Origin of the sequence: Paenibacillus sp. FSL R5-0407, assembly GCF_038009185.1 — a bacterium.
In the GTDB taxonomy this organism is placed as follows: Bacteria; Bacillota; Bacilli; order Paenibacillales; family Paenibacillaceae; genus Fontibacillus; species Fontibacillus vini.
Window position 1 is genome coordinate 2,290,001 of the sequence record NZ_JBBPAX010000001.1, and the last position, 57,671, is coordinate 2,347,671.

Annotated in this window: 52 protein-coding genes, 1 tRNA gene and 2 other annotated features (2 of these 55 running past the window's edge); of the genes, 4 read left to right on the plus strand and 49 right to left on the minus strand. The window is 50.5% G+C overall.

What is annotated here, in order from left to right; genetic code table 11:
• The 44 genes from NYE70_RS10890 to NYE70_RS11105 all read right to left on the minus strand — a co-directional run.
• Positions 1-1,485, minus strand: the 5' portion of a protein-coding gene (locus tag NYE70_RS10890) for a LysM peptidoglycan-binding domain-containing protein (RefSeq protein ID WP_341045965.1). It extends 351 nt beyond the left edge of the window; only the first 1,485 of its 1,836 coding nucleotides appear in the window; the start codon lies at positions 1,483-1,485; its stop codon lies beyond the left edge, outside the window.
• A gap of 183 nt (positions 1,486-1,668) precedes the next feature.
• Positions 1,669-2,547, minus strand: a complete 879-nt coding sequence (gene ilvE / locus NYE70_RS10895; RefSeq protein ID WP_213656085.1) for a branched-chain-amino-acid transaminase — start codon at positions 2,545-2,547, stop codon at positions 1,669-1,671.
• A complete protein-coding gene (pheA, locus tag NYE70_RS10900; protein WP_211023208.1) occupies positions 2,547-3,440 on the minus strand; it encodes a prephenate dehydratase in 894 nt (297 codons plus the stop codon). Before pheA ends, ilvE begins: the two co-directional genes overlap by 1 nt.
• Positions 3,437-4,405, minus strand: a complete 969-nt coding sequence (gene thrB / locus NYE70_RS10905; protein WP_341045966.1) for a homoserine kinase — start codon at positions 4,403-4,405, stop codon at positions 3,437-3,439. Before thrB ends, pheA begins: the two co-directional genes overlap by 4 nt.
• A gap of 111 nt (positions 4,406-4,516) precedes the next feature.
• On the minus strand, positions 4,517-5,803 hold the full coding sequence (locus tag NYE70_RS10910; protein WP_341045967.1) for a homoserine dehydrogenase: 1,287 nt from the start codon (positions 5,801-5,803) through the stop codon (positions 4,517-4,519).
• A 43-nt stretch (positions 5,804-5,846) separates the two neighbouring features.
• On the minus strand, positions 5,847-6,284 hold the full coding sequence (locus NYE70_RS10915; protein ID WP_211023215.1) for an ACT domain-containing protein: 438 nt from the start codon (positions 6,282-6,284) through the stop codon (positions 5,847-5,849).
• A gap of 172 nt (positions 6,285-6,456) precedes the next feature.
• Positions 6,457-7,770 (minus strand): GTPase ObgE, encoded by a 1,314-nt coding sequence (gene obgE, locus NYE70_RS10920; RefSeq protein ID WP_341045968.1) that lies wholly within the window; start codon positions 7,768-7,770, stop codon positions 6,457-6,459.
• Positions 7,771-7,784: 14 nt separating this feature from the next.
• Positions 7,785-8,528: a Spo0B domain-containing protein gene (locus NYE70_RS10925; RefSeq protein WP_211023219.1), complete on the minus strand. Its 744-nt coding sequence runs from the start codon at positions 8,526-8,528 to the stop codon at positions 7,785-7,787.
• A 215-nt stretch (positions 8,529-8,743) separates the two neighbouring features.
• On the minus strand, positions 8,744-9,055 hold the full coding sequence (gene rpmA / locus NYE70_RS10930; RefSeq protein WP_044481732.1) for a 50S ribosomal protein L27: 312 nt from the start codon (positions 9,053-9,055) through the stop codon (positions 8,744-8,746).
• 19 nt (positions 9,056-9,074) lie between these two features.
• Positions 9,075-9,407: a ribosomal-processing cysteine protease Prp gene (locus NYE70_RS10935; protein WP_211023221.1), complete on the minus strand. Its 333-nt coding sequence runs from the start codon at positions 9,405-9,407 to the stop codon at positions 9,075-9,077.
• Between the two features lie 13 nt (positions 9,408-9,420).
• Entirely contained in the window at positions 9,421-9,732 is a 312-nt protein-coding gene (gene rplU, locus NYE70_RS10940; protein WP_044481735.1) for a 50S ribosomal protein L21, read from the minus strand.
• A 13-nt stretch (positions 9,733-9,745) separates the two neighbouring features.
• Positions 9,746-9,833: a sequence feature (ribosomal protein L21 leader region), on the minus strand.
• Between the two features lie 56 nt (positions 9,834-9,889).
• The gene (locus tag NYE70_RS10945) at positions 9,890-11,083 is read right to left on the minus strand and encodes an Rne/Rng family ribonuclease (protein WP_213656089.1); all 1,194 of its coding nucleotides are present in this window, start codon (positions 11,081-11,083) and stop codon (positions 9,890-9,892) included.
• A 66-nt stretch (positions 11,084-11,149) separates the two neighbouring features.
• Positions 11,150-12,007, minus strand: coding sequence for a M50 family metallopeptidase (locus NYE70_RS10950; protein WP_341045970.1), 858 nt, complete (start codon positions 12,005-12,007; stop codon positions 11,150-11,152).
• Positions 12,000-12,899 (minus strand): M23 family metallopeptidase, encoded by a 900-nt coding sequence (locus NYE70_RS10955; protein WP_341045971.1) that lies wholly within the window; start codon positions 12,897-12,899, stop codon positions 12,000-12,002. The genes NYE70_RS10950 and NYE70_RS10955 overlap by 8 nt, the downstream gene beginning before the upstream one ends.
• Before the next feature lie 99 nt (positions 12,900-12,998).
• Positions 12,999-14,147, minus strand: coding sequence for an FtsW/RodA/SpoVE family cell cycle protein (locus NYE70_RS10960; RefSeq protein WP_211023229.1), 1,149 nt, complete (start codon positions 14,145-14,147; stop codon positions 12,999-13,001).
• Positions 14,148-14,153: 6 nt separating this feature from the next.
• The gene (gene minD, locus NYE70_RS10965; RefSeq protein WP_211023231.1) at positions 14,154-14,948 is read right to left on the minus strand and encodes a septum site-determining protein MinD; all 795 of its coding nucleotides are present in this window, start codon (positions 14,946-14,948) and stop codon (positions 14,154-14,156) included.
• A gap of 3 nt (positions 14,949-14,951) precedes the next feature.
• Positions 14,952-15,614 (minus strand): septum site-determining protein MinC, encoded by a 663-nt coding sequence (gene minC, locus NYE70_RS10970; protein WP_213656091.1) that lies wholly within the window; start codon positions 15,612-15,614, stop codon positions 14,952-14,954.
• Positions 15,615-15,689: 75 nt separating this feature from the next.
• On the minus strand, positions 15,690-16,220 hold the full coding sequence (mreD, locus tag NYE70_RS10975) for a rod shape-determining protein MreD (protein WP_211023236.1): 531 nt from the start codon (positions 16,218-16,220) through the stop codon (positions 15,690-15,692).
• Positions 16,217-17,095 carry a rod shape-determining protein MreC gene (mreC, locus tag NYE70_RS10980; protein ID WP_211023238.1) on the minus strand — a complete coding sequence of 293 codons (879 nt, stop codon included), beginning with the start codon at positions 17,093-17,095 and terminating at the stop codon, positions 16,217-16,219. Before mreC ends, mreD begins: the two co-directional genes overlap by 4 nt.
• 138 nt (positions 17,096-17,233) lie before the next feature.
• Positions 17,234-18,268, minus strand: a complete 1,035-nt coding sequence (locus NYE70_RS10985) for a rod shape-determining protein (RefSeq protein ID WP_211023240.1) — start codon at positions 18,266-18,268, stop codon at positions 17,234-17,236.
• A 38-nt stretch (positions 18,269-18,306) separates the two neighbouring features.
• Complete coding sequence (gene radC, locus NYE70_RS10990) at positions 18,307-18,999, minus strand: RadC family protein (RefSeq protein WP_211023242.1); 693 nt, start codon at positions 18,997-18,999, stop codon at positions 18,307-18,309.
• An 87-nt stretch (positions 19,000-19,086) separates the two neighbouring features.
• Positions 19,087-19,689 carry a Maf family protein gene (locus NYE70_RS10995; protein WP_211023244.1) on the minus strand — a complete coding sequence of 201 codons (603 nt, stop codon included), beginning with the start codon at positions 19,687-19,689 and terminating at the stop codon, positions 19,087-19,089.
• 230 nt (positions 19,690-19,919) lie between these two features.
• Entirely contained in the window at positions 19,920-21,164 is a 1,245-nt protein-coding gene (locus NYE70_RS11000; protein ID WP_244861638.1) for an SPOR domain-containing protein, read from the minus strand.
• A gap of 147 nt (positions 21,165-21,311) precedes the next feature.
• Positions 21,312-22,688: a UDP-N-acetylmuramate--L-alanine ligase gene (gene murC, locus NYE70_RS11005; protein WP_341047578.1), complete on the minus strand. Its 1,377-nt coding sequence runs from the start codon at positions 22,686-22,688 to the stop codon at positions 21,312-21,314.
• Between the two features lie 8 nt (positions 22,689-22,696).
• Positions 22,697-24,085: a bifunctional folylpolyglutamate synthase/dihydrofolate synthase gene (locus NYE70_RS11010; RefSeq protein WP_341045972.1), complete on the minus strand. Its 1,389-nt coding sequence runs from the start codon at positions 24,083-24,085 to the stop codon at positions 22,697-22,699.
• Between the two features lie 102 nt (positions 24,086-24,187).
• Positions 24,188-26,860 (minus strand): valine--tRNA ligase, encoded by a 2,673-nt coding sequence (locus NYE70_RS11015; protein ID WP_211023248.1) that lies wholly within the window; start codon positions 26,858-26,860, stop codon positions 24,188-24,190.
• A 318-nt stretch (positions 26,861-27,178) separates the two neighbouring features.
• Positions 27,179-27,444: a binding site (T-box leader), on the minus strand.
• A 173-nt stretch (positions 27,445-27,617) separates the two neighbouring features.
• Positions 27,618-28,970, minus strand: a complete 1,353-nt coding sequence (locus tag NYE70_RS11020; RefSeq protein ID WP_341045973.1) for a LysM peptidoglycan-binding domain-containing protein — start codon at positions 28,968-28,970, stop codon at positions 27,618-27,620.
• Between the two features lie 161 nt (positions 28,971-29,131).
• Entirely contained in the window at positions 29,132-29,986 is an 855-nt protein-coding gene (locus NYE70_RS11025; RefSeq protein ID WP_341047579.1) for an RluA family pseudouridine synthase, read from the minus strand.
• A gap of 44 nt (positions 29,987-30,030) precedes the next feature.
• Positions 30,031-31,332, minus strand: a complete 1,302-nt coding sequence (gene hemL, locus NYE70_RS11030) for a glutamate-1-semialdehyde 2,1-aminomutase (protein WP_341045974.1) — start codon at positions 31,330-31,332, stop codon at positions 30,031-30,033.
• 29 nt (positions 31,333-31,361) lie between these two features.
• The gene (hemB, locus tag NYE70_RS11035) at positions 31,362-32,366 is read right to left on the minus strand and encodes a porphobilinogen synthase (RefSeq protein WP_341045975.1); all 1,005 of its coding nucleotides are present in this window, start codon (positions 32,364-32,366) and stop codon (positions 31,362-31,364) included.
• Between the two features lie 83 nt (positions 32,367-32,449).
• Positions 32,450-34,003, minus strand: a complete 1,554-nt coding sequence (gene cobA, locus NYE70_RS11040) for a uroporphyrinogen-III C-methyltransferase (RefSeq protein WP_290408472.1) — start codon at positions 34,001-34,003, stop codon at positions 32,450-32,452.
• Positions 34,004-34,008: 5 nt separating this feature from the next.
• Positions 34,009-34,971: a hydroxymethylbilane synthase gene (gene hemC, locus NYE70_RS11045; protein ID WP_290408473.1), complete on the minus strand. Its 963-nt coding sequence runs from the start codon at positions 34,969-34,971 to the stop codon at positions 34,009-34,011.
• A gap of 3 nt (positions 34,972-34,974) precedes the next feature.
• Positions 34,975-35,622 carry a precorrin-2 dehydrogenase/sirohydrochlorin ferrochelatase family protein gene (locus tag NYE70_RS11050; RefSeq protein WP_341045976.1) on the minus strand — a complete coding sequence of 216 codons (648 nt, stop codon included), beginning with the start codon at positions 35,620-35,622 and terminating at the stop codon, positions 34,975-34,977.
• Positions 35,623-35,863: 241 nt separating this feature from the next.
• Entirely contained in the window at positions 35,864-37,255 is a 1,392-nt protein-coding gene (gene hemA, locus NYE70_RS11055) for a glutamyl-tRNA reductase (protein ID WP_290408475.1), read from the minus strand.
• 244 nt (positions 37,256-37,499) lie between these two features.
• A complete protein-coding gene (speD, locus tag NYE70_RS11060) occupies positions 37,500-37,898 on the minus strand; it encodes an adenosylmethionine decarboxylase (protein WP_211023266.1) in 399 nt (132 codons plus the stop codon).
• 326 nt (positions 37,899-38,224) lie between these two features.
• A complete protein-coding gene (locus NYE70_RS11065; RefSeq protein WP_213656103.1) occupies positions 38,225-38,812 on the minus strand; it encodes a non-ribosomal peptide synthetase module in 588 nt (195 codons plus the stop codon).
• 213 nt (positions 38,813-39,025) lie between these two features.
• A complete protein-coding gene (gene yihA / locus NYE70_RS11070) occupies positions 39,026-39,637 on the minus strand; it encodes a ribosome biogenesis GTP-binding protein YihA/YsxC (protein ID WP_211023270.1) in 612 nt (203 codons plus the stop codon).
• 14 nt (positions 39,638-39,651) lie between these two features.
• On the minus strand, positions 39,652-41,988 hold the full coding sequence (gene lon / locus NYE70_RS11075) for an endopeptidase La (protein WP_341045980.1): 2,337 nt from the start codon (positions 41,986-41,988) through the stop codon (positions 39,652-39,654).
• A 117-nt stretch (positions 41,989-42,105) separates the two neighbouring features.
• Entirely contained in the window at positions 42,106-43,824 is a 1,719-nt protein-coding gene (gene lonB / locus NYE70_RS11080; protein ID WP_213656105.1) for an ATP-dependent protease LonB, read from the minus strand.
• A 235-nt stretch (positions 43,825-44,059) separates the two neighbouring features.
• Positions 44,060-45,178, minus strand: a complete 1,119-nt coding sequence (gene ispG / locus NYE70_RS11085; protein WP_341045981.1) for a flavodoxin-dependent (E)-4-hydroxy-3-methylbut-2-enyl-diphosphate synthase — start codon at positions 45,176-45,178, stop codon at positions 44,060-44,062.
• A gap of 117 nt (positions 45,179-45,295) precedes the next feature.
• A complete protein-coding gene (gene clpX / locus NYE70_RS11090; protein WP_211023279.1) occupies positions 45,296-46,552 on the minus strand; it encodes an ATP-dependent protease ATP-binding subunit ClpX in 1,257 nt (418 codons plus the stop codon).
• A gap of 12 nt (positions 46,553-46,564) precedes the next feature.
• A complete protein-coding gene (gene clpP, locus NYE70_RS11095) occupies positions 46,565-47,155 on the minus strand; it encodes an ATP-dependent Clp endopeptidase proteolytic subunit ClpP (RefSeq protein WP_211023281.1) in 591 nt (196 codons plus the stop codon).
• A 268-nt stretch (positions 47,156-47,423) separates the two neighbouring features.
• Positions 47,424-48,830 carry a trigger factor gene (tig, locus tag NYE70_RS11100; RefSeq protein ID WP_211023283.1) on the minus strand — a complete coding sequence of 469 codons (1,407 nt, stop codon included), beginning with the start codon at positions 48,828-48,830 and terminating at the stop codon, positions 47,424-47,426.
• A 201-nt stretch (positions 48,831-49,031) separates the two neighbouring features.
• A complete protein-coding gene (locus tag NYE70_RS11105) occupies positions 49,032-49,862 on the minus strand; it encodes a hypothetical protein (RefSeq protein ID WP_290408479.1) in 831 nt (276 codons plus the stop codon).
• Between the two features lie 263 nt (positions 49,863-50,125).
• Between NYE70_RS11105 and NYE70_RS11110 the strand changes: the two genes are divergently transcribed.
• The 3 genes from NYE70_RS11110 to NYE70_RS11120 all read left to right on the plus strand — a co-directional run bounded on the left by NYE70_RS11110 (position 50,126) and on the right by NYE70_RS11120 (position 51,933).
• Positions 50,126-50,199: transfer RNA gene (locus NYE70_RS11110), tRNA-Arg, on the plus strand.
• Positions 50,200-50,683: 484 nt separating this feature from the next.
• Positions 50,684-51,004: a transposase gene (locus tag NYE70_RS11115; RefSeq protein WP_211020868.1), complete on the plus strand. Its 321-nt coding sequence runs from the start codon at positions 50,684-50,686 to the stop codon at positions 51,002-51,004.
• An 11-nt stretch (positions 51,005-51,015) separates the two neighbouring features.
• Positions 51,016-51,933 carry an IS3 family transposase gene (locus tag NYE70_RS11120; RefSeq protein ID WP_280520412.1) on the plus strand — a complete coding sequence of 306 codons (918 nt, stop codon included), beginning with the start codon at positions 51,016-51,018 and terminating at the stop codon, positions 51,931-51,933.
• Between the two features lie 195 nt (positions 51,934-52,128).
• Here the strand turns inward: NYE70_RS11120 and NYE70_RS11125 are convergent, their stop codons facing one another.
• The gene (locus tag NYE70_RS11125) at positions 52,129-53,088 is read right to left on the minus strand and encodes an L-lactate dehydrogenase (RefSeq protein WP_341045982.1); all 960 of its coding nucleotides are present in this window, start codon (positions 53,086-53,088) and stop codon (positions 52,129-52,131) included.
• A 200-nt stretch (positions 53,089-53,288) separates the two neighbouring features.
• Here NYE70_RS11125 and NYE70_RS11130 point away from each other — a divergent pair, with 200 nt between their 5' ends.
• On the plus strand, positions 53,289-53,783 hold the full coding sequence (locus tag NYE70_RS11130) for a glutathione peroxidase (RefSeq protein WP_290408382.1): 495 nt from the start codon (positions 53,289-53,291) through the stop codon (positions 53,781-53,783).
• Positions 53,784-53,908: 125 nt separating this feature from the next.
• Here NYE70_RS11130 and pstA read toward each other — a convergent pair whose 3' ends face one another.
• The 4 genes from pstA to NYE70_RS11150 all read right to left on the minus strand — a co-directional run.
• Positions 53,909-54,790 (minus strand): phosphate ABC transporter permease PstA, encoded by an 882-nt coding sequence (pstA, locus tag NYE70_RS11135; protein ID WP_290408383.1) that lies wholly within the window; start codon positions 54,788-54,790, stop codon positions 53,909-53,911.
• Entirely contained in the window at positions 54,787-55,686 is a 900-nt protein-coding gene (pstC, locus tag NYE70_RS11140; protein WP_290408424.1) for a phosphate ABC transporter permease subunit PstC, read from the minus strand. Before pstC ends, pstA begins: the two co-directional genes overlap by 4 nt.
• Positions 55,687-55,806: 120 nt before the next feature.
• Positions 55,807-56,667, minus strand: coding sequence for a phosphate ABC transporter substrate-binding protein (locus tag NYE70_RS11145; RefSeq protein ID WP_290408384.1), 861 nt, complete (start codon positions 56,665-56,667; stop codon positions 55,807-55,809).
• Between the two features lie 25 nt (positions 56,668-56,692).
• Positions 56,693-57,671: the 3' portion of a stalk domain-containing protein gene (locus tag NYE70_RS11150; RefSeq protein ID WP_341045983.1), read on the minus strand. 446 nt of this gene lie beyond the right edge of the window; the window shows 979 of its 1,425 coding nt (coding positions 447-1,425); its start codon lies beyond the right edge, outside the window; it ends in the stop codon at positions 56,693-56,695.

Sequence of the window (57,671 nt, forward strand, 5' to 3'; positions counted from 1 at the left end):
AGACATTCCGGACATTCCTGGCATTTCAGACATTCCCGGCATTTCAAACATCCCTGGCATCCCAGACATCCCCTGCATTCCGATCATTCCTGGCATTCCGGGAGCAACTTGCTCTCCCATAACTCCATACGGTTCCTGATAAGCAGGCGCATATCCATAGGGGTTCATGGCATTTGGATGCATAGCATTTGGATGCATTGCGTTAGGGTACATAGCATTTGGGTGCATAGCATTTGGATGCATAGCGTTAGGGTGCATAGCGTTAGGGTGCATAGCGTTAGGGTGCATAGCGTTAGGGTGCATAGCATTTGGATACATCATTTCATGATGATATTCCTGAATAGGCATTGCTTGAGGTCCGCAACAGGTGGATGGTCCGTATGGAATCGGCCAGCCGTAGCCCTGCTGCTGATGCATTCCGCCATACATCTCATTCGGATGTACGGAATGATGCGGATAATTCTCGCCCATTAACGGATGCTGCCACGGAGATTCGTAATGCTTGTTATCCATTAGATGCTCCGGGCATGGCTCCATGGAATATCCCATTACAGGCGCTTGATGGAACGGAGCGTTTGAAATTCCCGGATACTCGCCTCCAAAGGAGTGTTGCATTTCCATTCCCATTACCTGCTCCTGAGGCATTTGTGGAAAATCATAATATGAGGACACCATCTCGGCATGCATTGGATACTGATAAAACAAATTTTCGTTCTCCATTTTTGGCCCCTTATCCGAACACCCGCATGGAGAGGAAGTATGAGCAGGAGCAATATAAACGGGTTGTTCTACCTGATAATGATAAGGAGAAGGGAGGACCGGATATTCTTGTTTAGGCGGGCAAGGCTCTTCTGCTTTAATATGCTCGATCTTAATGTTCTCATATTGAATCGGTTCATAAGTAATATGCTCTACATCGATTTCTACTTGGATCGGAACAGGAACGGGTGCTGGCTTCGGCGGCTCCACATTCTCAGGTGCCGGGGCCGGTAATGGCACCGGGGCCGGAGCAGGAGCAGGAATCGGCTTAGTTTGTTCAGGTTTCTGCCCTCCCGCTATAGGCGCCGTATTTTTCTTTCCGGTTGGCCCGGACACAATCGGCGCCTGATTGGCATTGTTTTCATTTGCGGGAGGATCCGACGGCGCGTTCTGTCCTTGGGTCGGAATATTGACGACTTCTCCAACCTTAAGCACATTGGGATCGCTCAATTGAGGGTTGGCTTGAATCAGGGACTGCAGCGGAAGCCCCCAGGCTTTAGCCAGCTTCCATAAAGAATCTCCCTGTTTGACTGTATGCTTGTAAACATTGGCTCCTTCGCCATCAACCGGAACAGCGGACGACGGAATCTTTACCTTGTCGCCTAGATTGAGTTGATCCGGATTAACGATTTTCGGATTGGCCTCAATCAGCTTTTGCAAAGGCACCTGATACTTTTTTGAGAGATCAAATAAAGTGTCGCCCTTTTTAACAATGTGGATTTTCACGCGTTAAAGACCTCCTAGAATTCTTCTCCGGTACGCGACTCTCCCGCCCGGGGCCCAATTAATACATCCTATGCAGGAGCCCATGTTTTTGACATCCCCGCACAATAAAAAAATCCTATCCGTCTCTTCCGAAACGAACAGGATTTTGATTCAAAATTCTAAGAATACGCGCTTGCTATGCAATTACCACACTTTTAAGCCGTCTTTGTCAACGATGCTACGGAACTCTTCAAGCAGCTTCAACGTGATCGGGCCTGCATGGCCTTCGCCGATAATCCGGCCGTCTACCTCGCGTACCGCAATTACTTCGGCCGCCGTGCCCGTCAGGAAAACTTCATCCGCTACATAGACATCATGAAGCGTGAATGGCTCCTCTTTGATTTTGAGGCCTTTATTGTTGCAAATTTCGATGATCGCCTGGCGAGTAATCCCGTCAAGAGCTCCCAAGTAGCAAGGAGGCGTAGTGATCACACCGTTTTTTATGACAAAAATATTATCCCCGGAACCCTCAGTAACGTAGCCTTGAGCATTCAGCATGATCGCCTCGCCCGCTCCCGACAGATTCGACTGGATTTTCACAAGAATATTGTTCAAATAGTTCAGGGATTTGATCTTCGGATTCAAGGCATCCGGGAGATTCCGTTTGGTGGAGACGGATACGGTCTTAAGCCCGGTTTTGTAAGCTTCCTCCGAGTAAATCGCGAGTTGCTCCACAATAATAACGACCGAAGCCTTCGGACAACGGTTCGGGTCGAGTCCCAAATTGCCCATCCCGCGCGATACGACCAGGCGGATATATCCATCGCGCAGTTCGTTGCGGCGCAGCGTTTCAACAAGAGCCTCCTCCATTTCCTGAAAGGTCAGCGGAATGTTGAGCATGATCGATTTTGCCGAGTCATACAGACGGTCCAAGTGTTCTTTGCATTTGAAAATATTGCCGTTGTAGATACGGATTCCTTCAAATATCCCGTCACCGTATAAAAAACCGTGGTCGAATACCGAAACTTTTGCATTTTCCTTGGTTACGAATTGTCCGTCTAAATAGATCCATTGTTCTGCCATTATTTCTGCACCTCCGATTTTAATCCTTCATAAGTGTAACTGGGATAACTGCCCAGAATCCGTACCTGGCAGCCCAAAGCCTCAATTTCCCCGATCGCGGACGGAAGAAGCACCGAATCCATCGGAGCAAGCACATCCATATAAAAGTAATAATTACCCAGCCGTTTTTTGGTGGGCCGGGATTCGATTCGCGACAAGTTCAGTTTCCGCCAGGCAAACGCCGAGAGAACCTGATGAAGCGCGCCCGGAAAATCCTCGGGCAAGGTAACGAGAATGCTGGTCTTGGCCTCGGAAGGCCTAGAACCGATTTGCAAAGGCGACGGCCCGATCAACGCAAACCGGGTATAGTTATTGTCGTGGTCCGTAACCTTTTCCGCAAGAATATCAAGTCCGTGATGTTTGGCTCCTAAGGTGGTCCCTACCGCCGTCCAGCCGGAGCCGGGATGCTGCTTTACCAGCTCCACGGCCTCGGAGGTACTTCCTACATGCTCCAGCTCCGCATGAGGCATGCGGGACCGGATAAACTGCAGGCACTGCGCCATGGCCACCGGATGAGAGAGAACCTTCTTTACTTTCGAAAAGTCGATGCCTTCACCCGAAGAAGCTTCAAATTCGTTGCGATTGCCGACCAGATTTTGAATCGACGGGTATACCCATTCGACCTGCATCGGAATGTCGACCTCATGGACAAGCCAGTCCATATGCAAACTGACCGAGCCTTCAATCGTATTTTCCATCGGAATCACGCTGTAATCGCTGATGCCGTTTGCGGCAGCCAAGAAAACATCCGAAATTTGCTTATAATGTAGCAGTTCCACCGGTTCGTCTCCGAACAAGTGAAGCACCGCCTCGTGGGATACCGATCCTGCCGGTAGCAATGCTATTCGTTTCATGCTTTTACTTCCCCTTTAATCATATCCAGTAATGAAGAACCTTTAATCATAGTAAGCTCAGTAACGCCATGTGTGCAAGGTTTTAACCAAAGCGTCCTTGCCGTAATCCCTTCGTTCCCTAGCACACCCAATAAAAAGCTTCTAAGCTCTTCACCCTGATTATCCGTCCGGTCAACCAGTGCCAGCAACGTAGGGCCGGCGCCGCTGAGGGCTGTTCCAAGCGCTCCATGCTGGGTCGCTTCCTCCAGAATGCGTCCCATACCCGGGACGAGCGAGGCCCGATAAGGCTGATGCAGCCGATCCCGCATCGCATCCTTGATCAAATCCAGCCGGCCCATGGTTAAAGCGGCGGTCAGCAAGGAAGCGCGGCTTATGTTATAGACGGCATCGCTCATGCCAATTTGCTTGGGTAATACCTCTCTGGCTTTCGAAGTGGACAGCTGAAAATCCGGAATGGCTACCAGCACATCAAGCTGATCGGGAGGTTCGATGCGCAGCGCTTCCGCGTGCGCCCCGTCCCAAACAGCCGTGATGATTCCTCCGTATAGCGATGCCCCCACATTGTCCGGATGATGTTCAAGTGCCGTAGCCATATTGAATAGTCGGCCAAGGCTCAGTGGCGAACCGATCAGCAAATTGGCGGCATACAGGGCGCCCACGATAGCCGAAGCGCTGCTTCCAAGCCCGCGGGTCAAAGGAATATCGGAATACATCGTAATTTCAAGCTCAGGAAGCGATACTCCCGCTTCATCAAACACGGATTGGGCTACTTTATAAAGCAAATTGCTCTTGTCCGTCGGCAGTCCATCCAGATTCTCGCCATGCAGGTGAAAAACGGTGGCTTCCGCCGGTTTCATTTCGATCCATGCATAGAGGGTGAGCGCCATGCCGAGAGTATCGAAACCCGGCCCCAAATTGGCCGTGCTTGCCGGGACTTTTACCCGGACCCCTTCATTCCGGATCATGGCGCACCTCCCCTCCATATTCTATACAAGTTTGTGTCATGCACATGCCGTTCATAAGATGAAACTCCTTTTATGAATATGGGATACTTATTTATATAAAATTCAGGTTTACTAGCCTTCTACGCGATATACACTCTTAACCCGACGAATCACATCCAGGGTTTCGAAATGGTTCAGTACTTGATCCATACTAGCCTTGCTGGCGTTATGGGTAACAATCATAATTTCAGCGTCAGGAGTATCCACGTTAGGCGACTGGACTACCGATTCCAGACTTACTTCGTATTCAGCGAACACCTGTGTAATCTGAGCCAACACCCCGGCTTTATCAGATACCTGAAGCAGAAGGAAGTTTTTAAATGAGATCTGATCGTCATTTTTCAATTTTTTTGGTTTGTAAGGCACAATAGCTTTCAGACCGTTAACGCCCAGCTTCAGGTTCTTAACGACCGCGACCAGATCGGCAACGACGGAAGTGGCTGTCGGCATTTCGCCGGCCCCGGCTCCGTAGAACATCGTCTCGCCTACCGCTTCGCCATATACGTATACCGCATTAAACACTCCGTTCACCGCCGCAATCGGATGGCTCTTCTTCACCATGGTCGGCTGTACGGCGATACTGAACTCGTCATCCTGACGATCCGCGATCCCGAGCAATTTCATCTCATAACCGAGACGTTTTGCATACTGGATGTCTTCTTTGCTAACGGACGAAATTCCGCGAACCTGTACGTCCTGCAATTCTACATTGGTCCGGAACCCGAGCGTTCCGAGAATGGCCATTTTGCGGGCCGCATCAAGTCCTTCGACATCGGAAGTAGGATCCGCCTCAGCGTAGCCAAGCTCCTGGGCTTCAGCAAGGACGTCTTCATAGGAAGCCCCTTCCTGGCTCATCTTGGACAGGATATAATTCGTCGTCCCGTTGACAATACCCATGATTTTCATGATCCGATCCGAAGAGAAACCTTCAATCAAAGTACGTATGATCGGGATGCCGCCTGCCACGCTCGCTTCATAGAACACATCGCATTGCTTCTCCAGCGCTTTGGCCAAAATTTCAGATCCGTACAACGCCATCAGATCCTTATTGGCCGTAACGATGTGCTTTCCCCGGTCAAGGGCTTCCAGAATGTATTCTTTAGTGCTGGCAATGCCGCCCATTACTTCCACAATAACGTCGATTTCGGGATCGCGGATGACCTCCCAAGGATCTTCCGTCAACTTGCTTCGCTCTATTTCAATGTTCCGCTTCTTATCCAGACTCTTAACCGCTATTTTCTCAATGACGATCGGGGACCCGACTTGACTGCTCAAGTCCTCCTGATGTCCTTCAACAATCCGTACGACACCGGTTCCCACCGTGCCCAATCCAAGCAATCCTACTTTAACGGGTTTCACTTTCTGACCCCTCCCTTGTAATAAGTGGTAAAGAACGAATGACTTATCCCTGACCGACGATCTGCGTTTTTCTGACGCCGGGGGTGGTTTGAAGCAATTCCATCAAGGCATCCAATTCTTCCGTCAATCTGGAGGTTTCCACGGAAATAACCACATTGGCTCTGCCTTGAAGCGGTATGCTCTGATTGATCGTCAGAACATTTCCTCCCGAGCCGGCAATTAACGACAGCACTTTAGACAAAATACCCGAAGTGTGCTCCAGGTCAAAGGAGATAGTAACAATGCTGTCCCGCTCAATCTCATTTAATAGATGAATGCCATCTTTGTATTTATAAAAGGCACTTCGGCTCAATCCTACCTGGGCGACCGCTTCATGCACGGTTTTTACATCTCCGACAGCAAGAAGCTGCTTAACTTGCAACGTCTTGATGACAGCCTCAGGCAAAATATCCTCGCGGACCAGATAATAACGTTCCTTCACAAACGTCCTCCCCTTAGAGACTTATGTTTTCGTATAGTGGACATTATAACGGAAAGCTTCCCATGAGGCAATCCACATTTGTGTAATAGGCGCTATTTATAAGAAAAACGGATACTATATCCTGCTCTAGGATAGTATCCGTTTCATGGTGTACATGGACCTGCATTGCATCTTAATAATAGTAGCTGCTGCCTTCAACAAATTCAAATTCAAAATCGCCGATGCGGACCAAGGTTCCGTCTTTAGCGCCCCGGTTCCGCAGCTCCTCGTCCACACCCATATGGCGCATAGTCCGGGCCAATTTCAAGATCGCGTCATGGGTATGAAGCTGCATACGCTTCATCATCCGCTCGATCTTAGGACTCTCGACGATAAACATCTCGTTCTCTCTCCGGATCGTGAAGCTGTTGTCTTCCGCTTTATCCAGTTTGTAAATTTTCCGTTCGCTGAGCTCCGTAACCTCTTCGATAGCCGGAGCTTCCGGAATTTCATCCAACATATCGGCAGCCCGGTAAAGCAGTTCTTGCACGCCTTGGCGGGTCAACGAAGAAATAGGGAGAATCTCCAGGTCCGGTCGGATTTCCTTCACTTGTTCGCGGAACTTCTCCAGATTCTCCTCCGCTTCGGGCATATCCATTTTATTGGCGGCCACGATTTGTGGACGGCTCTCTAAATCGGCATTATAGAGCTTAAGCTCATCATTGATCTTCATCCAGTCGTCAAAAGGATCCCGCCCTTCGGAACCGGCCATATCAACAACATGAATAATGATCCGGGTGCGCTCCACATGACGCAAAAATTCATGTCCAAGCCCAACACCTTCATGAGCTCCTTCAATAAGCCCCGGGAGGTCGGCCATGACGAAACTGCGGCCTTCACTGACATCTACGACACCGAGATTCGGCGTAATTGTTGTAAAATGATAGGCTCCGATTTTCGGTTTGGCTGCCGATACGACGGACAACAGCGTCGATTTGCCGACGCTCGGGAAACCGACCAGACCGACATCCGCCATCACCTTCAGCTCAAGCACAATCCAGCGTTCCTGACCTTCCTCGCCATGCTCGGCCAATTCCGGGGCCGGATTGTTCGGCGTAGCGAAGCGAATGTTTCCGCGTCCTCCGCGTCCTCCTCTTGCCACGACGATTTGCTGGCCGTGATGCGTCATATCCGCCAACACTTCCTGCGTGTCGTCATCAATAAGGACCGTACCCGGAGGAATGCGTACTACCATACTTTCCGCATTAGCGCCGTGCTGGCTCTTGTTGCGTCCCTTTTCCCCGCGTTCCGCCTTGAAGTGACGTTGGTACCGGAAATCCATCAACGTTCTGAGGCCCTCGTCGACCCGGAATATGACGTCGCCGCCTTTGCCCCCGTCGCCGCCGGCCGGTCCGCCATCAGGCACATACTTCTCTCTGCGGAAAGCAACGATTCCGTCTCCGCCATCTCCGCCTTTAACATATATCTTTGCTTTATCTACAAACATGCATTCACCTCATTCTAGTTTGCGCAAGCTACGCGGAGTCTTAAGGATTCGGGTCTCGAATCGATCTGCTCCGCCAGCACTCTTTTGCCGGTATTCCATTCATTCAGGTGGCGTTTTAATATCTCTATATTGTCCAACGTATGATCTTGCCGTTCAAACATGGCCAGCACTTCGCCGCCTTCCCGGCAAATGGACAATTTAAGCTGCAAGACCTCTCCCCAGGAGGAACGTCCCGTAAACTGATATGCCCGGATCGTCGAAATAATCGCTTCCGTGAATTGTTCCGCATCCTCCGCAGTCAACAGGTCTCCGAGTTGGAGGTCGTCCTGTATGCATACTTCAAGCTGGACCGAACCGTTCATTTCCCGAAACGAATGGAGGTAAAAAACAAGCGAAGGAATGCCTAACCTGGAAATTTTACTGTCCGCTGCCATCCGTTCCTTTATTCTTTCCACACAGCCCGCCAGTTTATCATACTTGCCCAGCTGGATATATCCGTATAAAATTTGCAGATCGTTCATCCAGTCATGGCGATGATGGCCAAGGGTCGCTGCAGCCGTCCGTTGAACGGATTCGAGCAGTTGCTTTCGCTCGTTTTCCGCCTGTCTGTTTACATACTTTACATACCCGAAAAATAGGAACAACAGGCATAAGCCGATAAGAGTATAGCCAGCCGGTGAATGAAAATAATACATAAGAACCAGACAAGCAATGGATAGCGCAGCCACGATCGCCGACGCCGTGAACCGATGTTTCATGAGTTACCCCGTTCCTCTAAACAGATTGGGCGAACCTTCCACCCTGACATCATTACCCAGTATATCACAAACCTTGTCCGAATAACGTTCCAAAATATATACTTTCTGCTTCACCCGGCGAAACAATTTCGGCTTATCTTTCCATCATGTCAAAAAGAAAGCCCCCGGCATTCACATGCCGAGGGCTTTCGAAAGTTATAACCGAAGCGAAGCTCTTAAGCTTCTACTGCAGCCGCTACAGGAGCGGTTTCCACTGGGTAGACGCTCACTTTTTTACGGTCGCGACCCCAACGTTCGAATTTCACGACGCCATCCACTTTTGCAAACAGCGTGTCGTCTTTACCGATTCCCACGTTGGTACCCGGATGAATTTTCGTGCCGCGTTGGCGAACAAGAATGCTTCCGCCGGTAACGGTTTGACCGTCTGCACGTTTAACGCCAAGGCGTTTCGCAATACTGTCACGTCCGTTCTTCGTAGAGCCTACGCCCTTCTTCGAAGCGAACAACTGAAGATCCAATTTCAACATTGTCCATCTACCTCCTTCTTTAAATAATAACGTCTTTTATTTTAATATACGATCCGTATGAGCCTTCGATACTCTGAAGCATAACGACCATGGATAAGAGCAGCAATTGCACCTGTTCAGCCGCTTTCGGAGCAACATCCCCGGGAAGTTTCGCGTTCAGAAAGCCGTTTTTCATTTCGGCATCCATCACGGTTCCCGTCAGCGCCTCGATAGAATTCACCGTACCAACAGTAACGGCGGATACACCGGCACATACGATATCCTGTCCTGATTCGGCGTAGCCAGCATGACCTGACACTTCAAACCCTGTTATGTCGTTATCCCTGCCGCGCAGAATGGAGACGATAATCATCTACCGCACCTACTTACGCTTGGATTTTCTCGATGGTCACTTTCGTGTAAGGTTGACGATGACCTTGTTTTTTGTGGTAGTTCTTCTTAGGCTTGTATTTGTAAACGACAACTTTTTGGCCTTTGCCGTGTTTTTCGACTTTCGCCGTTACACTTGCGCCGGATACCAATGGAGCTCCCGTTACCAAACCTTCACCTTTAGATACTGCCAACACGCGATCGAACGTCACGCTTGCGCCATCTTCAGCGTTCAATTTCTCGATGTAAAGAACATCGCCTTCTTGAACACGGTATTGTTTACCGCCAGTTTCGATAATTGCGTACATTTGCTTGCACCTCCTCATGTCTCAGACTCGCCTGATTTAGGTGCCGTTGTCCTTAAGAACAAACGGACTTTCTAACCCGATCGGAGCGGTTACAGCATGTGTACAAGGCTAACTCATAACACATACCTTAATATACTACCATGGGTTCATTAAGAAATCAATCATCACCTAAAAAAATAGGTTGCTCCCTCATTCTTTTCCGGGTCATTTCCAGCAATCCAAGCTTGGTCCAGCCTAATATATGATGCTGTGTCCGATCCCCGTTCAGTGAAGCTTCCAACGTATCGCACACGGCCGTACGATGATGCTCGCTGCTCATATCAATGAAATCGACAATGATAATTCCGCCGGTATCCCGGAGCCGGACCAGCCTCGCAATTTCCCGGGCCGCCTCCACATTCGTCCGAAATACGGTATCTTCCAAATTGTCTCCGCCGGTAAATTTCCCGGTATTCACATCGATCACCGTCAAAGCTTCCGTCGTGTCCCAAACCAGATACCCGCCTCCGGGCAGCCACACTTTGCGCTGAAAATCCTTATCCAGTTGCTGCTTGATTCCGTAGTAATCAAATAGAGGAATATCGGCCTTGTAAATTCGGACATTCGGTTGTTTACCTTGCAGCATTGCCGCCAAAAAAGCAGTCGCCTCTCCGGCTTGTTCCGGGCAATCCATGATCAGCTCATCCGTTGCCGGGCTATACACATCCCGCATCAGCCGTTGAACCATGCTAAGATCATGATGTAAAGCGGCAGGGGCGGAAGCTTGTTCACCTTTAAGCAAAATCGTTCCCCATTGCTCTCTTAACTGGGCAAGATCCTCCGCGACCGCTTCTTTCTCCGCATATTCGGCAACCGTCCGCAGGATAAGCCCTTCTTCAGGCGTACGCAGCTCCTCCCCGATCTCTCTGAGACGGGAACGTTCTTCCTCTTGCCCGATTTTCTTGGATACGGCAACATACCCGGCTGACGGCATATAAACAAGCCAACGACCGGGTAGCGAATAGTGCGTCGTTACGCGCGCCCCTTTGTTTCCGATTGCTTCTTTAACTACCTGCAAAATTAATTCCTGTCCCGGCTTAAGCAAGTCCGAAATCGGAGGCTTTTGCTTAGGCTGTTTCTCCAAATGAGGATGCAATAAATCATCGATATATAGGAATGCATTCTTCTTCTGGCCGATATCAACGAAAGCAGCCTGCATACCGGGTATCACATTCATGACTTTTCCTTTAAAAAAACTGCCTACCAGTCCTCTTTTTTGAGAACGCTCCGCTGCATATTCCACCAATTTTCCTTCTTCAAGCAGCGCCATCTGGGTGGAATCAGGGCCGCAGTGAACAATCAACTGTTTCATTGACCTCACCCTCACTCTTACGTTCTATCCAAGCCGTCTTCTTCATTATAACATGGCCTCCCATAATCAAGCGCCGGGATCTCCCCGCAAATAAGAGGAAATTACCCGCTGCTCCGGCACCACAGCTACAATATTCCCTTGAGCATTCATAATATATATGAAATGATACTTTTCCCTTTTAAAGAGACGCAAAAGTCCGTCCAAAGGTTTCGCTTTGTCGGCAACAATCGGCTGTGCCAGACTCCCGGCCAATAGATGGCGGGCAAATTCATTCTCTCGGTTAACGAGAAACCGCAAGAAACGGTACGGGATATTTCGATAATCCGTTATATTGGAATAAAGCAAAAACACGCCTACCAATAACAGGTTCATTTGCAGCGCCCCATAACCCAGCACCAGCGGAGCAACAGAATACACCGTCACAAGCAAACTGAACAGGATGCTGATGCGAAGCGACCAAACCAGCGTGGAATGAAACGGAAGCCCCTTACTGCATAAGGCCTGGCAAACCTTTCCTCCGTCCAGCGGCAAAATCGGGAGCAAATTAAACAAGGCGATTAACAAGTTGCTTTCTACAAAATAAGAAAAAAACGGCCCCTCCCAAATGCCGGTGGCATGAAGAAGCCAGGAGATTCCAATCATCAGCAGGTTTTGCGCCGGTCCGGCCAGCGCAATGGCCACCTCACGTCCGGCAGTCAAATGTCCGGTATCCTCCATGACCGCAACGCCGCCAAAAGGGAGCATTTGTATGGTCGATACGTGAATGCCGAATAGCCGGGCGCAAGCCACATGGCCGAGCTCGTGAACGAACACGATGGCAAACAAGGCAAGAAGTTCCAAAAAATGACCGGTAAAAATGGAAGCCAGCATAATTAGTATAAAAAAGGGATGAAAAGAGATATTGATGCCGCCCCACTTAATCAAAAGGAATCACATCCGCCGGATCAATATACCGATCATTTTTTTTCATCGCAAAATACAGGGTTGGAAATTCGTTCTCGCTCGGGGCTACGATTTTTCCAAGGACGTCGCCCCCCTCCACCCAATCGCCTTTGGCTACCGAGGGCTGTTCCAGATGTCCATAGACCGATACATACCCGTTCGCATGTTGAACCGTTACCGTCATTCCGGTTATGGCGTCACGGGCTACGCTGAGAATACGTCCCGTTTCTACGCTTTTAACCTGATCTCCGCCGCCCGAATCTCCCGTCGGGATAATCTCCACCCCTTTCAGGTTAAGGGCAAAAGGAGATGCCAATGTCCCTTCGATCGGAGTCACAAATCCGGTGACCGTCCCTACCTTTAAACCTTTCTCTTCATTGTGTTTAAAGATTGGAATAAAGGAAGGCGGCCCCCCAAAAGTACGCTCATACCAAGCCTCTGCGGCGCCAAAATCCATTTCCTGCGTAAGCGATTGGGCCACGAAGGCACGGACCGGAAGAGACCAGGCGGGCTCATACCGTTCAATTCCCCATAATGCAGCAAACAAAAGAGCGCTGATGATCATTCTCAGGAACAACATACTCCAAAATGAGGTCTTGTTGCCTCCGGAATAACCGCCGTCTCCCGAACCAGGCACATCGCTATCATTCCATCGGCCTTGCCCCCGTTTCCACAGGAGCTCGGGATCTGGCTCATCCACTTTTCTTGAAAATAGAGGCTTCGGCGCTTGCTTGTCTCCTCTGACCACTTCCGTATTTCCGGGCATTCCGTCCGCCGCGGGGGCATGTCCCGCTCCCGCTCCCGCCAAATCTCCGGCAGTCAACTGTCTGATGCGTTCTTCGCGGCGCTTTCGCACATTCGATTTCACATCCATTTCTCGCACCCTCCCGGTCACATCTCGTGATTTATATGTATGAGGGGCTTGACCGAAATATGAACCGCAAAAAAACCGATGCCCTTCGGCACCGGTTCTTTAATCCACTTTATACTTTTCCTGATGCAGCTTAATGCTGAATACCAATCCAATACAAAGCATATTGATCAGCAGCGAGGTCCCGCCATAACTAATAAACGGCAGCGTAATCCCCGTGATTGGCATTAATCCGATCATCATTCCGACGTTCTCGAAAATCTGGAACAAAAACATCGCGGCAATCCCGACGATCATATAGGCGCCTCGCTTGTCGATGCAATGCAAGGCAATGAGAATCATCCTGTAAATAAACAAGAAGTAGATGAGCAGCAGCAAGGCGGAGCCGAGAAAGCCGAATTCTTCACCGACCACCACAAAGATGGAATCCGAATAAGGATACGGGACGAACTTTTTATTTTTCAGTTCACCTTGCAAATAGCCGTCTCCCGTCAGCCCCCCGGAGCCGATTGCAATTTTGGCGTAACTGGACTGATGCTTATCATCGCTTGAAGCCTGGTCCGGATTAATGAACGTATTTATTCGCTGGTACCAGTGCAGCTTCTTATGCTGTTCCAAATAATCGTGAATCTGCACATTGTAAGTGTTGAAAATAGTAACAAAAGCAATTAAGGCAGCTATTACTACGGTTAGTCCGATGAGCACATGACTATACTTTGTATTGCCGATCCACAGCATCGCAACCAGGACGACCAGATAAATAATGGCGTTGCCCAAATCGGGTTGAATAAGCACCAAAATAAACGGAAGCAACGTCACTGCCGAGATGGGGATAATGTCCCGGCGAAAGCGCAGTTGCTGTCCGTTTCGCTGACCCAGCAAGTAAGCCGTAGTCAGAATCAGTATGATCTTGACGAGTTCGGCAGGTTGAAACTGCAGTCCACCCGGAATCATGAACCAACTGCGCGCTCCATTAATTTCCGGGGCAAACAAGAACACCAGGACAAGCAGGAAGCAGCCTCCCCCGTAAATATACCAGCTATATTTCAAAAGTGTCCTGTAATCAACCAAGGCCATAGCGAATACCACGATAAATCCCACGATATAGAATCCCAGCGTTTTCAAATCGTAAGCCCTGAATTGGGTTTCATACGGAGCAATGGCGCTTCGGACCAGCAGCGTGCTGAACACCATAAATACAAGGAGGATGCCCACCATTGGCCAGTCCACTTTTTTCAGTTTGAAAAACAAGTAATATCAACCCATTCCGAAAAACTTTTTGAAGCGCGTAAACATGCCCTTTTTCTGATCCAGCAGCATCAGGGGAACCGTATCGCCCAAAATCCGGCGGGCAATGTTGCGGTAAGCGATTGCCGCTCTCGAATCGGGGTTCATTACCGTCGGCTCACCGGAATTGGCCGCTTTGATTACAGACTCGTCATCCGGCACGATACCGATCAAGTCGATATTCAGCACCTGAAGGATATCCTCAATTTCGAGCATGTCGCCGGATTTGACCATATTTGCCCTGATCCGGTTTACGATCAATTTTGGCGAAGAGATATGGGAGCTCTCAAGCAGCCCGATAATCCGGTCCGCGTCCCGCACGGCCGCATGCTCCGGCGTAGTCACGACGATAGCCTGATCGGCACCGGCAATAGCGTTTTTGAAGCCCTGTTCAATCCCGGCAGGGCAGTCGATAATCACGTATTCATGATCTTTTTTCAATTCAAGAATGATGTCCTTGACCTGTTCAGCGGTCACCGCGTGTTTGTCCTTAGTTTGCGCAGCGGGCAGCATGTAAAGCTCATCGAATCGCTTGTCCTTCACCAGAGCCTGGTTTAAACGACAGCGTCCTTCAGCCACATCGATCAAATCATAAATGATCCGGTTCTCCAGTCCCATAACTACGTCCAGATTGCGCAGTCCGATATCCGTATCCACCAGACACACCTTTTTGCCAAGCAGCGCAAGCGCTGTACCGATATTGGCCGAAGTGGTCGTTTTGCCCACACCGCCCTTACCGGATGTGACAACGATAGCTTCTCCCATAGATTACACCCCTTTAAACGCGATAAAATCCGGTCTCATCCGGAGGATATTGCTAATTTTGTCTATCTGCATCTTCCCGTCACTTAAAAAAGCAAATTCCATACTAGTCTCCCGGTTCTCCCATTCATCCGGAGGCCGGCTGATAACCTCGGCAATTCTAAGCTGGGTAGGCGCCAAATAAGAGGCCGCAATTACCGCCTCTTCATTGCCCTCCAAGCCGGCATGCGCCATTCCTCTCAATGATCCGAGAATAAAAATATCTCCCGTACAGGCGATCGTTCCGCCCGGATTCACGTCTCCCAGGAACATCAGGTTCCCTTCATGATGGAGCACTTGCCCGGAGCGGACGATTCCGCACATCGTAGTCAATGATTTGAGAGGATCGGCAGCAGGCTCCGAATCCGGCATTTCCACGGAGCGAATCAGCAGGTTTCCCTTTTGCCTCAGGATATCCAGGATCGACTCTTTCTGGTCGTCGCTTACGATCCGCGTCCCCAGCTTTACGTCAACATGTATGATCGGACCGGTTAAAATATTTTGATGGCTATGTTCCAATTTATAACGCAACTCTTCCAGCAAAGTTCCGAGTTCACACTTGTCGTCCAGCAGGAAAACCAGGCCATCCTTGATGCCTTTGATTGTAACGTGATTGGGTTTTACTGTCATAAGCCTGTCCCTCCTCCCTAATCAATTCGAGCAGAAGGCGGAAAGTTCCTGCTTCTCCCGGGCAAAAGTCGGAAATCAAGCCTTGTCTTCGACTGAACGACGCTTGGTAATGATTTCTAGCTGTCGGCGAAGCGGTACATAAATGATCAACGCGAACACAAACTGCACGAACACATTCGGAATAATATGATTCATCAAAGCCCAGGCATACGGCTCGTGAACAAGTCCGAACAAGGAATAAGTACCGAACAATATCGAATCAAGCAGTATACTTCCGGTCAAAACGATAATCATCATTAATGGAAGCGGAGCTTGACGCGTCTTGGACAGAAGCCCCAGCAGATAGCAGGAGAATCCCATCGCGAACGAATAAGCGCCGATCATGGAACCATAGTATACAATATCCTGCAGCAAGCCGAAGCACAGTCCGAGCACCAGTCCGGTATGGCGATTTTCATATACGGAGAAAAATAAAATAGCGATATAAACCAGATGCGGGACGATGCGGGTCTCCCAGGAAGGCGGGATCAGCCAGGGGACGATGGTCCCCTCCACAATGAACAGAAGAAACAGCAGCAGAATCAGAATATATTTGCGTTTCCTCACTCTTTTTCAGCCTCCGGTGCAAAGACTACGAACAGCTCTTTCCAATCCGTAAAGCTCGCCGCCGGTTTAACCGTAGCCGTATAGGTCAACCCAAATTCGCCTACCTGGATATCCGTGACCTTGCCGATAATCATCCCGCGCGGAAATACCCCGCCGATTCCCGAGGATACGATAAGGTCACCCTCGGCAAGGGTCTTCTTGTCATCAATCCGGCTCATCAGGAAATTACCGCTGGTTTTGTCAAAGGACTCGATCACCCCGAAAATCTGATTCTCCTTACCTTGGGCCGTTACGGCAATCCCGTTTGAATTCGGATCTCTAGCATCCATGGTCGTTACCAGTTTCACCGTGGCGGTAAAATTGCTGACATGGCTGACGATCCCAACCAAACCTTCAGCGGAAGAGACGGCCATGCCTTCTTTGACGCCTTCCCGTCCGCCGATGTTGAGCACGATCGTCCGATTGACAGGATCATCATTCACGCTAATGACATGTGCGATCTTCCAGGTATAATCGTACATTTCCTTTTGAGCATTCGTAAATTTCAGGTCGTTCTTCAGGCGCTCGTTCTCCTGCTCAATCCAGTTATAGTAAGCCTTATCCCGCGTATAGTGGGACAGGGCGATTTTAAGCTGCTCATTCTCCTCCTGGAGCGCATGCAGTTCCGAGATATCTTCAAACAAGCCCGCTACGTAGCCAGCGGGCTTGTAAAACACGTATTGCACAAAGCCAACCGTGTCCTTGACAAACTTTTCCGGCCAGGACAATTTGGTTCTCGATCCGAGGGTGAAACCCATGACCGCAATGAAAAGGATGAGTCCCATCAGCAAAATAAACAGTCTTTTATTGCCAAGCAGCTTAAACAGTTTAAGCACCCTCCAACCTTACATATTTCTCCCTATCCCCTTAGCGGGGATTCTCCCGAATGATCAGAATGTTAAAAACCGAGAAAAACGGCTGTCCGTCCGCTGCCGGACGGGGCCGTTATCCAATGTGTGAAGCATTCTTCAATCTTAACGCTTGGAACGAAGCGCGGAGCTGCTCTTTGACTTAAACAAGTGAATGTTATCCAAGGCTCTGCCCGTGCCGATCGCTACGCAATCCAGCGGGTTCTCCGCAACGATAACGGGCATTCCCGTCTCGCCTGCAAGCAATTTGTCCAGATTGCGAAGCAGGGCTCCGCCGCCGGTCAATACGATTCCGCGGTCCATAATATCCGCGGCCAGCTCCGGAGGACATTTCTCCAAGGTGACTTTAACGGCATCCACAATAGCATTAACCGTATCGCTAAGCGCTTCGGAAATTTCGTCAGAAGTGATGGTGATCGTTTTCGGCAGTCCCGAAACAAGATCGCGGCCCCGAATTTCCATCGTTTCGACCTTTTCCAAAGCAAGCGCGGAACCGATATCCATTTTCAATTGTTCGGACGTTCTTTCGCCCACCATTAAATTATACTGCCGTTTAATGTACTGGATGATCGATTCATCCATTTCGTCGCCGGCAACCCGTACCGATTTACTCGTTACGATGCCTCCCAGAGAGATAACCGCAACCTCTGTCGTACCGCCGCCGATATCAACAACCATGCTTCCTGTCGGTTCCCAGACCGGCAAGTCAGCGCCGATTGCCGCTGCGAAAGGCTCCTCGATCGTATAAGCTTCACGAGCTCCGGCTTGTTTGGTCGCATCTTCTACCGCGCGTTGTTCAACGGCCGTGATGCCGGACGGAACGCAAACCATCACGTTAGGATGGCGCTGGAACAGCGAACGCTGCTTCTGTGCCTGGCGAATGAAATATTTGATCATTGTTGCCGTCGTATCAAAATCGGCGATAACCCCGTCCTTCATTGGACGAATGGCCCGGATATTGCCCGGAGTTCTCCCGATCATTTTTTTGGCCGACTCGCCGACCGCCACAATATTTTTAGTATCGGTATGAATGGCGACTACCGAAGGTTCTCTCACGATAATTCCTTTTCCACGGATATAAACCAGGGTATTTGCCGTCCCCAAATCGATTCCCAAATCTTTCGTAAAGCCACCTAACATGCTGTATCTCCCTTTCCTTCTGTATCTTATCTATTATATTACATCAAGCCTTGCTCCTTCAAACTGACGAATTTTCCGTCCCCGATGACAATGTGGTCCAACACGTCGATCCCAACAATATCTCCCGCCCGGCACAGCCGTTCCGTCATCCGGATATCCTCCGGACTAGGCGTCGGGTCCCCGCTGGGATGATTATGGGCGCAGACGACGGATGCGCTGCTGCACTTGATTGCGGCGCGAAACACTTCCCGCGGATGAACGATAGAAGCATTTAAACTTCCGATCGACAGGGTCTCCTGAGCAATGATATGATTTTTCGTATTTAAAAACAGACAAACAAAATGTTCCTTATGCAAATACCGGAGTTGTTCCATCAATAAATCCGCCGCATCATGCGGGCTGCGAATCGTCTGCGCTTCCGGCAGGCGCGTTCTGGCTAACCGTTGACCAAGCTCTATACCAGCCTTGATCTGCACCGCTTTAGCCGGTCCGATTCCTTTCATTTTCGTCAATTCATCTAGACTGAGATCCAAGATGCCCCGGATCCCTCCATTTTCCGCCAGTATCCGCTGAGCCATGTGAATCGCGGACTCCTGACGCGTCCCCGTCCGCAGCAAAATAGCAAGCAGTTCCGCCTGACTTAGCGCGCCTGCCCCATATTGCAGCATCCGTTCTCTGGGCCGTTCTTCATTAGGAATATCACGCAGCATATAAGTTGCAATTTCCAACATGATCCCTCGCTTCCGAATGGTTTTGGCAAAGCAACGCTTTGCGGGCAAAATACATTCCGGAAGGATATGCTTTATCTCTTCCTGATTCTAAAACACGGCAATTCCGAATGAAGCCAGCATCTCGGCCAGCAATGACAACGGTAATCCGACGACATTAAAATAACAGCCTTCGATCCCGGTCACGATCGTCGACCCAAGTCCTTGAATGCCGTAAGCTCCGGCTTTGTCCAGTCCTTCTCCGCTGGCAGCGTATGCTTCGATCTGCTCCTCGGTCAGCGCCTTCATCGTCACTACTGTCATTCTGTAATCCACCCGGGTCTCGCCGGTAAGGCTGTCTATACAGGCAACGCCGGTATAAACCTGGTGGCTCCTCCCCTGCAACGAAGAAATCATAGAGGCGGCCTCCTGCTTGTCCTTCGGCTTGCCCAGCACAACATGATCCCTGACAACAACCGTATCGCTACCGACGATGACGCCTTGACGATCCTGAGGATTCAAGCTCAGGTATACGGCGTCCGCCTTCCGTTTGGCAAGCTCTGTCACGATGATTTCCGGCGACCAGTCCTCCGGTGTCGTTTCATCGGCATGACTCGGCACAACTTCAAACGGAATATGTAAAGAAGATAACAGTTCGCGTCGGCGCGGGGATGTAGATGCAAGAATGATGCGGCGTGCTGCTGAGGATTCCAAGGGGCACTACTCTCCTTTAACGGTTCGGATTTCCAAAGAAAGCCTCTCTTCCTTCGGTTCCGTCTCTCACAGGGCTTAGATGGCGGAAAGATTCGACAACGATTTCACTGTCATCCTCGCCATTTTTTGACACCCCATTATTATAAGGTTTATTCAGCGGCAATACAAACACAAAAACGGTAAGGGGAAGTATTACCAATCCCTTACCGTTTTTTACCGAATTTCAGCGGTCAGCTTCCGGAACCCACTAGTTTTTGCTCAGCCAGAATAAAGCTCATAATCTCGTCCTGGACTTCCCAAAGCAATGTTTTGGCCCCTTTTTTGTTATATTCAGCCATAGCTTCTACAGCACTGTTCATCGCCTTTTCCATCTCACTGACCTCCGCCGCAAAGGTCTCCGGCTGCTGGCCGCGGATTGCGGCTGCGCTTTCTGTCCACAATTGATGACTCTGCCCAAGCTCCCCCAGCTCCTCGGCCGTTAGCATTTGAGGGGAAACTTCGACCAGACGCGATGCCGATAAGGAACTAAGCAATTCTATCAATTCGGCACTTTGGGCAAAATACCGTTCCAGCGATACCACGTCCCCGTTGAATACCACCTCGGCCGAAGTAGGCAGCGCGATTTCATGCAGGATGAGATTGACTCCGGCCGTCTTGAGCTGGCTGCTGAGTAATTTGGCTTGTTCACGATCAGGGGAAACACCGGCGTAAACCCGCTTTTCGTCAACGGTGTCCCTGGCCGCGGCAATCCCGGATTCCTGCAATTCCTTCTGCGCGAGCACCACTCCTTCAGCCGTGCTAAATACCCCATACTGAAGAAAATGGTAAGTTTGCTCCGGCAAAGCAATGTTTACCGGTACGGAGTTTACCGAGCCTGCGTTATCCTCTTCAATAATCTGACCGAAGACAGGGATATCCGTAACGGCTTCTCCTGCCGCCGTTTGATTAGGGACGGAAATCCCCGGGATGGGAACGGTCACTTCGCCATTGAACATGGAGAGGACTACAAATCCGAACAACGCCCCGGTAACGATGGCGCCTGTCAGTGACCCGGCAACCTTCCACCATGACGTACGGCGCGGGGCGTGATTACCGTAAGACGGAACGACCATTCCGTGAGTCCCGGTATAATCCGTAAACGGGTCTCCCCAATCCTCCGCCAGTTCAACGGCGCGATAGGTGGTTGGGTCCCGATCACTCCGCTCGTTATAAACAAAACCGGTATCATCCTCGGAGACAGGTTTCCTTGAGTATTCAGGCTCGGCTTCCAGTGTATGTGACGATGACGGTGACGGTGGCGTTGTGGGTACGACTTCTAAAGTGCGCTTTTGCTGAGATTGCCGTTCCACTGAAACATGCCGTTCCTGCGGGATTTGTTGTTCCTCCGGGGATTGGCGATCCTGTGAGATTTGGCGATTCTGCGAGGTTTCCCGCCCTTGATCGTCAAATCGGAAAGTCATTTTAGCGTTATTCACGTTCCGCACGCTCCTTGTCCATTCTTCTAAAAATACAATATGAATGGAGAGGAGCTTATATACCAGCCAAAAATAAAAGAGCAACCCCGAGAGTATCGGGGTTGCTTAAGTTTCGTTTCTGATTATTACCGGCTATGTTTCCACCGTTCAGTCGGACAATTTTTGGGCGAGTTCATATCCAACTTTCCAAATATCGCCGGCCCCCATCGTCAATACCAAATCTCCCGGTTGAAGCCGACCCTCAAGATCCGCGATCACATCCTGCTTGGTCGACAGGTATCTGGCTCCCGCATTGCTGTTTTGCTTAATGAGTTCCACCAGTTTGGAAGAGCTCACCCCTTCAATTTGTTTCTCGCCTGCAGGCGAGTAAATGTCTGAGATGATTACTTCATCCGCTCCGCTGAACGCACGGCTGAATGCATCAAGCAAAAAGAAAGTGCGCGTATAACGCTGCGGTTGGAATACGGCGATGATCCGCTTGCCCGTTGCCTTCGCGGCGGCAATCGTTGCTTCAATCTCCGTCGGATGGTGCGCATAGTCGTCGATTACCAGAATCCCGCCACTTTCTCCAAGCACCTGAAACCGCCGTTTTGCTCCGTGGAACCTGATGATGGCAGCGGTGATTTCGGCAAAAGGAATGCCGGCCTCCAGACAAACAATGATCGTTGCCATCGCATTGTATACGTTATGTTTCCCCGGAACCGAGAGCTCGACCTTTCCGAGTTCCCGCTCGCCGTGCTTCATTATAAACGAGACTTGACGATCGCCAAGCTTAATTTGCTCGGCTGTATAATCGCAGGCCGAATCGATGCCATAAGTTATCGTTTGGCATTTTAAACTTGGCAGCAGCTCTATGATATTGGAATCATCCCCGCAGATCACGGCCTTGCCGTCCGCTTTGATCTGATTCAAAAACTGGACATAAGCTTCTTTCAAGCGACCGAAGTCGCCGCCGTAATTTTCAAGATGATCCGCTTCTATATTCGTAACGACTCCCAGTGAGGGATGATACTGCAAGAAGGATCCGTCACTTTCGTCCGCTTCGGCCACCACAAATTTCCCTTGTCCGGCTTTAGCGTTCGTTCCGATGTCCATGATCTCTCCGCCGATAATATAGGTCGGATCGGTTCCGCATTGTTCCATGACGAGTGCGATCATCGAAGAGGTCGTCGTCTTGCCGTGGGCTCCCGCAACCGCAACTCCCTGTCGTTCATTAAGCAGGCGTGCGAGCATCTGGGAACGGTGCAAAATCGGAATCCCCCGCTCCTCAGCTTCTACCCGTTCTACGTTATCTTTCGGAAGCGCGGTGGAATATACCACCAAGTCCGCTCCATGTACTTGCTCCGCGGTGTGGCCGATATAAATTTTGGCTCCCTTAGCCGCCAGTTTTTCAGTCAGTTCCTGGGCCGCCACATCCGATCCAGTTACGGTATAACCCATTTCAAGCATTACACGGGCGATGGCGCTCATGCCATATCCCCCGATACCGATAAAATGCACATGTTGTTCAGTCGTATTTAACAATTTATAGTTCACCAGCCTTTTTCAGAATCGGTTTGATGCAAAAGAGCTGCCCGCACATCCGAAATCATATACAGTGTGCCGGTGACCACCCCAAGATCTTCCCGTTCCGTCCGTGACTCCAAAAGAGAAAGTGCCTTTCTCCAGTCACGTTCCACAATGATTTCCAATTCCGGTTTTGCCTTCGCAGCTTTCAGCTCTTGGACAAGTTCATACAACGCCTCCGCATCCAGCTTACGGCGAAAATCGGGCTCGGTCAGAATAAGCGTATCCACTATAGGTAATATATGCTCCAAGTAGGCGTGATGATGCTTATTAGCCAGCATCCCCATCATCAAATTAAGCTTACGGTAGCTGAATGTTTCACGGATGCTCTTGGCAAGCGTTTCCGCTCCCTCTGGATTGTGCGCCCCATCCAATACAATGCGCGGTTCAGTCGATATCCGTTCCAGCCGACCTGCCCAGAAGGTAGCCTCAAAACCGCGTTGTACCGGTTCATCTTCAAGAACAAAAGCCATATATTGCCGCAGTATTTCGAGTACCATCATGACACCTGCTGCATTTTTGCACTGATGCTCGCCCAGCATGGACATTTCCAGCTCGAATTCGCGGAAAGGTCCGCGAAACAGCATTGCCTGTCCTTTCTCGCTGACCTTGAGGCGGTCGAACGAGAACTCTTCACCCAATAAATATAGACTGCTCCGCTGCTTCGACGCCGTCTCTTTCATGACGTTAATAGCCTCCGGCTGTTCGACGCAACTCACTATCGGAACACCGGGTTTTATAATCCCGGCTTTTTCGCGGGCGATCTGTTCGATCGTATCTCCAAGAACATCGGTATGATCATATCCGATATTCGTAATCAAAGAAACGATCGGAGTTACTATGTTAGTAACATCCATCCTTCCCCCAAGGCCCGTCTCCCATACCACGACATCAGGGTAGCATTCCTCGGCAAAATAAAGAATCGCGATCGCCGTGCTGACCTCGAACATGGTAGGCGATCCGAGCTCGGTCTCCGCAATTTCGCGTACTAGTGGCATCACCCGATTGGCCAGGGACACCAGCGTCTCCTCGGGAATGTCTTGCCCATTGCACTGAAACCGGTTCGTGAATTTGGTAATGTACGGTGAGGTAAACGTCCCTACATTATAACCGCATTCCATCAATGTACGGGTTAAAAAGGCGCAGGACGATCCTTTGCCGTTCGTACCGGCTACATGTATAAACTTCAGTCTGCGCTGCGGGTTGCCGAGCCGTTCCATCAAGAGATAGATCCGTTCCAACCCCGGACGGATTCCGAAAGGAATCAGCCCGTTGATCCAATCCACAGCTTCGCTATAGCTTTGCAGTGCTTCTTCACTCTGTCCTTGATGAGCCCCCATCACGTTCACCTTCATTTAATTGTTGGTATATAAAAGCTCGACGAAATAACAGCTTTGGCTGCGTACATTTCCCGTAAAACGGACAAATGACGCAGCCGCAGATGTTGACGAAATTGACTAGCCCTTCAATTCGCCGATCCGGGCCAGAACTTTATCGCGTTTATCGGAATAGTCCGCCATCTTGGCGCGTTCTTCCTCAATCACCTTAGCCGGAGCCTTAGCGACGAAACCTTCGTTAGCCAGTTTTTTCTCAACTCGCTCCACTTCTTTGTTCAAATGTTCAACCTCTTTTTCAAGGCGCGCGATTTCCTGGCTGATATCGATCAGTCCAGCAAGCGGCAAATATAACTCCGCTCCGGTAACGACCGCTGTCATCGCCTTATCCGGGACCGCCGCCTGCAAGGAAGCTTCATACTGGGACGTATTGCAGAACCGGCTGATATAGTGACCGTTCCGATTCAGAATATCCAGCAATTCTGCCGAAGCCGGTTTTACAAGCAACTCGACTTTTTTGCTCATCGGAACATTCACTTCCGAACGAATATTACGAACCGAACGGATCACGTCAACGAGCAGATTCATTTCCTCCAAGGCATCCGGCGCTTCAAGCGAAGGATCATATTTAGGCCATTCGGCCAATGTAATCGATTCGCCATGATGCGGCAAATGCTGCCATATTTCCTCGGAAATAAACGGCATGAACGGATGAATCAAGCGCAGCGTACGATCAAGCACGTAGGCGAGCACGGACTGCGTTTTGCGCTTCGCCGCAGCATCTTCCCCGTACAGGGACAATTTGGCAAACTCGATGTACCAATCGCAGAGATCATCCCAAATAAAGTTGTATAACTGACGACCTGTTTCCCCAAATTCATAGGCATCGATCAAACGGGTAATTTCACGGGCCGTTTCATTGTAACGGTGAAGGATCCACCGATCCGCGGTAGACAGGTCTCCGCTGATATCTATATCTTCGATCGTTACGCCTTCCAGGTTCATCAAGGCGAACCGGGATGCATTCCAGATTTTATTGGCAAAGTTACGAGCCTGTTCCACCCGTTCCCAATGGAAACGAAGATCCTGCCCCGGCGTGCTGCTTGTCGAGAGCATATAGCGCATCGCATCGGCCCCGTACTTCTCGATGACTTCCAGCGGGTCAACCCCGTTGCCAAGCGATTTGGACATTTTACGCCCTTCGCTGTCACGAACCAATCCATGGATCAGCGCGTTTTTGAACGGAACGGACTTCGTAAATTCCAAACCGGTAAAGATCATGCGCGATACCCAGAACGGAATAATATCGTATCCTGTAACGAGCACGCTCGTAGGGAAGAAGCGTTTGTAGTCCTCGCTGTTCTCATTAGGCCAGCCTAAAGTCGAGAAAGGCCACAAAGCCGAGCTGAACCAGGTATCGAGGACATCTTCGTCCTGCACCAGATCATCCCGTCCGAGCTTGGCCCGGGCTTCCGCTTCATCCCGTGCGACGACCATTTCACCGGTCGCTTCACAATACCAGGCCGGAATACGGTGTCCCCACCATAATTGGCGTGAAATGCACCAATCGCGGACATTTTCGATCCAGTGAAGATACGTCTTTTCGAACCGGTCCGGTACGAACTGGACGCCTTCTCCGGATTTCTGGGCGGCGATCGCAGCTTCCGCCAACGGCTTCATTTTTACGAACCATTGCGTCGACAGATACGGCTCAATGACCGCTCCCGTCCGTTCGCTGTGTCCAACTTGGTGAACATGATCTTCGATTTTGATCAGAACGCCCTGGTCCTGCAAATCCTTAACGATTTGTTTGCGGCATTCGCTGCGGTCCAATCCTTGGTATTGGCCCGCTTCGTTATTCATCGTTCCGCTTTCGTCCATGACGGTAATTTGCGGCAGATTATGGCGAAGACCCACTTCAAAGTCGTTCGGATCGTGAGCCGGAGTAATCTTAACCGCGCCGCTGCCGAATTCCTTATCCACATAATCGTCCGCAATGATCGGAATTTCACGGCCGGTAATCGGCAGAACAAGCATTTTTCCGATCAGATTCTTGTAGCGCTCATCCTTCGGATGCACCGCCACGGCGGTATCTCCAAGCATCGTCTCAGGCCGCGTCGTTGCGACAGTAATAAACCCGCTGCCGTCTTTAAGCGGATATTGCAAATGATACAAATGACCATTAACTTCTTTGTATTCTACCTCAATATCGGAAAGGGCCGTGCGGGCTACCGGGTCCCAGTTGATAATGTATTTGCCGCGGTAAATCAAGCCCTTATCAAAGAGCTTAACGAATACTTCACGGACGGCCAACGACAGACCTTCGTCCAACGTAAAACGTTCCCGTGAATAATCGAGAGAGAAGCCCATTTTTGCCCATTGCTCATGAATGGAGGCCGCATATTTATCTTTCCATTCCCATACCTTCTCCAGAAACTTCTCGCGTCCAAGGTCGTAGCGTGTTTGCCCTTCTGCGCGAAGATTCTGCTCGACTTTGGTTTGAGTCGCGATCCCGGCATGGTCGGACCCCGGCAGCCAGAGCGCATCATAACCTTGCATCCGCTTGGTGCGGATCAATATATCCTGAAGGGTGCAGTCCAGCGCGTGTCCGATATGCAGCATACCGGTTACGTTAGGCGGCGGGATTACGATTGTGAAAGGCTCGGCTTCCGGTCTTTGTCCAGCTTTGAAAAAGCCGCCTTCCATCCAATAGCGGTACCATTTTTGTTCCGCCGCTTTCGGATCGTACGTAGTCGGCATTTCCGCCGACAGGGATTGTCCATGGTTTTCTGTCATTTGTACCAAACCTCCATTACAAATAATTGACTTAAAATATTCGTTCAAAAAGTCAGGTTTTCAGGACCAAAGCGTATGCTTCCGAAGTGCGTTTTTACAAAACGCTTTAGGTCGGATGAAGCTAGGGACTGAGTAGCGGAGCTAAACGTTTTCGTAGAAAACGACTTCGTAAGCATTTGCTCATAAGGTACGTGAGCAACGGAAGGCCCGGCTGAATTCAAAATTCGACGTCGAATCCGCTTCATGATCTGCTTCGTCATGGAAAGATGATTTTTTGAACTACCTTTTAAAGCTAGAAAACACAAAAAGCCCCTCGCCTCAAAGGACGAAAGGCTTTACTTTCGCGGTACCACCTTTGTTTCGCAGGCTACACCAATCCCGGAATTCAAATAAAACCGGAATCCAGCTTGCGACACTCATACAGATAACGGCTGCTGCCGGCCCGTTCTAGCATAAACAGTTTACGGATCAAACGGGCGACTCCCGGGCGACTTCGGTCAGCTGCATCCTGCGGAACTTCCCAGCACTTCCAATTCCGCTCTCTGAAGGGTTTACTGCCTACTATTCCCATTCCAAGTCTTTACAATTAGATTTTGCTTAGAGTTTATCTTTATCATAATAGCTTGAATACCTTCACGAGTCAACAAAAGGGACAAAAATGGACAACAGTCCACCAAGAGAGGACAATCTTAAGCATAAATGAATACATGAAAAAAGCCGCACATAGTGTGCAGCTTTTAAGATGGAGGGCTATTCATCAAGGGATGTACAGCACCTGTCCCTCAGACAAATGTTGTTCGGACAGTCTGTTGTAAAGCTGCAGTTCTCGCGAACTAAGCTGATAACGCTCCGCGATTGCGTCCAATGTCTCTTCACGTTGGACAATTACAAGCCTGACTTTACGGAAAGGAGTCTGCTCTTCGGCATTGCGTATGAACAAGCTCTTCCAGCGTACTTCCTCTGCGTCGTTTTGTTCTACCGCCGGCAATGCTTCTTCCGTCTCTTGCAAACTCTGACCGGATTCGGAGTCCGGCCGATACGAGGATAGCAGCTTGCTGATTCCGTAACTGCTCTCCTGAGCAGCATCGCCGTTCTTTTTGCTCCCGAGGGCAATTTTCAGCTCTTTCTTTTCCTCCGGTTCCGGCCGAATTTCGGCATCCTGCGCGGATTCCGCGGAAAAGGCATCGTCCTCCGTTTCGAAATCGGCGGTAACCGGGAAAGCCTCTTCAAACGAAAGCTCTTCCTCTTGCGAAACAGGTAAAGCTCCCTCTTCCCTTTCAGCGGAAGCATATTCGCCGGGAGGTTCATCCAAATCGATCTCGGTCACCGTCACGGACGGACGGGCCGCCTCCTTAAACCAAACTTGCTGCTGCTCGGATTGGAAAGAACGCTCTTGATCCGGGCTCTCTGCTGCGTACTCTTCCTCTAATTGAGGATCACGCGAAGTCAATTCTTCCGGAGCCTCCTCTTCCGCCTCCTTGTCCTCCACAACGGACTGGGCATAGAGCGGCGAAGCGTGGTCATTCCATGTAAGTATGTTTTGCTGCTCGTCCGTATCGTTCAATTCAGGCAGAGATTCCTGCTCCCACATCCGGAAATTCTCGGTATAGCTGCGCGTCGCTGAATCCAATCCCGCTTCACGCCCCGAAAGATGGTCAGGATCTCTTTGCACGTCCCCGCGCAAGTCGGAAGCCGGCTCATGAGCAACCACGAGTTCCCGGTCCTTCCACTCCTCCGGTTCCACAGCCAACGATGAGGTTTCGATGCCCTGCAAGGATAACACGCCCGTAATATTAAGACTGCGGGCACTTAGCAGGTCTACGTCGAAATTTTCAATTTCGACCGCGATTTCCTCCAGCTTACCGACCCGGCTAAGCGGAATCGTGATCTCCACCGGAATCCAATGCTCCAGTTCCTGAGTGTTTCCCTCGCCGCGATATAGTCCCGACAGCAGTAAATGGCCGCGCAGCGAAGCATACTCTTCCCCGGGAATGACCTGAATTTTCGGATAGAGTTCAATTTCTTCCAGTTCGTCGATGCCTACTACATTTTCCGATAGATGCACGCGTTCATAAATATCGAACCTCAGACCGTAGGATTGATCCGCCAAAAATATTGCCTCCTTTCAGCATATCCAAACATGATTTTGTATCCAGTAAACTGCATGGTCCAAATCATCGCTCGTTTTTATCTATATGCTTAAAAAAAGAGTGCATGCCTGCTTTTTCGCGGTTCTGCGGCTTGAGATTCGCTCCGGCCGCCAAGCTTAATTCAGCTATGCAGCCTGACGCGAACCTTATCCCATTCCTCCGGCCAAGGGTCCGGGACTTCAACAGTTTCTCCGGTTAAAGGATGCGGAAACGCCAGACTCTCCCCATGAAGCGCTTGATGGGGCAGAAGTTTCGTGCTCCCTCCATATAGCGCGTCGCCGATCAGCGGATGTCCCGCATGACTCATATGCACGCGAATTTGATGCGTCCGCCCCGTTTCGAGCCTCAAGCGGACAAGGCTAGCCTTCGGGAATGTCTCCAAAACCTCTACCCGGGTCACGGCCTCTTTGCCGGCCTTGGACACGCGGCGCCGGGAAGGGTGGTGACGATCCCGGCCTATAGGCTCATTAATCCGGACAAGAGCCGGGTTGACGACGCCTTCCACCAGCGCCACATAAACCCTCTCAATCTCTTTCCGCGCCATGGCGGCGTCCAGTTTAAGCTGGGCGAAGATGTTCTTCGCATACAGAACGGGACCGGTCGTATACTCATCCAGCCGATGAATATGCGCAGGGGCAACCGGCTCGTCCCGCAGCGAATAGATTCCTGAGACGAGATTTGCCAGTGACGGCTCACGGCTCTCCCCATCGGGATGCACCTTAATTCCGGCCGGTTTATGCACGACGAGGCAGAAATCATCCTCATACAAAATCCGGACCGGCTGCTCCACGGGTTCGTACTGTGAAGTCTTCGGCGGAAACAGCCTCACGCGGAGCCGGTCCCCGGCCAGCTTAATCCCGCCTTCGGCATCCAGCGACCGGAGCAGCTTGGCCTGGCATCCAAGTTCCCGTTCAAGCCAAACGAGGGCCGCTTCATAGCGGCCCCCGTGTTCCGGCGGATTCAATTTGCCCGGCATCAGCTCCAGCCATTCGCCGCGTCTTTGCCCGGCTATCCCCTTGCTCACAGCTTTTGCAGCGCACGGCGGTGCGCCTCGATCGTGAGATCGATATCGGCCTCGGTATGAACACCGGAGACGAACATGCCTTCAAACTGGGAAGGCGCAATGTTGATGCCTTCTTCAATCATCGCGGCAAAATAGCGGCGGAAGAGATCCAGGTCGCTGCTCTTGGCCGTATCGAAATTGATAACCTCCCCGTCCGTAAAGAACGGGCAAACCATCGAGCCCACGCGATTAGTGGTACAAGGGATCCCCCGCTCTTTCGCGTTCGCCGTAAATCCGGCTTCCAGTCTCGCCGAAAGAACTTCCAGACGATCGTACACTTCCGGTGTCAAAAGCGACAAGGTGGAGAATCCAGCCGTCATGGCTAGCGGGTTCCCGCTCAGCGTACCAGCTTGATAAATCGGCCCGCTCGGTGCGATCTGCTCCATAATTTCACGTTTGCCGCCGTAAGCTCCAACCGGAAGCCCGCCGCCGATCACTTTACCTAGACAGGTCAAGTCAGGGGTGACTCCGAAGCGGCCTTGAGCACAATGGATATGTACGCGGAATCCGGTCATCACCTCATCAAAAATCAACAAGCTTCCATGTTCCGTTGTCAAACGGCGCAAGCCTTCCAAAAATCCAGGCTGCGGCGGTACGACTCCCATATTTCCGGCCACCGGCTCCACAATAACGCCTGCGATTTCCGATCCGAAACGCTGGAATGCTAGCTCCGCCGATTCCAGGTCGTTATAAGGCACCGTGATCGTATTGGCGGCCACGCCTTCCGGTACGCCCGGGCTGTCGGGTAGACCGAGGGTAGCCACGCCGGAGCCGGCTTTGATCAGAAGGCTGTCCGCATGGCCGTGATAAGAGCCTTCGAATTTCAGAATCTTGTTGCGGCCTGTATAGCCACGTGCCAATCGGATCGCACTCATGGTCGCTTCCGTCCCGGAATTAACCATCCGGACAATATCAATCGACGGTACACGCTCGGCAACCAGCTTGGCCATCTCCGTCTCCAGCAGCGTAGGAGCGCCAAAGCTGGTACCTTTGGCTGTCGTCTCTTGCAATGCCGAAACTACCTTAGGATGGGCATGCCCCATGATGAGCGGTCCCCAGGATCCTACGTAGTCGATATATTCATTACCGTCGATATCATAAATTCGCGCACCTGCGCCCCGGTCCATGTAGACTGGCGTTAAGCCGACGGATTTAAAAGCTCTAACCGGGCTGTTGACCCCGCCTGGCAATACCTGCTTCGCTTCCTCAAAAGCCTGCCGCGATAGTTCTTCACTGCGGCGCCCGATCTTTTCACTCATGGTTCCCTCTCCTTGTCACGGTCATTTTATTATTTGCCTTCACACAGCCAGCGGGCCGCATCTTTGGCGAAATACGTAATGATGATATCCGCTCCGGCGCGTTTCATGCCCAGCAGCATTTCCGTTACGATAGCCCGCTCATTGATCCAGCCTTTCTCGGCCGCGGCCTTGACCATCGAGTACTCCCCGCTGACATTATAAGCGACGAGCGGGAGATCGAACTGGTCGCGCAGCATCCGCAGCACGTCCATGAAGGCCAGCGCAGGTTTCACCATCAACATGTCCGCGCCTTCCAGAACATCGGTTTCCGCTTCTCTGAGCGCTTCCCGGGCATTGGCCGGGTCCATTTGATAGGTTTTGCGGTCGCCGAATTGAGGAGCGGAATCCGCCGCTTCGCGAAACGGACCATAGAATGCGGATGCGTATTTTACCGAATAAGACATGATCGGCACGTTGCTGAACCCGGCTTCATCCAGTCCCGCGCGGATGGCCTGTACGAACCCGTCCATCATGTTGGAAGGAGCGATGATGTCCGCTCCCGCCTGGGCCTGGGAAACTGCGGTTCGAACGAGCAGGTCGAGCGATTCGTCATTCAGGACATCTCCGCAGATGTGCCCGTCCCGTTCGAAAGTATGCACCATCCCGCAGTGGCCGTGATCGGTAAATTCGCATAAGCAGGTGTCGGCTACTACGAGCAGGTCGGGATAAAGAGATTTGATCTTACGAGTCGCTTGCTGGACAATGCCGTCTTCGGCAAAGGCCGAGGATCCAACGTCGTCTTTGCTCTCCGGAATCCCAAAGAGCAGCACGGCCGGAATGCCGAGGTCCACGATCTCTTTTACTTCTTCCTCCAGCGTGTCCAGCGAAAAATGATAGACCCCCGGCATGGATGAAATTTCATTCTTAACGCCGCTACCGTAAGTAACAAAGATCGGCTGGATGAAATCATCCACCGTCAATACCGTTTCGCGCACCATTCCCCGGATTCCGGCGGATTGCCGTAAACGGCGATGTCTTACTATAGGAAAACTCATGATGGAATCCCTCCCGGATTTACTTATAATTTTACAAGGTTGTTCAAGTCGACTTTTTGAACACACATTTTAAGCCTGTCGGCCTAATCTATGTTTTCTTCTTTCCTTTTCCATTCGCAGAGGGCGGTCACCAAACTATCGATCGTCGCCTCTTCCGCAAGTGTGCCAATGTGCAAGCCAGCCTCCTCGGCCGTCTTGGCGGTAACGGGGCCAATGCAGGCGATTTCCGTTCCCTGCAAAGTCTCTGCCGGGTTTTCGAATCCCATTCGTTTCATGGCACCGAGAAAGTTGGTAACGGTAGATGAACTCGTAAAAGTGACGGCATGAATCCGGCCTTCCCGGAGCAGCTTGACCAGTTCATCATCTTCTTCCCCGGTAGGAACCGTGGCGTACATAACGGCTTCAGTCACAGCGAGTCCTTGCTCGCGGAGCGTCTCCGGCAGCCAAGTGCGCGCCAAGTCGCCGCGAGGCAGCAGAACCTTTTGGCCTGCTTGCAGCGCTCCAGCGAAGGCTTCCATCAATCCCTCGGCCTGATACCGGCCCGGCAGCTCCTCCGCAGCTATTCCGTATCTCCGCAGCGCTTCCTTCGTTGCGGGACCAACGGCGGCAATACGGGACTTATGCAGCGAACGAATGTCTTTTCCCAGCCTCTCCAGGTGTTTGAAGAAAAATTCAACCCCGTTGACGCTGGTGAAAAAAGTCCAGTCATACTCTTCCAGAGAACTCAGAGCCTCGTCGGTTTCTTTCAAAGCTGTCCCTGTCGGCATCTCAAAGTCAATAACGGGGAATTCATAAGGTTCTCCCCCGAGATCCTCGATTTGCCGGACCAATTCGCTAGCCTGGGCACGGGAACGAGTGACCAGAATCCGTTTGCCGAACAACGGCATGAATTCCGCCCATTTCAACTGCTCGCGCTGAAGAACGACTTCCCCTACAACGATAACGGCAGGGGGCTTGAAGTCGGCCTCGAGTACTTTCTGCTCAATGTCGGCAAGCGTACCCGTCAGTGTTTCCTGTTCCGCCCGGGTTCCCCAGCGCACAAGAGCAACCGGTGTCTCCGGCGATCTGCCGTAAGAGATAAGCTGCTTGCTGATGTACCCGATTTTCGCTACGCCCATCATAAAGACTAGCGTGCCCGTTGCGTTAGTTACCTTTTCCCAATTGATCGACAAATCCAATTTATCGGGGCTCTCATGTCCTGTAATAATAGAAAGCGAAGACGCCATATCCCGGTGCGTTACGGGAATTCCGGCATAAGCCGGGACCGAAATTGCTGCGGTAATCCCCGGGACGATTTCATAGGGAATTCCATGTTTGCGAAGCAGCTCGGCCTCTTCTCCCACGCGTCCAAAAATCGTCGGATCTCCGCCCTTCAAGCGAACCACCGTTTTGCCGGTCAAGGCCAGATCAACCAGCAGCTGATTGATATCCTCCTGCTTCATCGTGTGACGATCGGTTCGTTTGCCGACGTAGATTTTCTCGGCTCCCCGCTTCATTTTCCCGAGCAGGCTCGGATTGGCGAGGCGGTCATAAACGACCACGTCCCCTTTCATCAAACAATCAAGCCCTTTTAAAGTAATCAGCCTTGCATCGCCGGGACCTGCCCCGACCAAGTAAACTCTCCCTGTCTTCCCCATTACCATCACTCCTCAGCTGCCGCCAAAATTTCGCCCGCTCCTCTGGATACCAATTTATCCGCAACGCTTTGCCCCAGCAGTACCGGATCATTCCCGGCCATGCTCTCCTTCAAAACCAGGCGCCCATCCGGCGTTCCAACCATCCCGGTCAGTACCATTTCACCGGAGAGGCCGTCTTCGCTATCCTCTTGTTTATTTTTACCCAAAACCGCATAGGCTCCGATCGGAACCTGACAGCTTCCTCCAAGCACACTAAGGAAGGTGCGTTCGGCCGCAACCGTCAATGCGGTTTCCGGATCATTGTAAAGTGAAAGCAGGTGACGGACTTCCTCATCGTTTTCCCGGCATTCGATGCCGAGCGCCCCCTGGCCTACCGCTGGCAAACAAATATCTACAGGCAAATAGGAGGTGATTTTGTCCTCCCATCCCATCCGGAACAATCCGGCAGTAGCCAAAATAATGGCATCAAAGCCCTCCGTCTCCAGTTTGCGAAGACGGGAATCAATATTTCCCCGGATCGGCTCGATGACGAGATCGGGACGATAGGCGCTAAGCTGACTGGAACGTCTCAAGCTGCTTGTGCCTACCTTGGCTCCTTGAGGGAGTTCGTCCAAACTTATCCCCTCCCTGGAGATAAATGCATCGCGGGGATCAACCCGTTTCGGCACGGCCCCATTTACTAATCCTTCCGGCAGTTCGGAAGGCATATCTTTCATGCTATGTACCGCCAGATCGATTTCCCCGTCCAGCATCGCCTGCTCGATTTCCTTGACGAATAACCCCTTTCCTCCGACTTTGGACAAAGTAACGTCCAGAATCCGGTCCCCTTTGGTTACGATCTTCTTGATCTCAAAATCATACGGCAGCCGGTGTTCTTCGCAAATCGCCTTCAGAGCATCGATCACGTGGCCCGTTTGCGTCAAAGCCAATTGACTCTGTCTGGTTCCTACTATAATGGTGCGTCTCATCCTTCATTCCTCCCGTTGTTGATCTATCCATGCATCCAGTTCTTCCTTGCTCCAAGGATGGAAACGGCCTTCCCGAATGGATGCCAATATGTCCATTTCTGCCAGCGATTTATATAGTTTGGCCCGCAAACCTGTATCTTGTACCCGGCCTTTGACCACAGATCTGGCAAAACTCAGAAAATCCACGTAAATTTCATACTCACTTCCGTATCGTTCGTCAATCTCCCGGCTCAGCATCCTCGAAGCACCCGGTCCAGCCCCGGATGTAGAAACAGCCAGAATCAATCCTCCGCGGCGCACGATGCTTGGCGTAATAAAAGATCCTTTGCTTCCGTCACCCGTATGGTTCACCGGAATGCCGAGCCGTTCGGCTTCCCGTACGACCGCATCGTTAATATCCGGTTGATCCGTCGCGGCATATGCCAAAAAAGCTCCGTCAAGATCGCCCTTCCTGTAGTTCCGCATCTCCCAAATCAACCGTCCGGCGGACTGATCGCTTTGCAGCCGATTTGTTGCATCAGGAGCAACTACAACCACCACCGCCCCCGCTTCTATTAAGGAAGCCGCTTTGCGCTCCGCTACCGGACCGCCTCCAATTATGACGCACCTGCGCCCTTCCAGCTTCAACATAACAGGAACATAATGTGTCATCGGTTTACCTCCCGGGACGGCTAATCAGAATCAGGCTACGGCCAAGTTCAGGACGAGCCAATCATTGTGCAATGTGTATAGCATACTGTACGCTGCACCTTTTTTCCAGCAGGTCTTATTTCGACCGGAAGGCGGATTCCCAAACTGCTCTTCGAATAGAAATAAGCCCCGTGCCAGTCGTTCTCCCCCGGCTGCATCCTCTGCATAACCGGGAATATAACGTAAGCCCAGGGCGTGTAAATTATACCGATGCCTGTACCAAGGACAGCGCCGGTTTTTCCTGCTGCGATACCTTCTCTTCCTTGGCAGCTTCGAATACTTCTTGCGAAGCACCGCTTGCCATCTCCGATTCCGCCAGTCTTTCCATCTGCTCTTCCAAAGAGAAGATCTGGGTGAACATGTTCAGCGCCTCGGCACCGTTCTCTTCGCCCGCCAATTCCTTGATGCGGTTAATCGGATCATGCATCATTTGATTAATAATACTTTTGGTTAATCTCCGGATAACCTTCCGTTGGCGTTCGTCAAGCTCCGGAAGCTTATTGAACAAACTCTCGAGCGTGCTTTCATGGATGGACGAAGACTTCTCCTGCAAAGCGCGTATAACAGGTTTTACGCCCAACGTCTGAAGCCAATTTGCAAAGGAGGAGATCTCTTCCTCGATCATGTCCTCAATTTTCAGGGCTTCGCCCCTGCGCATCTCCATATTGCTCTCCACAATGCCTTCAAGATCGTCAATATCGTACAAAAATACATTCTGCAATTCACTGATCGCCGGATCGATATCTCTCGGAACCGCGATGTCGATCATAAACAACGGACGGTCCGGCCGCTGTTTCATGCTTTGAGCGACTTGAGCGGAAGTAATGACATAGCCTTCAGCTCCTGTAGAGCTGATCAGAATATCCACTTCTTCCAACCGCTGCATCGCCTCCTGCATGGAACAAGGAGTACCGCTGAATTTAGAGGCCAGCTCCTGAGCTCGCGCAAAGGTTCGATTGGCGACGAGCACCTCTTCGGCCCCCGCGCCGCTTAAATGCTTGGCCGTTAGCTCACTCATCTTTCCGGCACCCAGGATCAGAACTCGCTTGCCGCTGAAGCTTCCAAATACGCGTTTTCCCAGCTCTACCGCTGCATAGCTGACGGAAACCGCGCTTTCTCCGATCGCCGTTTCCGAGTGCGCGCGTTTACTGAGTGTAACCGCCTGTTTGAACAGCATATTAAACCATGTCCCTGTCGCCTTCTCGCTCTGCGATAAAAGAAAGGCGCTGCGGACCTGACCCAGGATTTGCGTTTCGCCGAGCACCATGGAATCCAGGCCGCAAGCAACCCGGAAAAGATGACGTATTGCCTGCTCGTCCTCATACATATATAAATGTTTGGTGAATTCCTCACGTGAAATCCCAAACCATTTTTCCATAAAACTACGAATAAAATACCCGCACATGTGCAGCCGATCCACGACTACATATATTTCCGTCCTGTTACAGGTAGCAATAATGACGCCTTCCAATACACTTTTGGTGCGTAAGAGCTCCTGCAGCGCTTGTGGCATATCTTTTTCTGCAAACGAAAAACGTTCTCTGACTTCCACAGGCGCCGTCCGATAATTCAACCCGACTACGACAATGTGCATTGCAAGTTCACCTGCCTCTAAGAGATGTCAAAGCATCATGTGTAAACAAACTATGTTAATTATATCACAGGGGGTAGTCCGTTACCCCGCTGTTTCTATGATTTTTTTATGAATTATTTATGAACTATGTTCCAAACAGACTTAAATTAATAAGCATTGCTCAGCAAGTAAAATAAATAACCATGGAAATTTTCCATGGTTATATCTTAGTTTACCCATTTTTCTTATGTTATAAAATCGCTCTTTAAACAAGCTCTACTTGATTCACTACAGGCGTGACCACTTCGAGTTCACCCAAACCGCGAATTAATTTCTTAGCAAAATATTTCTCCGGTTGTAAGACGGTCACCAGGTAATCGATCGCCAATTGCGGGTCTACAGTTTCTCCGCAAGTGTAACAATCAATCGCAGCAAAACCTCTCTCAGGATACGTATGAATCGAGAGATGGCTCTCCGACAGCAAAACAAGCACCGTGGCACCTTGTGGTTCAAACTGTCTGGCTTGCACCGACATCACCGTGGCTCCGCAAGCTTCGGCTGCTTCCACCATATGAGCTTGCAGCAGATCCGCGTTGTTCAGAACCTCAAAATCGACTCCCCAAGTATCAACAGCAACGTGTCTTCCGAAAGTTGAATATTCCATCTTCCGGTTCCCCCTTCCTAGGAATAAAATGTTTGAAAAAATTTCATCCGCTAGGACCTACGTCATTCACTTCCCGAGGGAAATATCTCTCGCAACATCTCCATGTCCTGAGTGAATCCTGGTTCCTATATTCTTTTCAACGAGATTAAAAATAACATCTATCGGGGACAAATGCAACACTTTTTTGGCCCCAGGTAAATATTATTCTTCTTCCTTCCGGATTGTGCGTAAACACGCTGTTTTTCAGACTTTCGGCATGAAAAAACCCGCCGAAAAGTGGACTCTGTTCGACGGGCCTGAATTGTTATTCAATTGTGTGATTGGCGTTATGCTTCCAAGGCGAATAATCGGCGGGTATGTCCGCGAAGCTCGTCGTCAATCCGGTTCACGGCATCGGGGTCATTAGCGATAATGCGTTTGTCGAGCAGGGTATTGATGCTGCCGTGAATGTATTCAATCTCCCGTTCCACATCATTATTCCGATAGATCCTTTGCAATTCCCCTAAACTATCCTTTAACTCAAACACCAATTTGTACGAATCCTTGGAGTACTCCACGATTTTGCGGACCCGGCCATCCTGATAATAATACATCATCATGAATCCGTTATAAATTCTCGTAACCATTCCGGAGCCCTTGAAAGCGGCGAACAAAAGTCTCATGACATTTGTTAAATGGGGTTTTTCCAAGCGGAAAGACAATTCACAGACATAATAACCGTCCCTGCGGTCAAAAGGCAGATGGACTTCTTCCCCGCCGTCATCCTCCAGCACCACCTCTTGACTGCCGTTCTCCAGCACCTTCACTCGCTGGCGGACATGAGGATCATACACTTTGTGAATAAACTGCGACATCTGGACTTCCGACAAACGCAAACTGGCATTAACATACTCTGTGGCTAACCGCTGAGCCATAAAAATCTCCTCAATTCTTTTAATCCTTTTAAATAATTATACACTACTCATTAAATCATTTGCTCAGCGGTTAAAACGTGAAATCCTGCCATTTTTCAGAAAAAACCGGATTAATCCGTTTTTAGCTGTAAAAATCCCCTTGCATGCTCACTTTCCTGCCGATCATTCTTCAAATCCCTTCTCGATCCATCGATTCAGGCTATTTCCTCCTGTTTATTCCAATGTCTCGTCCAGGCTATCCGGGAAAGCAAACGAGGAAATCGCGGACCAAAGTTCATCCCGACCCATGCCTTCCTCGGACGAAAACATAATGATTTGATCACCTGCACGCAGGACCAGCGCCTCCCTGATGACTTTCAAATGCTTTTGCCACCGGGATTTTGGAATTTTATCGGCTTTTGTAGCGACTACGCATACAGGAAGATCATAGTGCTTTAGCCAATCGTACATCAATTCGTCGTCCTTTGAAGGCGGATGCCGTAAATCGATCACGAGCAGGACAAGCCGAAGCGTCTCGCGCTCCAGCAAGTACTTCTCGATCATCTTGCCCCATACCTCGCGCTGTGTTTTGGATACCTTGGCATAGCCGTACCCCGGAAAATCGACAAAGTAGACCTCATCATTAATGCGGTAATAGTTCAAATGCTGGGTTTTCCCGGGGGTCGAGCTTGTCCGGGCCAAATTTTTGCGGTTGATCATGCGGTTGATCAGTGAGGATTTCCCCACGTTGGAACGCCCTGCCAGAGCAACTTCCGGCAAGGCGTCCTCAGGATATTGACTGGGTCCAACCGCACTGATCACAAACTCTGCGTTGGTTATTTTCATCGTTACGATCCTCTCTATTGCAGTCCGGATTGTTCCACAAGCGCATGCTCCAGCACCTGATCCATATGGGATACCGGTACAAAAACCACGTCTTCCTTCACACTGTCCGGAATGTCGCGCAAATCGCGCTCATTGTCTTTCGGCAGCAGTATTTTTTTGTAGCCCGCCCGGTGAGCGGCGAGCGATTTCTCCTTCAATCCGCCGATCGGCAGCACCCGGCCGCGTAACGTAATTTCGCCGGTCATCGCAATGTCCTTCGATACATGCCGGCCCGTCAATGCCGAGATGAGGGCCGTCGCAATCGTAATGCCGGCCGATGGGCCGTCCTTCGGAATTGCGCCTTCGGGGATATGAATATGGATGTCATTCTTTTCGTAAAAGTCCGTAGATATGCCAAGCTCCGACGCCTTGGAGCGCGTATAGCTGAACGCCGCCTGCGCGGATTCCTTCATGACATCTCCGAGCTTCCCGGTCAAAATCAGCTTGCCGCTGCCCGGAACGACGGTGACCTCGATCACCAGCGTTTCTCCGCCGACCTCGGTCCAGGCCAGCCCGGTTACCGTACCGATCTGATCTTCCAGTTCGGCTATGCCGTAGCGGAATTTCGGTACTCCCAAATAATCCTTGATATCTTCGGGACCGATCTCTATCCGCTCCAAACCTTCGGAGACAACCTTCTTCGCAGCCTTACGGCAAAGCGCGGCGACCTGCTGCTCCAGATTCCGCACCCCGGATTCACGGGTGTATTCCCGGATCGTTCGCAGAAGGGCATCCTCGCCGATTACTAGCTGTTCCGACTCCAACCCATGCTCCCGTTTTTGCTTCGGAAGCAGATAACGGGTTGCGATTTGCAGCTTCTCCAGCTCCGTGTAACCCGGGATATAAAGCATCTCCATCCGGTCGAGCAATGGACGCGGAATGTTATGCACCGCATTGGCGGTCGTAACGAACATGACGTTCGACAAATCAAACGGCACTTCAATAAAGTGATCGCTGAACGTGTTGTTCTGTTCGGGATCGAGCACTTCAAGCAAGGCCGACGAAGGGTCGCCGCGGAAATCGGAGGCCATCTTGTCGATCTCATCCAGCAGGAAGACCGGATTCAAGGTGCCCGCCGTCTTCATTCCCTGAATAATGCGGCCCGGCATCGCACCGACATAGGTGCGGCGGTGTCCGCGAATTTCGGCCTCATCCCTTACACCGCCCAGGGAAATCCGGACGAATTCCCGGCCCAGCGAACGGGCGATGGAACGAGCCAGCGAGGTTTTACCTACCCCCGGAGGACCAACCAGGCAAAGAATCGGACCCTTCAGCTTCTTGACCAGCTTCTGAACGGCCAAATACTCAAGAACGCGTTCCTTAGGCTTATCAAGTCCGTAGTGGTCTTCATTCAACACCTGCTCGGCTTTAGCCAGATCGAGGTCATCCTCGGTCTTATTGTCCCAAGGCAGGCTGAGCAACCAATCCACATAGTTCCGGATGACGCCGCCCTCGGCGGAACTTGCCGGCATTTTCTCCAGCCGGTCAATTTCCTTTTGCGTCTTCTCGCGCACTTTCTCAGGCAGATTCTTTTCTTCGAGCTGGGCCCGAAGCTCCTCTACCTCGCCGGCGCGCCCTTCCTTCTCGCCAAGCTCCTTCTGGATCGCCTTCATCTGTTCGCGAAGGTAATATTCCTTCTGCGTCTTCTCCATCTGCTTCTTGACGCGCTGGCTGATTTTCCGCTCAAGCTCAAGCACTTCACGCTCATTATTCAAAATATCAAGCAGCTTCTCAAGCCGCATTCTGACATCAATCGTCTCCAGAATCTCCTGCTTATCCTTGATCTTGAGAGATAAATGACTGGTGATCACATCCGCCAGCCGGCCTGCCTCTTCGATGTCCGATACCGCAGCAAGCGTCTCCGGAGTCACTTTCTTGGATAAATTGATATAATGTTCGAATTGGGTAAGCACCGTGCGCATCAGAGCATCCACTTCCGGATCGAGAGAATCTTCCTCCGGCCGCTCCTCCGCGATTACCTCGTAATAATCTTCATTGACCAAATATTCCACGATTTCGGCGCGCTCCATGCCTTCCACCAGCACTCGAATCGTGCCGTTCGGAAGCTTTAGCATCTGCCGGACCTTCGCTACGGTACCGATACGAAAAATATCTTCCTGGGTCGGCTCTTCAATGTTCACTTCGGATTGAGAACAGAGGAGAATCAGATTGTCATCGACCATCGCCTTTTCCAGCGCCTTCACAGACTTTTCCCGGCCTACGTCTAAATGCAGCACCATACTAGGGTAGACGAGAAGGCCGCGCAAGGGCAGCAAAGGAAAACGACGGCCTTTGGATTTATGGGCTCCCATCGCTTTCGCACCTCCAAACGTTCTCGTTAGATATCATTCCTATTTTAGCAAATGTTACATGAAAACACCAATGAAGAGCGGCTGCTCAAGTGGCAGCCGCCCAAGTAAAACACGACGTTACATCACTCCGCCCGATGGGGGAGATTCCGCATGGAGGAAGGAAGCCGGAGCCGGAGCGGGCGCAAACAGCTCTCCGCCTGCGATTAATCCAAAGTCCTTCTCCGCTTCTTCTCCAAATACGTGCAGGAACACTTCTCCCACGGATTCGACCGGAATGACCCGCAGTCCTTCCAGCCCTTCGAATAGGCTTTGCCAATTATCCTTCGGAATCAGCACCGTCGTGGCTCCAGCCTGAAAGGCAGCTTCCACTTTGGCGACAACCCCGCCGACCGGCTTCACTTTGCCATGGATTCCTATTTCTCCGGTCATTGCGACGCGGTGATCGACCGGAATCCGTTTGATCGCCGAGGCGATTGCCGTCGCAATGGCCAGCCCGGCGGACGGTCCGTCGATCGGCGTCCCTCCGGGAAAGTTGATATGGATGTCATACCCTGACGGGTCGAGTCCGATTCGCTTCAAAACGGTCAGCACATTTTCAACAGAGCCTTTGGCCATGCTCTTGCGCCGCAGCGTGCGGCTGCCGCCGCCGATTTCTTCCTCATCGACCACGCCGGTGATGTTGTAGATTCCTTTTCCTTTCTCTACTGGGACCGCCGTAGCCTCGATCTCAAGCAGCGTCCCCATATTGGCGCCGTACACCGCCAGCCCGTTCACTACCCCGATTTCAGGCTGTGTCGGAATTTTACGGTCCGGACGCGGAGTCAGCTGACTGCTGGTCGCTACCCATTCGAGATCGGCTGCAAGCAGATGATCCCGTTTTTCCGTCAGTGCAAGACCGGCAGCCAATTGAACCATATTGACCGCTTCGCGGCCATTCGTCGCATATTTCTTAATGACGTCAACGGCTTCCGGACAAGGCTGAAATCCGATCCGCTTCACGGCATCTTCCGCAATTTGGGAGATTTCCTCCGGCAGCAGCGGCCTAAAGTAGATCTCCATGCAGCGCGAACGAAGCGCGGGCGGAATTTCCTGCGGCGACCGGGTTGTTGCACCGACTAATCTGAAATCCGCAGGCAGCCCGTTCTGGAAAATATCATGAATATACGCCGGTGTGCCGGTATCTTCCGAATTGTAATAGGCGCTTTCCAAGTACACTTTACGGTCTTCCAGCACCTTCAGCAGCTTATTCATCTGAATGGAATGCAGTTCACCGATTTCATCAATGAACAAAATCCCGCCATGAGCCTTTGTAACGGCCCCTGGCTTCGGCTGCGGGATCCCCGCCACGCCCATGGCCCCGGCTCCCTGATAAATCGGGTCATGCACGGACCCGATAAGCGGATCCGCAATGCCGCGCTCATCAAACCTGGCGATCGTAGCATCGATCTCCATGAACTTCGCCTCGGCTTTAAACGGAGAAGCCGGGTTCTTCTTGGCTTCTTCCATGACTACCCTGGCCGCGGCGGTTTTACCGACCCCAGGGGGGCCGTAAATGATTACATGCTGCGGATTGGCACTGCAGAGTGCGGCCTTTAACGCGCGAAGCCCGTCCTTTTGACCAACGATATCGGTCAATGAAGCGGGACGTGTTCGCTCCGCAAGCGGCTTGGTAAGCGATATCGCCCTCAGCTTGCGCAGTTTCTCCATTTCCTTGCGCGATTCTCGGTCTACCGCCGTACGGTTCCCTTTTTGGCTGCGCAGTTGATTCCAGAAATACATCCCGATCACTACGCCAAAAAATAATTGAACGGACATCAGAATAACACTCAATTCCATTGTCACAGAGCCTCCCCACTTTAACTGATACTTGGTAGTATAGCCTTTTCGCTCCATCATAAAACGGGGAGTTTGAAAGTGAACGGGGTATGTCACAAATTTTCTGCTTCGTTGAGTCCGTCGCCTACCCTAAGAAACCATCGCCCTTGCCATAAATACAAAAAAACTGCAGGCCGTATATAGAATACAGCCTGCAGTTCCATTTCACGCATAATAATATGCGAATCCATCCATTTTAGTTACTCGGTACCGCCCGATGCTCTTTGCGGCCGGGAATCTCTCCCGTCGCTTCGTAAACCTCGACGATATGATCGATTTCCTTTTTCAGCTCGGAGAGCAAATCCGCTTCCGGTACTTTACGGATCATTTCTCCGTAACGGAACAGAAGGCCTTCTCCCCGTGCACCCGCGATACCGATGTCGGCTTCGCGAGCCTCGCCGGGACCATTTACGGCGCAGCCCAGCACCGACACTTTAATCGGCACCTTCAGATTCGAGATATATTCTTCCACCTCGTTGGCGATAGAGAACAAATCGATATCAAGACGCCCGCAAGTAGGACAGGAAACCAGGGTAGCCGCATTCGTAATCAGTCCGAATGTCTTTAACAGCTCGCGAGCTACCTTCACTTCCTCCACCGGATCCGCACTGAGCGAAATGCGCAGCGTAGAACCGATCCCCATGGACAGCAGCGCTCCGATTCCGGCTGCGCTCTTAACAGTACCGGAGAACAGCGTACCGGCTTCCGTAATCCCGAGGTGCAGCGGATATGGAATGACCTCAGCAGCCTTGCTGTAAGCGGCGATGGCCATCGGCACATCCGAAGCCTTCAGCGAGACGATGATGTCATGGAAATCCAATTCCTCCAAAATACCGATATGGAAAAGAGCGCTCTCCACCATCGCTTCAGGAGTCGGATAACCGTATTTCTCCAACAGGTGATTCTCTAGAGAACCTGCATTAACGCCGATTCGGATCGGAATCCCGCGCTCCTTGCAAGCTTTTACTACAGCTTCAACCTTTTCACGGCGACCGATGTTACCCGGATTGATCCGGACCTTGTCGATGCCGTTCTCAATGGCCATCAAAGCCAATTTATAGTTAAAATGAATATCGGCGACGAGCGGAATGTGGATCTGCTTCTTGATCTCTTTGATTGCCGCCGCCGCTTCCTCATTATTTACCGTCACACGTACCACCTGGCAGCCGGCTTCCTCTAAACGGAGAATTTCCGCCACCGTAGCGGCGACATCCGCCGTTTTGGTCGTACACATACTCTGGATGATCACTTCATTACTTCCGCCGATCGTCAGATTCCCGACCTTGACCGGCCGCGTATCTTGTCTCAGGAACATTTCAGGTCTCCCCCATAACGCCAAAGCTCCACCCCTGCATAAAGAGGTCGAAAAAAGAACCTCTTTATTGCAAAGATGGAGATTTCGGCATTTATTTTGTCGCGGTTCGGCTAAGCCTTACGCGCTCTCTTCTTGTTTCTTGTCTTTTTTGTCCTCTAGCTCAGGCACCGTTTTCTCTTGAACGACCTTTTCGGTAATAACGCAATCCGTAATGTCGTCGCGGGAAGGCACCTCATACATCACATCCAGCATAATGCCTTCGATGATGGCCCGAAGTCCGCGGGCGCCGGTGTTACGTTTGATCGCTTCGCGAGCGATCGCTTCCAACGCTTTCGGTTCGAACTGGAGATTCACGTTGTCCAGCTCAAGAAGCTTCTGATACTGCTTCACCAAAGCATTCTTCGGTTCGGCCAGAATGCGGACCAAAGTCTTCTCGTCCAAAGGCTCCAATGTCGAGATGACCGGCAAACGACCCACGAATTCGGGAATCAAACCGAATTTCAGCAAGTCTTCCGGCAATACCATCGACAAGTATTCGCCTGGTTTTAAATCCTTTTGTCCATCGCTGACGGCGTTAAAGCCGATCACCTTTTTACCGATCCGGCGTTTGATCATCTGCTCCAGGCCGTCAAAGGCACCGCCACAAATAAACAAAATGTTCGTCGTATCGATTTGAATAAATTCCTGGTGAGGGTGCTTGCGTCCGCCTTGCGGAGGAACGGAAGCAACTGTACCTTCCAGAATCTTCAGGAGAGCCTGTTGTACGCCTTCCCCGGAAACGTCGCGGGTGATGGATGGATTCTCCGACTTGCGCGCCACTTTATCGATTTCATCGATATAAATAATGCCGCGTTCCGCCTTCTCCACATCATAATCGGCAGCTTGAATCAGCTTCAGCAGGATGTTCTCTACGTCTTCACCGACATAACCGGCTTCCGTAAGGGAAGTCGCATCGGCAATCGCAAACGGCACATTCAAAATTTTAGCCATCGTCTGCGCTAACAGCGTCTTACCGGAACCCGTAGGTCCAAGCAAGAGAATGTTACTCTTTTGCAGCTCGACGTCTTCAATTTTGCTTTGCGTATTTACGCGCTTGTAATGGTTGTAAACGGCAACGGAAAGAGACTTTTTGGCCTGTTCCTGCCCGATTACGTATTGATCCAGAATGTCGCGGATTTCCTTCGGCTTCGGAATCTCTTTCAGATCGAGCTCCTCTTCATGGCCGAGTTCCTCCTCCACGATTTCCGTGCACAATTCGATACATTCGTCGCATATATAAACGCCCGGTCCGGCAACGAGTTTCCGGACTTGTTCCTGCGATTTGCCGCAGAACGAGCATTTCAACTGTCCTTTTTCGTCGTTGAACTTAAACATGTAAACACCCCTTTAAGATTTAATGGGCTTGTTGATGACCTGGTCGATGATCCCGTAGGCCTTAGCCTCTTCCGCGCTCATAAAGAAATCGCGATCCGTATCGCGCTGAATTTTTTCAAGGGGTTGACCCGTCCGGTCCACATAGATCTGATTCAGCTTCTCCCGTGTCTTGATAATCCAATCGGCATGAATTTTGATATCCGCCGCCTGACCTTGAATTCCTCCGAGCGGCTGATGAATCATCACTTCGCTGTTTGGAAGCGCGTAACGCTTGCCGGGAGCGCCTGCCGTAAGCAAAAGCGAACCCATGCTGGCAGCCATACCCATGCAGATGGTCGACACATCAGGTTTGATATATTGCATCGTATCATATATACCCATCCCGGCAGTAACAGAACCACCTGGAGAGTTAATGTACAGATGAATGTCTTTTTCCGGATCTTCCGCGGCCAAAAACAACAATTGGGCAATCACGAGATTGGCTACGTCATCGTCAATCGCGTTGCTGAGAAAAATAATGCGATCCTTGAGCAGTCTCGAATATATATCGTAAGACCGTTCTCCCCGGTTAGTTTGTTCTACGACCATAGGTACCAGACTCATGTGACCAACCTCTTTTCTTTTTTGAATTTTCTTATGCCCAAACATATTTTATCACGTTCAAAGGCGCATGTCATTTTTCACACATTACAGTTTATGTCCTTGGGAATACAATATGTAACCGGAGGTTTGTCCGGATAACCACTTGGAAATAATTGTATGTCGAAAAGTGAAAAATTAAGGCACGCATTTTATATATACGTGCCTTAACATTTGCTTGTGTTATTACTCCGCGAGTTGCTCGAGCACGGAATGACAATTTTTCTACGTCTTACTTATCTTCAGCTGCAGTTTCTTCCTCTGCTTTTGGCTCGGCTTTAGCTGCTGCTTTTTTTGTTGTTTTCTTGGCTGGTTTTTCGGATTCTTCCGATTTCTCAGCTTTTTCTGCTGGAACTTCTTTCGCGTTCTCGATCAGGAATTGAATCGTTTTGCGAAGAAGCACATCCTCATTCAAGCTGCCCAGGGAACCGTTAGCGGCAAGAATGTTACGGATTTCTTCAGGGCTGCGTTTGTAAGCATCGGCCATATCCTGAAGCTCTTTGTTGATTTCTTCTTCCGTAGCTTCGATCTTCTCGGCTTTGGCGATTTGCTCCAGAACCAGGTTGTTGCGTACGCGTTTCTCGGCATCGTTCGTCATCTGACCTTGCAGGTCTTCAATCGTTTGGCCGGAGAAACCAAGGAACATATCCAGGTTCATGCCTTGAGCACGAAGACGGTTGTCGAAATCGCGAACCATGTTTTGAACTTCGCTATCGATCATGGCTTGCGGAATTTCAACTTCTGCGTTTTCGCCGATTTTGTCGACGAGTACGCGCTCGCGTTCTGCTTCGCCTTCTTTTTCCTTACGGGATTGCAATTGTTTCTTCAGGTCTTCTTTATACTCGTCCAAAGTGTCGAATTCACTAACATCTTTAGCAAACTCATCGTCCAGTTCAGGAAGCTGTTTGCGCTTGATTTCGTGAACTTTTACTTTAAATACCGCTTCTTTACCTGCCAATTCTTCAGCATGGTAAGTTTCCGGGAAAGTAACGGTTACGTCCTTGAAGTCGCCTGTTGCAAGACCCACAACTTGCTCTTCAAACCCAGGAATGAAAGTGTTGCTGCCAAGTTCGAGCGAGTAACGCTCAGCTTTGCCGCCTTCAAATGGAACGCCGTCTACGGAACCGTCGAAGTCAATTACGACAGTATCTCCGTTTTGTGCAGCTTCTTCGTCGATGACAACGAGTTCAGCATGACGCTCTTGCATACGAGTAAGCTCTTCGCTCAGTTCTTCTTCGCTGACTTCAACGTCAGTTGCAGGAACTTCGATTCCTTTGTAATCGCCAAGCTTCACTTCAGGTTTAACAGTTACTTTGGCTTTAAATTTGAAAGCTTGTCCTTTAGCGAATTGTTCTACGTCCACTTCCGGGCGGTCTACCGGGAAAATATCAGTTTGATCAACCGCTTCAGTATAAACTTCAGGAAGCAAAATATCGATGGCGTCTTGGTACAAGCTTTCCACGCCGAAGCGGGACTCAAAAATAGCCCGAGGTACTTTACCCTTACGGAATCCAGGTACGTTTACTTTCTTTACTACTTTTTGAAAAGCTTTATCCAGTGCAGCGGTAACACGTTCCGCTTCCACTTCGACCTCGAGTACGCCGAGGTTCTTCTCTATTTTTTCCCAAGTTGCTTTCATTTTATGCCTTCCCCTCCAAATTTCACTATACTTAAAATACTGAAACCGAATCGCGCGATAAAGCAGCTACCTTGGTTTCAGTATAGCTGTCTTAGTCCACGTTCAGAATAACCACTACATTATAAACAACAATACAGCTTTTTACAAGGCCCGTTCCATGGCATCCCAGCCGCATTATAGGATATTTTTCAAAAAAACAGTTTAACCGTTGGCGCCAGCCGCCACGAATTGACGCATGGAGCGGTACGCCTGTTCGTAACGAAGACGCAGGCTGTCCGTAATTCCATATAGACTGCGCAGCTCCTCATCACCGATTCCGCCGGGCAGGCTGTCGGCCACCGTTTGATGCAGCGCCGCCGCCCAGATGTCGATCATGGCTTCCTCTTCGACCAGCAGCGATTTGTAATCCATCGTTCCATAGATTGCCATTACAAATTGAGTCCACAGCTCCTGTGCAAAATAAAACAGAGTCGGATCATGCACCTGCGTCTGGTCCCCAACCCGCTCCAAAACAGTCTGAACCGGCTGCGGAAATTCTTCCGGCCTGATCGGCACCGTTTCAATCTCGATCTCTACATGCTCGCCGGAACGAAAAAACCGTATCAAGCCTTGAGTCCCCCTGCGTCGCAGCGTTTGCAGAACCCGGTACTGCAGCAGAGGATGCAATTCTGTGCTTTGCAGCCAGCCGATGAGCGCCTCGTCAACTTCCGGCTTGTCCAGATAGGACAATTGCTCCAAGGCCAGAAACGTGTGCTCGGACATCGGTTTCTCCATAACCGTATGAAGAAGCTTGTCGGCGTAATTTACATCTTCCGCAAGCTTTGCTTCAACGTGCTGCCTGGCCATGGATTCCTCGCCTTCTTCATCGTCCTCGTAACCGCCGGATTCACTCCCCTGCAGCATGGGAAAAGCATCGGTCAGCCAGTCCAGCAAAGCCTGCCATTCTTCGTAAAGCCTCGGGTCCTGTCCCTGGCATTGCAGCAAAAATTGAAGGAGCTCCGAAGCTTCAGAATAACGCTCCGTCTCCAGCATCCTAGTTAGCTCTATTTGATAAAAATCCAAAGTTTTTGGAAATAAAACAACGTTGTTGTCATTCTCGCTCTGATGATTACCGCTAATAATGGGGCCTCCCTTCGTCCGGTCTAATTCATTTGAGATTATAGCATAGAGAATATAGAAGACAAAAATCATCCTTCAATTGTACTTCTCCGTCCAAGATAGCAATTAACCTATTGCATATACTATCTGACTGTGATAATATATTTTTTGCTTCTGTTTTTTGTTTTATATGTCATGTCCCAGTAGCTCAGCTGGATAGAGCAACGGCCTTCTAAGCCGTCGGTCGGGGGTTCGAATCCCTCCTGGGACGTAGTCAAGAGCCGGTTCATTGCGAACCGGCTTTTTTCGTCCCTGGGGATGAGAACCCCTACAGGGGTTCGTCGGAGCGAGGCTATTCGCGCTTAGCCGGAGGCGCCGAGCGGAGTTTCGCGCTGGGGCGCGAGTATCCCTCCTGGGACGTAAAGTTAAAGCTCTCCTTCGGGAGAGCTTTTTGCGTTCCAGGAGGGTGAGAACCCCTACAGGGGTTCGTCGGAGCGAGGCTATCCGCGCTTAGCCGGAGGGGCCGAGCGGAGGCTCGCGCAGGGCCGGATCGCTCTATTGGATATTTCCAATAAAAATGGCTACAATCGGCCGATTTTCCTCAGTTAATTGGAATTATCCAATGACAAGCTCAGATTAAATATATAAACTGCGGTTCTCCGCAGAATTCATTGGAAATACTCTTAGGCCCCCTAATAAAACTGGAGTCCTCCTACCCAAAAAATTTATACTAGAAGTAAGGGAGAGGATCCAGTATGGGGAAAAAGCGGAAAGAAGAAATCAAAATTCAAATCGTTAAAGAAGCATTGTCTGGAATTAAGGTGGGGGTGTTGGCCCGCATGTATGATTTGCATCCTGAAACCATTCGTTTGTGGGTTAAAGAGTATCGTGATTCAATTCCAACAGAAGAAATCCCTGCAACAGATGAGCATTTGCAAGAACTACGGCGACTGCAAGATGTTGAGCAACGCTATGAAAAGGCGGTTAAAGTGCTCGGGGAGAAGGAACTCGAAATAGAGATACTTCGTGAATTATTAAAAAAGCAGAACCCCGCTTATCCGAAAAATTCGAAATAGCAGAGCAATTTATTAAGCGGGGAGAAGCAGCAGCAGTCGTTCTGCGGATCATGGGACTCTCGGAATCCACCTATTACGATCGTAAAAAGCGGATGAGTGACCCGGAAAGACGTTCCAGAGCAAGACATAGTGGACGTCCAGCGCCCGGATACTCATATACTTTTAACGGAGAACAAGTAAGTGACGACCAAATTAACAGTTGGCTTCTTGAGCTTATTGAGGGTGAGGAGCATGTTTATGGCTACAAATTTCTTGGACATTGCATCCGTGACCGATATAACGTAAGGCTGAATAAAAAGAAATCCCATCGCTTATGCAAGGAACTAGGGATCCTACAAAAAGCACGCCAACGTAAGCCGGCCCATCCACGGAGATTACCGAAAAATCGGGTGGTCACAGGATCGAATCAATTGTGGCAAATGGATATTAAGTATGGTTATGTAATCGGACGCGAACGGTTCTTTTTTGTACTTAGCATTATTGATGTATTTGATCGTGTCGTGGTTGGTCAATATAGAGGTCCTGTGTGTGAGGCAAAACATGCCGTGCAGACGCTTTGTCATGCATTGCAGAAGCGCATACAGCCAGGAGAACCCATGCCTGTAATTCGCACAGATAACGGGCCGCAATTTGTAAGTAAATTATTTGGGGATATGTGCGAGAGTCTGGAACTCATTCATGAAAGAATACCGCCACGCACACCAAACATGAATGCTTACATTGAATCCTTCCACAGTGTACTTGAGCGACATTTATTCAGTCTAAGAGACTTCATGACTTTTGAGGAAGCTTACGAGGCTTTAGATGGTTACATGGACTTTTACAACAACAGAAAAATGCATGGCAGTTTAAAAAGAATGCCTCCTGCGGTATTTTCTGTTTGGGTTAAAACGCAGGAGGATACGTCTGAATTTCATAAAGCGATGTAATTGTTTGAAATAGTGAGCTATTATGCGAACGAGCCATTTTTGGTGGGTAAGACTCCGGATTTAAGGGGCCTAGCCGAATATCCAATGAAGGTCCTTACTCAGTCTAAAAAAGAAGCTGCCCTATTGGAAATATCCAATCGACAGCTTCTAATCGCCACCAGCTACTAACTGTATTTGTCAGCACAACCGGCAGTTTTATTCACCCTTCCGGGGAAGATCCTGGATGGCGCTTCGCAATATGGAACAGGAATCGTCGAATTTCTGTTGCTCCTCCTCTGTCAAATTGAGCTCCACCACTTCCTGGATGCCGCCTTCTCCGATGATAGCCGGGACGCCGGCGCAAACGCCGCTTTGTCCGTACTCGCCTTCGAGAATGGCGGAAATGGCGATAATCTTATGTTCATCATTCAGAATGGAACGTACGATGTAGGCGAGCGCATTCCCTATTCCAAACTGAGTGTTGCCCTTCCGCGTGAAAATCTCCCATCCCGCATCCTTCGTTTTGCGCGCGATCTCGTTAAGGTCCACATCTTTGAAACGTTCCTTATGCTGGTCGAGGATTTGCAGTATCGGCTTCCCGCCGATCGTCACATGGGACCAGGCCACAAATTGGGACTCGCCATGCTCTCCTAGCGCATACCCGTTTACGCTGCGGGGGTCGATGGAGAAAACGTCGGACAACAGGGTTTTCAATCGCGCCGAGTCCAGCGAGGTTCCTGTGCCGATCACTTTGTGACGAGGAAGTCCGGAAGCCTCACGTACAATATAAGTCACGATATCCACCGGATTCGCGGCCACGACAAACACGCCGTCAAAACCGCTGCTCATGATCCGGGATACGATGTCCGAGGTGATTTTTTTCGCGTCCTCCAGTACATCCAGTCTCGTTTGCCCCGGCTTTGGATTGGAGCCGGCGGTCAGTACGACTACGTCGACATCCCTGCAATCCTCCAGATTACCGGCATGGACTTTTGTCCGGGTGGAAGTGAAATCCATGCAATGCGATAAATCGAGCGCCTGGGCTACCGCGCGGTCATAGGTTCGATCCACCATCATGATCTCATCGCAGATGGACTGATTGATCATCGAATATGCACAGGCCGCCCCGACGAGACCTGACCCCACGATAGTCACTTTTCTTGATTTCCTGGCCATCTTCCCGCCTCCATTATCAACCGGTTCCGATTTCTATGCTCAAAAGAATATCTTCCTAAATTATAACCGGAATCGACATACGTACTCCAATGATTTACTTTCATATTTTTTACACTTTTAAGTCTATTTCACACCAAATTGAGTTTCGTCCTACTAATCAGTTAAAATTGAAGATACTACATAAAAATGGAGGCGATAGAATGAGTCAATCGATATATAATTTCCAAGTTAATACCATCGACGGAAAAGAAACCACACTCGAGCCTTACAAAGGTCAGGTTTTGCTGATCGTCAACACGGCCAGCGCCTGCGGCCTGACCCCGCATTACAAAGGGCTGCAGCACCTATACAGCACTTATAAGGATCAGGGCCTCACCGTGCTCGGTTTTCCCTGCAACCAGTTCGCCGGGCAGGAACCCGGGACTGAGGAAGAGATTAAAAACTTCTGTGACTTGAACTATCAAGTAACCTTCCCGATGTTCAGTAAAATCGACGTGAAGGGCGAAAACGCTCATCCGTTATACAACTATTTGGTAGAAAACACCCCTGAGCCTTACCGTACAGGCGATATCGAGTGGAACTTCGTCAAATTCCTCATCGACCGTCAAGGCAATATCATCAAACAGTACAGTGCCCGCACCGAGCCGGAAGCGCTGGAAGAAGACATCCGCCAGCAGTTGCAAAAAGCAGAATAACATACCGGAAACCATCATCGCGATCCCACAGATCCCATAGATCTCACAACCCTGAACAAACAAAAAATCGCTGTATTGCAAGAGAGGGTAACCATCCCCCACCACTTGCGAATACAGCGATTTTTTTAGCGTTTCAACTTCCGGTTATTAAACCAAAGCGGCACGCGGAATAACAGATTGATCAGCAGCACCACAAAAACCAGCACCGCTGCGGACTTATCCGCAATCTGACGGGCATCCTCCACGATTGCCTCGGAGTTGACATACCAAAGATGAACCGCCAACGTCTCGCCCGGCGAGAATAAATTGAAGTCCCACATCTCACCGGATGTACTAAGGCCTGCTGTCAGAATAATGACAGCCGATTCCCCAAAAGCCCGCCCGGCCACAAGACAGATGCCGGTGACGATACCATCCATCGCCACAGGCAGAACGACGGATCGGATCACCTCGAACTTCGTAGCGCCGAGCGCATACGAAGCGTTACGAAGATCGTCCGGAACCGCCCGGACGGCTTCCTCCGTTACCCGTGCCAGCATCGGCAGATTAAGAAAAGCAAGGCTTACCGCGCCGCCCAGAATCGTCAGACCGATGCCGAGGAGCTCGGCGAAGATCGCTAAGCCCAAGAGGCCGAAAACGATGGACGGAACGGAGGACAGCGACTCGACGCAGATGCGAAGCACTTCCGTAAACCGATTCTTCGGTGCATATTCGGCCATATAAATGCCGGCCCCTACCCCGATCGGGATAGAAATGATCAACGACAAGATCAGCACGTAGAAGGAATTGAACAGCATGGGGCCGATACCGCCGCCAGGATCGATTTCTTCGGGGAGCTTGGTCAGGAAAGACAGAGTAATTCCCGGTAATCCCTTCCCCAAAATCGTGAACAAAAGCCAAAAAATCAGGAGCAGTACCAGCACGCCGAGCCCGTAAAAACAAGCCGTTGCGATCCGGTCCAATCGCAAAGCGCGAATCTGTTTTCTTGATACGCTAAACCGGTTCATGATTCAGCCCCTCCCTTTTTTCCGAGGTATCGGATAACCAGAATGAGTCCGAAGGAAATGAGAAGCAGCAGGAAAGCCATCATATGCAGAGCGTAATTCCATGTCGAATCAAACTCGACGTTCGAGATTTGCATCACGATATTGCTAGTCAGCACCGATGAGGGCGTAAATAATGTTTTAGCCACCTGCGGCGTATTTCCGATCACCATAACTACGGCCATGGTTTCCCCGATGGCCCGAGTCATCCCGAGAATAACCGCTGCGACGATCCCACGGCCGGCCGCCGGCAAGACAACCCTGAAAATGACCTGAAGACGGGTTGACCCAAGCGCATAGGCGGCCTCGCGGTATTTTTTCGGGACGGCTCCGATCGCATCGTCGCTAATTCGGCTGATCGTCGGCAAAATCATGATCGTCAGCACGATGGCAGCTGCCAACAAGCCGTCCCCTAATCCTTCGCCGCTCAGTTCACGCAGGAATGGAAGCAGGACGGTTAATCCGAGATAACCGTAGACGATCGAGGGTATGCCCACGAGCAGATCCAGAACGGGCCGGATGGCCTTTTTCATCCATTTCGGCGCAATTTCAGCCATAAGAATTGCAAGACCAACGGAAATCGGAACAGCCATAATCAAAGTCAGCAAAGTTAAAGACAGCGTATTTAGAATAAACAGGGCGGCTCCGAATCGCCCCTCTTCCGGCGTCCAGTCCAGCGAGAAGAAGAACTCGGCCGGAGAAACGTCCCCGAACACAAGAATCGCTGTTCTTCCTATAAAGAAGATAACCAGTGCCAGAACGGCACAAAGAGTCAAAATGCTGAACAAAAAGTAATTTTTAAAAAGCTTGTTTAAAAAAAACGCCTTGTTAAACCGTCTGGTCCTACGGCGATTGGGCATAGGAGCCGAGTCTGCGCCCTCCAGGTTGCCGGCTTGATGAACTGGCATGCTCACGATAGTTTCCTCCCATACAGCGGCCAGCCCCGAAGTACAGGGCTGGCCGGGTTACGATAACAAGAATTATTTCATGGCGGAGATCGGAATGAATTTGAGCTTTTTCAGAGAGCTTTCCTGGAATTTTTTGCTTTGTACGTATTCGATAAATGCTTTGGTCGCCCCGGTTGGCTCACCTTTGGTCATGTAGTAACCGTAGGACCAGATTTTGTATTTGCCGTTAATGACGTTTTCTGTAGTCGCCGCAACGCCGTCATGTTTCACAGCTTTAATGTCGCTTCCGCTGATGTACGTAAGGTCGATGTAACCGATCGAATTCGGAGTCGTTGCCACAGCTGTCTTCATGTCGCCGCTGGATCCGACTTCTTTGTAGTTCTTTTCTTTTTTCACGATATCGCCGCCGCCCAGCGCTTTGGCCTGGTAATTGACGCGCGTGCCGGAACCGAAGGAACGGGTGATTACCACAATGTCCTCATCTTCTCCGCCAACGTCCTCCCAATTCGTAATTTTGCCGGAATAGATGCCCTTAAGCTGCTCGGTGGTCAAGTTATCGACTTTCACGCTTTTGTTTACGATCGTGGCAAACGGAATGACGGCGACCTTGTTGGCCACTTGGCCGTCGAATGCTTTAAATCCAGGCACATCAACGCTGGCATCCCAGTCGCATGCTCCGATATCGGCGATTCCTTTCTTTACGGCCTGCGGGCCGGTAACGGAACCTTTGCCGCTGGCAGAGATTTTAACCTTTGGATGGAGTTTTTGAAATTCCTTTCCCGCCTGCAAAGTGAGCGGCAGTAATGCTGTCGAACCATTGATGGTGATTTTACCTTTCAAAGTGTCTTTGGCCCCGGCCGTACCCGCGATCGCCGATGATAGTAATAAAGCAGACGCTACTGTGAGCAATGATAATTTTTTAAATAATTTCATGGATGATTCTCCTCCCGATTTCGGTCTATTTGGTTAATTCCATTCCTTTGCCGTCCTGTACCAGCACAACTTTGCCTTCGGAAATCAACGCGATGGCCCCAGTTTTGGAAACCGTTAATTCGGTGACATCTTTATCCGTACTGTACAGTTCGGTTTTAGCGCCCGATGAAGCCACTTCATATACATTACTGCCGTTGTCCGACGCTGCCAGCACGAACAGTTTGCCTCCCGACACCACAGCCGAGACGACATCCAAATCAGCCGCCAAATCCGTTACGTTATTTCCGTCCGCAGAAACGACCTTCAGCACGCTGTTCTGAATCACGCCATCCGGATCGGAGCTTACGTAAACGGCTCTGCCGTCCGCCAGCAGGGAAAGGTACAGCTTATTGTAACTATCCTTGGTCAACTGACGAGGCTTGGAATCTTTGGTGGCAAGGTCCAGCGAGAACACTTGAGTACCGGCGTTGGAATAGTCGATTTTAAGCGACTCCTCCGTGCCTTCTTTATCCGTTTCAGCTTTTCCCGTCACTTGTACGAAATAGATCACTTTTTTTCCATCTTCACTAACCTGTACGCCGGATTTATTCTCCACTTTATCCGCCAGCACCTCGGTCACTTTGCCTGTATCCACGCTTATGTATGCAATCTTCTCCTGTTTGTCCCCTTGGATAAAATAAATGCTCTTCCCGTCCTTGGACCAGAACAGGTCCGTCTTAACCGAAGTATCTTTACCGAGCTGCTTCACCAGCCCGCTAACCGTATTCAGCAAATAAAGTCCGCCGCTCTCACTCGTAAAGGCAGCCTGGGATCCATCCGGGGATACTACCGCTCCGACCGCATTTTCATTTGAAGAAAAGACTTCATATCGGCCACCCGAATCCAGCTTGATCAATTGCGGCACTTCTCCATCCTCTTTCGCGGCAATCACGTTCCCTGCGGCATCAAAAAACGGCAGATCAAATTGTCCGGACAAGCGGCCTACACTAAGAAGTCCCTTCGAA

Bases quoted from the DNA above. Each gene is read 5' to 3' on its own strand.
- hemB (WP_341045975.1), bottom strand. From the start codon at position 32,366: ATGAGTTTTCCTATAGTAAGACATCGCCGTTTACGGCAATCCGCCGGA.
- NYE70_RS11115 (WP_211020868.1), top strand. From the start codon at position 50,684: ATGGGGAAAAAGCGGAAAGAAGAAATCAAAATTCAAATCGTTAAAGAA.
- NYE70_RS11010 (WP_341045972.1), bottom strand. From the start codon at position 24,085: ATGAAGGTGAACGTGATGGGGGCTCATCAAGGACAGAGTGAAGAAGCA.
- minC (WP_213656091.1), bottom strand. From the start codon at position 15,614: ATGACAGTAAAACCCAATCACGTTACAATCAAAGGCATCAAGGATGGC.
- NYE70_RS11130 (WP_290408382.1), top strand. From the start codon at position 53,289: ATGAGTCAATCGATATATAATTTCCAAGTTAATACCATCGACGGAAAA.
- NYE70_RS10935 (WP_211023221.1), bottom strand. From the start codon at position 9,407: ATGATTATCGTCTCCATTCTGCGCGGCAGGGATAACGACATAACAGGG.
- speD (WP_211023266.1), bottom strand. From the start codon at position 37,898: ATGGAATATTCAACTTTCGGAAGACACGTTGCTGTTGATACTTGGGGA.
- pstC (WP_290408424.1), bottom strand. From the start codon at position 55,686: ATGCCCAATCGCCGTAGGACCAGACGGTTTAACAAGGCGTTTTTTTTA.
- hemC (WP_290408473.1), bottom strand. From the start codon at position 34,971: ATGAGACGCACCATTATAGTAGGAACCAGACAGAGTCAATTGGCTTTG.
- NYE70_RS11050 (WP_341045976.1), bottom strand. From the start codon at position 35,622: ATGACACATTATGTTCCTGTTATGTTGAAGCTGGAAGGGCGCAGGTGC.
- NYE70_RS10985 (WP_211023240.1), bottom strand. From the start codon at position 18,268: ATGTTAGGTGGCTTTACGAAAGATTTGGGAATCGATTTGGGGACGGCA.
- NYE70_RS10945 (WP_213656089.1), bottom strand. From the start codon at position 11,083: ATGAAACAGTTGATTGTTCACTGCGGCCCTGATTCCACCCAGATGGCG.
- pheA (WP_211023208.1), bottom strand. From the start codon at position 3,440: ATGAAACGAATAGCATTGCTACCGGCAGGATCGGTATCCCACGAGGCG.
- cobA (WP_290408472.1), bottom strand. From the start codon at position 34,003: ATGGGGAAGACAGGGAGAGTTTACTTGGTCGGGGCAGGTCCCGGCGAT.
- yihA (WP_211023270.1), bottom strand. From the start codon at position 39,637: ATGAAAATAACCAACGCAGAGTTTGTGATCAGTGCGGTTGGACCCAGT.
- minD (WP_211023231.1), bottom strand. From the start codon at position 14,948: ATGGGAGAAGCTATCGTTGTCACATCCGGTAAGGGCGGTGTGGGCAAA.
- NYE70_RS11145 (WP_290408384.1), bottom strand. From the start codon at position 56,667: ATGAAATTATTTAAAAAATTATCATTGCTCACAGTAGCGTCTGCTTTA.
- rpmA (WP_044481732.1), bottom strand. From the start codon at position 9,055: ATGTTGAAATTGGATCTTCAGTTGTTCGCTTCGAAGAAGGGCGTAGGC.
- NYE70_RS11125 (WP_341045982.1), bottom strand. From the start codon at position 53,088: ATGGCCAGGAAATCAAGAAAAGTGACTATCGTGGGGTCAGGTCTCGTC.
- pstA (WP_290408383.1), bottom strand. From the start codon at position 54,790: ATGAACCGGTTTAGCGTATCAAGAAAACAGATTCGCGCTTTGCGATTG.
- NYE70_RS11015 (WP_211023248.1), bottom strand. From the start codon at position 26,860: ATGACAGAAAACCATGGACAATCCCTGTCGGCGGAAATGCCGACTACG.
- ispG (WP_341045981.1), bottom strand. From the start codon at position 45,178: ATGTTCCTGAGACAAGATACGCGGCCGGTCAAGGTCGGGAATCTGACG.
- NYE70_RS10955 (WP_341045971.1), bottom strand. From the start codon at position 12,899: ATGGATGTGAAATCGAATGTGCGAAAGCGCCGCGAAGAACGCATCAGA.
- NYE70_RS11105 (WP_290408479.1), bottom strand. From the start codon at position 49,862: ATGCTGGAGACGGAGCGTTATTCTGAAGCTTCGGAGCTCCTTCAATTT.
- rplU (WP_044481735.1), bottom strand. From the start codon at position 9,732: ATGTACGCAATTATCGAAACTGGCGGTAAACAATACCGTGTTCAAGAA.
- NYE70_RS11025 (WP_341047579.1), bottom strand. From the start codon at position 29,986: ATGCCGGGCAAATTGAATCCGCCGGAACACGGGGGCCGCTATGAAGCG.
- NYE70_RS10925 (WP_211023219.1), bottom strand. From the start codon at position 8,528: ATGAAACATCGGTTCACGGCGTCGGCGATCGTGGCTGCGCTATCCATT.
- hemL (WP_341045974.1), bottom strand. From the start codon at position 31,332: ATGAGTGAAAAGATCGGGCGCCGCAGTGAAGAACTATCGCGGCAGGCT.
- clpX (WP_211023279.1), bottom strand. From the start codon at position 46,552: ATGTTTAAGTTCAACGACGAAAAAGGACAGTTGAAATGCTCGTTCTGC.
- lonB (WP_213656105.1), bottom strand. From the start codon at position 43,824: ATGGAATTGAGTGTTATTCTGATGTCCGTTCAATTATTTTTTGGCGTA.
- thrB (WP_341045966.1), bottom strand. From the start codon at position 4,405: ATGATCCGGAATGAAGGGGTCCGGGTAAAAGTCCCGGCAAGCACGGCC.
- tig (WP_211023283.1), bottom strand. From the start codon at position 48,830: ATGAAAGCAACTTGGGAAAAAATAGAGAAGAACCTCGGCGTACTCGAG.
- clpP (WP_211023281.1), bottom strand. From the start codon at position 47,155: ATGAGTCTGGTACCTATGGTCGTAGAACAAACTAACCGGGGAGAACGG.
- hemA (WP_290408475.1), bottom strand. From the start codon at position 37,255: ATGCACATTGTCGTAGTCGGGTTGAATTATCGGACGGCGCCTGTGGAA.
- NYE70_RS11065 (WP_213656103.1), bottom strand. From the start codon at position 38,812: ATGGCTCAGCGGTTAGCCACAGAGTATGTTAATGCCAGTTTGCGTTTG.
- obgE (WP_341045968.1), bottom strand. From the start codon at position 7,770: ATGTTTGTAGATAAAGCAAAGATATATGTTAAAGGCGGAGATGGCGGA.
- ilvE (WP_213656085.1), bottom strand. From the start codon at position 2,547: ATGGCAGAACAATGGATCTATTTAGACGGACAATTCGTAACCAAGGAA.
- lon (WP_341045980.1), bottom strand. From the start codon at position 41,988: ATGGGAGCCCATAAATCCAAAGGCCGTCGTTTTCCTTTGCTGCCCTTG.
- radC (WP_211023242.1), bottom strand. From the start codon at position 18,999: ATGTTGGAAATTGCAACTTATATGCTGCGTGATATTCCTAATGAAGAA.